Genomic DNA, 56,255 nt, shown 5'->3' with positions numbered 1-56,255 from the left:
TCAAGGATGTTCAGCTGGACCTGCTTGCCGGTCAGCTTCTCCAGCTCGCCGCGGATGCGGTCGGCCTCGGCGCCGCGGCGGCCGATGACGATGCCCGGACGAGCGGTGTGGATGTCAACGCGGACGCGCTCACGGGTGCGCTCGATCTCCACCTTGGAGATACCGGCGCGCTCCATGCCCTTCGTCATCATGCGACGAATGGCGACGTCTTCCTTGACGTAGTCCTTGTACAGCTTGTCGGCGTACCAGCGGGACTTGAAGTCCGTCGTCACGCCGAGGCGGAACCCGTGCGGGTTTACCTTCTGGCCCATTACCGGGTTCCTTCCTTGCTGCTGACGACCACGGTGATGTGGCTGGTCCGCTTGCGGATCCGGTAGGCACGGCCCTGGGCACGCGGACGGAACCGCTTCAGGGTCGGGCCCTCGTCGACGTACGCCTCGCTGATAACCAGCGTGGAGGCGTCCGTGTGGTCGTAGTTGTGCGCGGCGTTGGCAATGGCGCTGTCCAGCACCTTGCCCACCGGCACGCTCGCGGCCTGCGGGGCGAAACGCAGGACCGCCTGAGCCTCCGTGGCATCCATGCCACGGATAAGGTCCACCACGCGGCGGGCCTTCATGGGCGTGACGCGGATGTACCGCGCCTGGGCCCTGGCTTCCATGGTTGTCCCTTCGGTGTCAGTCATAGTCTTCGCACTCCGGTCGATCAGCGACGACGCGACTTGCGGTCGTCCTTCTCGTGGCCGCGGAAGGTGCGGGTCGGCGCAAACTCGCCGAGCTTGTGGCCGACCATCGACTCGGTGACGAACACCGGGACGTGCTTGCGGCCGTCGTGCACCGCGATCGTGTGGCCGAGCATGGCCGGGACGATCATGGAGCGGCGGGACCAGGTCTTGATGACGTTCTTGGTGCCGGCTTCGTTCTGCGTGTCCACCTTCTTGGCGAGGTGGTCGTCGACGAAGGGCCCCTTCTTGAGACTGCGCGGCATCTAAACCCGCTCCTAGCGCTTCTTGTTCGTCTTGCGGCGGCGGACGATGTACTTGTTGCTGGCCTTCTTCGGCGAGCGAGTACGACCCTCCTTCTGGCCCCAGGGCGAGACCGGGTGGCGACCACCGGAGGTCTTGCCCTCACCACCACCGTGCGGGTGGTCGACCGGGTTCATCACGACACCACGCACGGTCGGGCGGACGCCCTTCCAGCGCATGCGGCCGGCCTTGCCCCAGTTGATGTTCGACTGCTCGGCGTTGCCGACCTCGCCGACGGTGGCGCGGCAGCGCACGTCGACCAGGCGGATCTCACCGGACGGCATACGAAGGTGGGCCATCGCGCCCTCCTTCGCCAGCAGCTGCACGGAGGCACCGGCCGAGCGGGCGAACTTCGCACCGCCGCCCGGACGCAGCTCGATCGCGTGGATCGTCGTACCCACGGGGATGTGGCGCAGCGGCAGGTTGTTGCCCGGCTTGATGTCGGCGCCAGGGCCGTTCTCAATCCGAGCACCCTGGACCAGGCCACGGGGCGCGATGATGTAGCGCTTCTCGCCGTCTGCGTAGTGCAGCAGCGCGATGCGCGCGGTGCGGTTCGGGTCGTACTCGATGTGCGCGACCTTGGCCGGCACGCCGTCCTTGTCGTGACGACGGAAGTCGATCACGCGGTAGGCGCGCTTGTGGCCACCGCCCTGGTGGCGAACGGTCACACGACCGGCGTTGTTACGGCCGCCCTTGCTGTGCAGCGGGCGGACCAGCGACTTCTCCGGCGTGGACCGCGTGATCTCGACAAAGTCGGCGACGCTGGAGCCACGACGGCCCGGGGTCGTCGGCTTGTACTTGCGGATACCCATTTCTCAGTCCTCGTCCGATTCCGGACGACTCGGACTCCGTTAGGAGACCGGGCCGCCGAAGATGTCGATACGGTCGCCCTCGGCGAGGGTCACGATGGCGCGCTTGGTGTTGGCGCGCTTGCCGTAACCGGTGCGGGTGCGCTTGCGCTTGCCCTGCCGGTTGATCGTGTTGACCCCGGTGACCTTGACCGAGAAGACCGCCTCGACGGCCTGCTTGATCTGGGTCTTGTTGGCACGCGGGTCGACGACGAACGTGTACTTGTTCTCGTCCAGCAGCGCGTAGCTCTTCTCGGAAACCACCGGCTTGACGAGAATGTCGCGGGGGTCCGTGAAGGTCTTGCTGGTGACGACGGCCTCAGTCATCAGGCGTCGCTCCCTTCGGTCTCAGCGTTGGCCTTGGGGCCGGACACGAAGGACTCGAAGGCGGCCTTGGTGAAGACCACGTCGTCGGAGACGAGCACGTCGTACGTGTTCAGCTGGCCCGGCTCCAGGATGTGAACCTGGGGCAGGTTGCGGGCGGAGAGCCACGCGGCCTCGTCGCTGCGCTCGGCGATCAGGAGCAGGTTCTTGCGCTCCGAGATCTTGCCGAACAGCGTCTTGGCGGCCTTGGTGGAGATCTCGCCCTCGACCACGCCGGAAACGACGTGGATGCGGCTGTTGCGGGCCCGGTCGGTGAGGGCACCGCGCAGCGCGGCGGCCTTCATCTTCTTCGGGGTCCGCTGGCTGTAGTCACGCGGCACGGGGCCGTGGACGATGCCACCGCCGGCGAACTGCGGCGCACGGGTCGAACCCTGGCGCGCGCGGCCGGTGCCCTTCTGGCGGTACGGCTTCTTGCCACCGCCGCGGACCTCGCCGCGGGTCTTGGTCTTGTGCGTGCCCTGACGGGCCGCGGCCAGCTGCGCAACAACGACCTGGTGGATCAGCGGAACGCTGACCTTGGCGTCGAAGATCTCCGCGGGGAGCTCGACGGACCCGGCCTTGTCGCCAGCAGGCGAAAGGATGTCAATGGTGCTCATCGGTTACCTCAGGCCCCCTTGGCCGCGGTACGGACCAGGACGAGGCCGCCGTTCGGACCAGGAACTGCGCCCTTGATGAGCAGCAGACCCTTCTCCGCGTCAACGGCGTGGACGGTCAGGTTCTGGGTGGTGACCCGCTCATTGCCCATACGGCCGGCCATCCGCATGCCCTTGAACACGCGGCCCGGGGTGGCGCAGCCACCGATGGAGCCCGGCTTGCGGTGCACGCGGTGGGCACCGTGCGAGGCCTTGCCGCCGCCGAAGCCGTGACGCTTCATGACACCGGCGAAGCCCTTGCCCTTGCTCTTGCCGGTCACGTCCACCTTGGCGCCGGACTCGAAGGTCTCGGCGGTCAGCTCCTGGCCGAGGGTGTACTCACCGGCGTCGGGAGTACGGACCTCGACGAGGTGACGGCGGGGGGTGACGTCGGCCTTCGCGAAGTGGCCCTTGAGGGGCTTGTTCACCTTGCGCGGGTCGATCTCGCCGAAGGCGATCTGGACGGAGTCGTAGCCGTCCTGGTCATTGGTGCGCACCTGGGTAACGACACAGGGCCCGGCCTTGACGACGGTGACCGGAACAACACGGTTGTTCTCGTCCCACACCTGCGTCATGCCGAGCTTCTCGCCCAGGATGCCCTTGATCTGCTTAGCCATCTCTCAGATCACCGACCCTCAGAGCTTGATCTCGATGTCGACACCGGCCGGGAGGTCGAGTCGCATCAGGGAGTCAACGGTCTTCGGCGTCGGGTCGAGGATGTCGATCAGGCGCTTGTGCGTGCGCATCTCGAAGTGCTCGCGCGAGTCCTTGTACTTGTGCGGCGACTTGATGACGCAGTACACGTTCTTTTCAGTGGGCAGCGGCACCGGGCCCGCGACCGACGCACCAGTGCGGGTCACCGTCTCGACGATCTTCTTCGCCGAGGAGTCGATGACCTCGTGGTCGTAGGCCTTGAGCCGGATGCGGATCTTCTGTCCCGCCATGGCTACTTCGTAGTCCTGTCTCTCGTAACGCTCTGGGACCCGGAAGGTTCGCGTCCTTCTCCGACCCACGCGGTCGGGCGTGTCGCACCCCTTCTCGTAAATCTCCGCACGGGAGATCCCTCAAGAAGGAGGAGGCGGGGGAAGGACACCCACCGGGCGCCTGGCCGAGGCACCCCGCTGACGCTTCCCGGAAGATTCCCGTACTTCCGCCCCTGAGAAGGGACGACGAATACCTGGGACTCGCTTCCGGTCCCCCCGGCGGGAGGCGCGCAGCATCGGCACTCAACCGAGCAACCTGAACAGTGTGCCATAGCACGGGTGGCCCGGGCCAATCGGGCACCGGGTGCGCCGAACGTCACGCGTGTCGCCGGAGCGGCGGTCACGCTGCGTAACGCGGCATGCGCAGTGCACGCAAGGGGCCGCTTTCAACGCCCTGTCATGTGCGTCACAAAATCAACCCACGCGACGGACGTGAAGCTGAGCCGGGGGCCGTGGGTGTTCTTGGAGTCGCGGACGTGGACCGCGCCGGGGGTGGCCGCTACCTCGACGCAGTCATTGGGGTTGCTGGTGTCGCTGTAGCTGCTCTTGAACCACCGCAGCTCGGAACCATCCCCGGCGGAGAGCTTGTGGATCATGATTCCCCCAGCACTTGCTCGATGAAGGCCAGCGACTCCGCTGGCGCGAGAGCTTGTGCCCGGATGATGCCATACCTCAGCTCAAGGATGCGGAGCCGCCTGGGGTCGGAAACCGGACGACCGGCAAACTCGTCGTCGATGCGCCCAACAGCCGAACCGTCAGCGAACTTCAGCACCTGAATCCGCCCGCCAGTTCCAGGGTGGTTCCACCGCTCGATCGGCATCACCTGGATCTCGACGTAGGGCAACGCAGCCACCCGCAGAAGGTTTTCGAGTTGCCGACGCCATACCATCACACCCCCGACAGGGCGCCGCAGCGACGCCTCCTCCAGCACAAAGCTGAATTCGGGAGCCGGCGTCCGCTCGAAGATCGACTGGCGGGCCATGCGTGCAGCCACGGCTCGCTCCAGCTCGTCCTGCGACGGTGCAGGACGTCGCGTACCGAGCAGTGCCCTCGCGTGATCCTCCGTCTGCAACAACCCGTGCAGGCTGTGACTGCCGTAGGCCAAGAGCTCGACCGCCCGCTCCTCCAGCTTGGCCAGCTCCCGCACCTTCTTCGGATACCGGGCCTCCGCCACGTCCCGCTTCATCGCGGCCAGCTTCCCGCCCGCCCCCAGTACCTCGTCCGCCCGGTCCAGGAACTCCGGCCGCGGGATGCGGCGCCCGCCCTCCACCTTGTAGATCAGGTCCTCCCCGTACCCGATCGCCGCGCCGAACTCGGCCGCCCGCAGTCCGGCCGCCTCGCGCCACGCCTTGAGCTGGCGGCCCACCGTCGCCACCACCGCCGCTCCCGATTCATCGTCCGGATCGACGTCCCAGCCTGGCTCGTCCGCCCCGCGGTCCACAGTCCCGTCGTTCGTGTCCATCCACGCCCACCTCCGAGATGCCCTTCCCTGCCAACGTCCGCCGGCCGTCGACGGCACGCCGGACAGCCGGGACAGGGCTGGACAAGCCCGGGACAGTGTCCGTACGCACGGGCGCCAGCACTTCTCAGCGTGCACGCACATCGCGACGCTGAGTGACATGAAGCAAGGAATCGCCCAGGCCGGCACCCCCACTCGGCAGTTCTCGGTCCAGCTCTCCGCCACCCGCCGGGGCGCCCGGCTCGCCCGGCTGCTCGCCACCGAACAACTCCGCTCCTGGGAGCTCCCGTTGGAGGTCGCCGCCCAAGTCGTCGCCGAACTCGCCACCAACGCGGTACTCCACGGACGCGTACCGGGGCGGGACTTCCGGCTCGCGCTCGCCGTCCACGGCCCCACGCTCCGTATCGAGGTCATCGACGCACGCGGAGAGCGGCTTCCCGCGCCGTCCGAGCGCCCGGGCGACGGCGAATCGGGGCACGGGCTGCTCCTTGTCGGGGCGCTCGCCGACCGCTGGGGTGTGCTTCCGGGCCCCGCTCCCGGCAAGACGGTGTGGGCGGAAATCGCGCTGTCCACCGCCCGGTCCAACCGGTCCACCGCATCGCACCCGCCGCGACCCGGTGGCGCACGACGCGGTTGACCGCGACCCGCTGTGCCACGACATCAAGGCTGAAAAGACCGGGGAAATACCCTTCCCCAACCCTCCAGCCTCCCGTCACTCACCCGGGTGACATCGCCCAACTCGGCTGGATCTGCGGGCGGTTCATCGGCATATGCTCGCCGCGACAACTCCAGACATGCGACGGCCCCCGGCCGGGACGGCGAATCCCGATCGAGGGCCTGACCACCCAGGAAGTTAGGGCTTCCCGATGGCTTTGCAGCACCCTAGCGCGCCCTCGTGCGCCTCGTCTGCCGTTCCCCGCCCGACCGCCCGATCCGGTGTCGTTCACGTCAAAGTCCGCCACACCACCCGCTACACGGTCGTCGGAAACCACCTCGCCCAGCACCGCGAACTCTCCCTCCTCGCGATCGGGCTCGCCGTCCACATCCAGTCGCTGCCCGTGGGCGCCCGGATCGGCATCAAGTTCCTGTCGGCCCGCTTCCCCGAGAGCGAGCACCGCATCGCCGGGGCCCTGCGGGAGCTGGAGGCCCACGGCTACCTGGCGCGCACCCGGGAACGGCTGCCCAGCGGCAAGGTCGTCACCCGCACGGTGTCCTACAACCAGCCAGGCCCGGCCGTCACCGCGCCGCCCGAGCCGGTCCACCCGCCCGAGCAGCCCCGGAAGCTGCCGCCGGCCGCCCAGGAGCCCACGCCCGGTCCCGTAGAGCCCGCGACTCCCGACCCCGTGCCCGCGCCCCGCCCCGAACCGCCGGAACCGCTCCCCCAGCCCCGCACCCCCGACCTGGAGCGTCACCGCACCGCCGCCGCCCTCCTCGCGGAGCTGCACCGCCACGAACCCCGGCTGCTGCTCCCCGAGCGGGACGTACGCCGCCTGGCCCCGGCCGTAGCGGCCTGGCTGGAGCGCGGAGCCGCCCCCGATGCCGTACGGCACACCCTGACAGCACACCTCCCCGAGCCCCTGAAGCACCCGGCAGCCCTGCTCGCACACCGCCTCACCGCGCTGCTGCCGGCGCCCCTGCCCACCGTGGTCGCACCTGCGGCCTTACGGCCCGACCCGTTCCAGACCTGCGAGGGCTGCGACCGCGCCTTCCGCGCCCCGGAGCCGGGCCACTGCCGCGACTGCCGAGGGACTCCCCCGCTACCAGCAGGTCACCACGCCGGCCCCGCTACGAGCGCGCCACCGCCCCCGGCCCCCGCACCGCCCCGCCTCCCGGCACCGGCTCCGACGCGTCCGAACCGAGCCCGACGATCCGGTTCCGGTCGTCGACATGCACCACCCTGGGCCGCAGCGTCCGCGCCTCCGCGTCATCCACCTGCGCGTAACTGATCAGGATGACCAGGTCTCCGGGGTGGACGAGGTGCGCGGCCGCGCCGTTGATCCCGATCACCCCCGAGCCCCGCTCCCCCTCGATCGTGTAGGTCTCCAGCCGGGCGCCGTTCGTGATGTCGACGATGTGGACGAGCTCGCCGGGCAGCAGATCGGCGGCGTCCAGCAGATCGGCGTCGACGGTGACCGAGCCGACGTAGTGCAGATCGGCCTGGGTCACGGTGGCACGGTGGATCTTGGACTTGAACATGGTGCGCAGCACGGTGTCACTCCTGCGGAAAAGGGTCGCGTCTCCTCAGAGGGAGTACGCGCCGACCCGCCCATGGTCGACGAGCCCCGCCCGCCTGGCAAGGATCTGCGAGGACGCACACCACCCGGCCCCGGAACAGCCGCCCGCCCCGAAACGACAGAAGTGCCCGTACGACCGAAGTCGTACGGGCACTTCTCATGAGCACACGGCTCGAATGCTCCGAAGAGCTACCGGGTCTCCCCGATCAACACTTACTTGTTGATCTTGGTGACCTGGCCGGCGCCGACGGTCCGGCCACCCTCACGGATGGCGAACTTCAGGCCCTCCTCCATGGCGACGGGCTGGATCAGCTCGACCGACATTTCGGTGTTGTCGCCCGGCATGACCATCTCGGTGCCCTCGGGGAGGGTCACGACACCGGTCACGTCAGTCGTACGGAAGTAGAACTGCGGGCGGTAGTTGTTGAAGAACGGGGTGTGACGGCCACCCTCGTCCTTCGACAGGATGTACGCCTGGGCCTCGAAGGAGGTGTGCGGCGTGACCGAGCCCGGCTTGATGATGACCTGGCCGCGCTCGACGTCCTCGCGCTTGATGCCGCGGAGGAGCAGACCGACGTTCTCACCGGCCTGGCCCTCGTCGAGGAGCTTGCGGAACATCTCGATGCCGGTGACCGTGGTGGTGGTCTTCTCCGGCTTGATGCCGATGATGTCCACGGTCTCGTTGACCTTGAGGACACCGCGCTCGATGCGACCGGTGACGACGGTGCCACGACCGGTGATCGTGAAGACGTCCTCGATCGGCATCAGGAACGGCTTGTCGACGTCGCGCTCGGGCTGCGGGATCGACTCGTCGACGGCCTTCATCAGGTCGAGGACGGACTTGCCCCACTCGGCGTCGCCCTCAAGCGCCTTGAGCGCCGAGACCTTGACGACCGGAACGTCGTCGCCGGGGAACTCGTACTCGGAGAGGAGCTCACGGACCTCAAGCTCGACGAGCTCCAGGATCTCCTCGTCGTCCACCATGTCGGCCTTGTTCAGGGCGACAACGATGTACGGAACGCCGACCTGGCGGGCCAGGAGCACGTGCTCCTTGGTCTGCGGCATCGGGCCGTCGGTCGCGGCGACCACGAGGATGGCGCCGTCCATCTGCGCCGCACCCGTGATCATGTTCTTGATGTAGTCCGCGTGACCCGGGCAGTCGACGTGGGCGTAGTGACGGCTCTCCGTCTGGTACTCGACGTGCGCGATGGAGATGGTGATACCGCGCTGGCGCTCCTCAGGAGCCTTGTCGATCTGGTCGAAGGCCGAGGCCTCGTTCAGGTCCGGGTACGCGTCGTGCAGCACCTTGGTAATGGCGGCCGTGAGGGTCGTCTTACCGTGGTCGATGTGACCGATGGTGCCGATGTTGACGTGCGGCTTAGTCCGCTCGAACTTCGCCTTCGCCACTGGGGTCCTCCTGTGGAGTGGTTCTGTACGCCTTACTCATCGGCGCCAGGTGATCTTTGCTGGGGTGCCGGCTGGCGGGAGCAATCCTCACGGATTGCGGGGATTGCTCCCATCAGACGGTGTCAAGCCTAAAGCGTGTTGCGCTCCGGTTCTTACGGGACCGGAGTTACTCGCCCTTGGCCTTCGCGATGATCTCCTCGGCGACGTTCCGCGGAACCTCGGCGTAGGAGTCGAACTGCATCGAGTAGCTCGCGCGACCCGACGTCTTGCTGCGGAGGTCTCCGACGTAGCCGAACATCTCCGAGAGCGGAACCAGGCCCGTGACGAGCTTGGCGCCGGCGCGGTCCTCCATGGACTGGATCTGCCCACGGCGGGAGTTGATGTCGCCGATCACGTCACCCATGTAGTCCTCGGGCGTGGTGACCTCGACCTTCATCATCGGCTCAAGCAGGGCCGGGGAGGCCTTGCGGGCGGCCTCCTTGAAGGCCATCGAACCGGCGATCTTGAACGCCATTTCCGACGAGTCGACCTCGTGGAAGGCACCGTCGAGCAGGATGACCTTGACGCCCGTGAGCGGGTAGCCGGCGAGCACGCCGAACTCCATGGCCTCCTGGCAACCGGCGTCCACGGACGGGATGTACTCCCGCGGGATGCGGCCACCGGTGACCTTGTTCTCGAACTCGTACCCGTCGCCCTCAAGGGGCTCCAGCGCGATCTGGACCTTCGCGAACTGACCGGAACCACCGGTCTGCTTCTTGTGCGTGTAGTCGTAGCGCTCGACGGACTTGCGCAGCGTCTCGCGGTAGGCGACCTGCGGCTTACCGACGTTGGCCTCGACCCGGAACTCACGCTTCATACGGTCGACCAGCACGTCGAGGTGCAGCTCGCCCATACCCGCGATGATGGTCTGGCCGGTCTCCTCGTCGGTGTGCACCTGGAACGAGGGGTCCTCTTCGGCGAGACGCTGGATGGCGACACCCAGCTTCTCCTGGTCGCCCTTCGACTTGGGCTCGATGGCGACCTGGATGACCGGGGCCGGGAACTCCATCGACTCCAGGATGACCTGGTTCGACGCGTCGCAGAGGGTCTCACCGGTGGTGGTCTGCTTCAGACCCATGACGGCGACGATGTCGCCGGCACCCACCGAGTCGATCTCCTCACGCTTGTTCGCGTGCATCCGGTAGATCTTGCCGATGCGCTCCTTCTTGCCCTTCACCGAGTTCTGCACCTGCGAGCCGGCCTCAAGGCGGCCCGAGTACACCCGGATGAAGGTGAGCTTGCCCAGGTGGGGGTCGCTCGCAATCTTGAACGCCAGGGCGGCCAGCGGCTCGTCCTCGGACGGCTTGCGCTTGACGACCTCCTCCGGGTCGTTGACCGCGTGGCCCTCGATGGCCTCGACGTCCAACGGGGAGGGGAGGTAGCGCACGACCGCGTCGAGCAGCGGCTGCACACCCTTGTTCTTGAACGCGGTACCGCAGAACACCGGCGTGACGGTGGTGACGTCGGCCTTGCCGGAGGCGATGGTGATCCGGCGGATCGCCGCGTAGAGCTGCTCCTCGGTGGGCTCCTGGCCCTCCAGGTACAGCTCCATGATCTCTTCGTCGTTCTCGGCGACGACCTCAAGGAGCTTGCCGCGCCATTCGTCGGCAGCCTCGATGTGCGTGTCCGGGATGTCGACGGTGTCGTACATCTCGCCCTTGGCGGCCTCGGCCGACCAGACGAGGGCCTTCATCTTGACGAGGTCGACGACACCCTTGAAGTCCGCCTCGGTACCGATCGGCAGCTGCATCACGATCGGGGTCGCGCCGAGGCGGTCCGTGATCATGTCGACGCAGCGGTGGAACTCGGCACCCGTACGGTCGAGCTTGTTGACGAAGCAGATGCGCGGAACGCCGTAGCGGTCCGCCTGACGCCAAACGGTCTCGGACTGGGGCTCAACACCGGCAACACCGTCGAACACCGTCACCGCACCGTCGAGCACGCGCAGCGAGCGCTCCACCTCGACGGTGAAGTCGACGTGGCCCGGGGTGTCGATGATGTTGATGGTGTTGTCGACGTTGTCCAGCGGCCAGTGGCAGGTCGTCGCGGCAGACGTGATCGTGATGCCGCGCTCCTGCTCCTGCTCCATCCAGTCCATCGTGGCAGCGCCGTCGTGGACCTCACCGATCTTGTACGAAACACCGGTGTAGAACAGGATCCGCTCGGTGGTGGTCGTCTTGCCCGCGTCGATGTGGGCCATGATCCCGATGTTGCGGACCTTGGCCAGGTCAAGCGAAGTGGTAGCCATAGTGGCTCAATCTTCTCTCGGTCTCGATGTGGGTTGCGACTACCAGCGGTAGTGCGCGAAGGCCTTGTTGGACTCGGCCATCTTGTGCGTGTCCTCACGCTTCTTGACCGAAGCGCCGAGGCCGTTGGAGGCGTCGAGCAGTTCGTTCATGAGGCGCTCGGTCATGGTCTTCTCGCGACGGGCGCGCGAGTAGCCCACGAGCCAGCGGAGCGAGAGGGTGGCTGCACGGCCGGGCTTGACCTCGACCGGGACCTGGTAGGTCGCGCCACCGACGCGGCGGGACTTGACCTCAAGGGTCGGCTTGATGTTCTCGAGCGCGCGCTTGAGGGTGATGACCGGGTCGTTGCCGGTCTTCTCGCGCAGCCCCTCCATGGCGCCGTAAACGATGCGCTCAGCGGTGGAGCGCTTGCCGTTCAGCAGCACCTTGTTGATGAGGGAGGTCACCAGAGGAGAGCCGTAGACCGGGTCGACGATGACCGGGCGCTTCGGGGCGGGGCCCTTACGAGGCATTCTTACTTCTCCTTCTTGGCGCCGTAGCGGCTGCGAGCCTGCTTGCGGTTCTTGACGCCCTGCGTGTCGAGGGAGCCGCGGATGATCTTGTACCGAACACCCGGCAGGTCCTTCACACGGCCGCCACGCACGAGCACGATCGAGTGCTCCTGGAGGTTGTGGCCCTCACCCGGGATGTAAGCGGTGACCTCGATCCCGCTGGTCAGACGCACACGCGCGACCTTACGCAGGGCCGAGTTCGGCTTCTTCGGGGTGGTGGTGAAAACACGCGTGCAGACGCCACGGCGCTGGGGCGAACCCTCAAGCGCGGGCGTCTTGTTCTTCTCGACCTTGTCCTGCCGGCCCTTGCGGACCAGCTGCTGGATCGTAGGCACCGTTTCTCCGGTTTCTGTGTGCCAGTCTCGGTAAAGCTAACCTGGAACACCCCCGACCCACGCGGTCGGGTGTGTCGAATACTGCAGTCCGGTCCCCGCTGGAACGAGAAGGCGGCAGATTGCGGTGTCGGAACCCGGCTTCCGTGCTGGTGGCCTCCCGGCCGATGGCTCGGGAGATTGCGCGCACGGCAGCCCAGGGACACCCCAGGCACAAGGTCAGAGCGTACCTACCGCATTGGCTGCGGTCAAAACAAATGCACACGCGAAGGACACGCCGGACTCGTCACGGCGCTGCCGCCACCGTAGTGCGCGAGCGGCCCCTACGGAAGAAGGCGCGGGCGCCCCGCAACACGGTCAGAGGTTGACCGCCGCGAGCAGGATCCACACCAGGAACATCAGCGACCAGCCACCGATCGCCAGCCAGCCCAGGATCAGTCCGGTGAGCGCCTGCCCGTCCCCCCGCTCCCCGCTGCGCCGGATCTCCGCGCGCGCCTTGTGGCCCAGGATCACCGCCGGGATCGCGGTCAGTCCCCAGGTCACCGGCGTCATCAGCCCGCAGACCAGCGCACCCGTCGCCGAGCTGTTCGTTGTCACCGGCGGCGGCATCTGCATCGGCATGAACGTCGCCGGCACCGGCCGCTGCGGTACGAACTGCGCCTGCGGCACCGGCCCCATCGGCAGGTCCGAGACCAGCATCTGCAGCTCGGCATGGGTCTGCGCCTCGTAGGCCCGGGTCAGCCGCTGCTCGTACTCGGACTGCTGGAGCCGCCCTTCGGCGAACCCCGCCTTGAGCACATCGACCGCCCGTTCACGATCGGCGTGCGAGGCACGCATGGCAGGAACCTGATTCCACGGCTGAGCGGGCTGCCCACCCTGCCACGGCTGGAATGCCACGTCGCGAACCTCCCCCCGCTCGACAGTTCTCCCCATCTTCTCATCAGAGACGCAGGGAGGGGAGGACGAGTTCCCCCGTGCGGCCCCCAATGCCGCAGGGCGGCCACCCCGGAGGGTGGCCGCCCTGTGGACGGTGTACGGACCAGGATTACTGGTTGTACGGGCCGTAGTCGTAGTCCTCCAGCGGGACCGCCTGGCCGGAGCCGGTGCCGAAGGGCGAGTAGTCGATGTCGTCGTAACCGACGGCCGAGTACATCGCGGCCTTGGCCTCCTCGGTGGGCTCGACCCGGATGTTGCGGTAGCGGGACAGGCCCGTACCGGCCGGGATGAGCTTACCGATGATGACGTTCTCCTTGAGGCCGATGAGGCTGTCGGACTTGGCGTTGATCGCCGCGTCCGTCAGGACTCGGGTCGTCTCCTGGAAGGAGGCGGCCGACAGCCAGGATTCCGTCGCCAGCGAAGCCTTGGTGATACCCATCAGCTGCGGACGGCCGGAGGCCGGGTGGCCGCCTTCCGCCACGACGCGACGGTTCTCGCTCTCGAACTTCGTGCGCTCCACGAGTTCGCCCGGCAGCAGTTCCGCGTCGCCGGACTCGATGATCGTCACGCGGCGCAGCATCTGCCGGATGATGATCTCGATGTGCTTGTCGTGGATCGCCACGCCCTGGCTGTTGTAGACCTTCTGGACCTCGCCGACCAGGTGGACCTGGACGGCACGCTGGCCGAGGATCCGCAGCACGTCGTGCGGGTTGATCGCACCCACGGTCAGCGGCTGGCCGACCTGGACGTGGTCGCCCTCGCCCACCAGGAGACGGGCGCGCTTGGAGACGCCGTAGGACGTCTCGTCGCTGCCGTCGTCCGGCGTGACGATGACCTTCTTGGTCTTCTCGGTCTCCTCGATCCGGACGCGGCCGGCCGCCTCCGAGATCGGGGCGACACCCTTGGGCGTACGGGCCTCGAAGAGCTCGACGACACGCGGCAGACCCAGGGTGATGTCGTCACCGGCCACACCACCGGTGTGGAAGGTACGCATCGTCAGCTGGGTGCCGGGCTCACCGATGGACTGGGCGGCGATGATGCCGACCGCCTCACCGATGTCGACCAGCTTGCCGGTGGCCAGCGAACGGCCGTAGCAGAAGGCGCAGGTGCCGACCGCGGACTCACAGGTCAGGACCGAGCGGGTCTTGACCTCCTCGACGCCGTGCGCGACCAGCTGGTCGATGAGCACGTCACCGAGGTCGACGTTCGCGGAGGCGACGACCTTGCCGTCGACGACCACGTCTTCCGCCAGCATGCGGGCGTAGACGCTGGACTCCACGTCGTCCGCCTTGCGCAGGACGCCGTCGGCGCCCTTCGAGGCGATCCGCAGCTTGAGGCCGCGCTCGGTGCCGCAGTCCTCCTCGCGGATGATGACGTCCTGGGAGACGTCGACCAGACGACGGGTGAGGTAACCGGAGTCGGCGGTACGGAGGGCGGTGTCCGCCAGACCCTTACGGGCACCGTGGGTGGAGATGAAGTACTCCAGCACGGACAGGCCCTCGCGGAACGACGCCTTAATGGGACGCGGGATCGTCTCATTCTTCGCGTTCGACACCAGACCACGCATACCGGCGATCTGCCGCATCTGCATCATGTTTCCTCGGGCACCCGAGTCAACCATCATGAAGATGGGGTTGGTCTTGGGGAAGTTGTCGTTCATCGCCTCGGCGACCTCGTTGGTCGCCTTGGTCCAGATGTTGATCAGTTCCTGAGTGCGCTCGTCCTTGGTGATCAGACCGCGCTCGTACTGCTTCTGGACCTTCTCGTCCTGGGCCTCGTAGCCCGCGACGATGGCCTTCTTGGCCTCCGGCACGACGATGTCCGACACGGCGACGGTGACGCCGGAACGGGTCGCCCAGTGGAAGCCGGCCGCCTTCAGGTTGTCGAGCGTCGCCGCCACGATGACCTTCGGGTAGCGCTCGGCCAGGTCGTTGACGATCGCGGAGAGCTGCTTCTTGCCCACCGAGTAGTCGACGAACGGGTAGTCCTCGGGCAGCAGCTCGTTGAAGAGCGCACGGCCCAGGGTCGTCCGCAGCCGGAAGCTGTCACCCTGCTGCCACTCGGGCTCGCCCTCCTCCGGAACCGGCGGGGTCCAGCCGCGGGGCGGAACCGTGCCGATCGGGAAGCGGATGTCGACCTTCGCCTGCAGCGAGAGCTCGCGGGCGTCGAAGGCCATGATCGCCTCGGCGACCGAGCCGAACGCCCGGCCCTCGCCCTTGACCTCGCGCTCCTCTTCATCCGTGGTGAGGAAGAAGAGGCCGAGCACCATGTCCTGGGTCGGCATGGTGACCGGACGGCCGTCGGCCGGCTTGAGGATGTTGTTCGAGGACAGCATCAGGATGCGGGCCTCGGCCTGCGCCTCCGCGGACAGCGGGAGGTGGACGGCCATCTGGTCACCGTCGAAGTCCGCGTTGAACGCGGTGCAGACGAGCGGGTGGATCTGAATGGCCTTGCCCTCGACCAGCTGCGGCTCGAAGGCCTGGATGCCGAGGCGGTGCAGGGTGGGCGCACGGTTCAGCAGCACCGGGTGCTCGGCGATGACCTCTTCGAGGACGTCGTACACGACGGTGCGGCCGCGCTCGACCATGCGCTTGGCCGACTTGATGTTCTGCGCGTGGTTCAGGTCCACCAGGCGCTTCATCACGAACGGCTTGAAGAGCTCCAGCGCCATGGCCTTGGGCAGACCGCACTGGTGCAGCTTCAGCTGCGGGCCGACGACGATGACGGAACGCGCCGAGTAGTCGACTCGCTTACCCAGCAGGTTCTGACGGAAGCGGCCCTGCTTGCCCTTGAGCATGTCGGACAGCGACTTCAGCGGACGGTTGCCGGGGCCCGTGACCGGGCGGCCGCGGCGGCCGTTGTCGAAGAGCGCGTCGACGGCCTCCTGGAGCATGCGCTTCTCGTTGTTCACAATGATCTCGGGCGCGCCGAGGTCGAGAAGCCGCTTCAGGCGGTTGTTGCGGTTGATCACACGGCGGTACAGGTCGTTCAGGTCGGAGGTCGCGAAGCGGCCACCGTCCAGCTGCACCATCGGACGCAGGTCCGGCGGGATCACCGGGATGCAGTCCAGCACCATGCCCTTGGGGCTGTTGCGGGTCTGCAGGAAGGCGGAGACGACCTTCAGGCGCTTGAGCGCACGGGTCTTCTTCTGGCCCTTGCCGGTCCGGATGATCTCGCGGAGGCGCTCGGCCTCCTCGTCCAGGTCGAAGGTCTCCAGGCGCTTCTGCAGCGCCGCGGCACCCATCGAACCGTCGAAGTACGTGCCGAAGCGGTCACGCAGCTCGCGGTAGAGCAGCTCGTCGCCCTCCAGGTCCTGGACCTTGAGGTTCTTGAAGCGGTTCCAGACCTCGTCGAGGCGGTCGATCTCGCGCTGCGCACGGTCGCGCAGCTGCTTCATCTCACGCTCGGCGCCCTCGCGCACCTTGCGGCGCACGTCGGCCTTGGCGCCCTCGGCCTCCAGCTCGGCCAGGTCGGTCTCAAGCTTCTTGGCGCGGGCCTCCAGGTCGGAGTCGCGGCGCTGCTCGATCTGCTGGCGCTCGACGGAGACGTGGGCCTCCAGCGAGGGCAGATCGCGGGTGCGGCGCTCCTCGTCCACGTACGTGATCATGTACGCGGCGAAGTAGATGACCTTCTCAAGGTCCTTGGGCGCGAGGTCCAGCAGGTAGCCCAGCCGGCTCGGGACGCCCTTGAAGTACCAGATGTGGGTAACGGGAGCGGCCAGCTCGATGTGGCCCATCCGCTCACGGCGCACCTTGGCGCGAGTGACCTCGACGCCGCACCGCTCGCAGATGATGCCCTTGAAGCGGACGCGCTTGTACTTACCGCAGTAGCACTCCCAGTCCCGGGTGGGGCCGAAGATCTTCTCGCAGAAGAGGCCGTCCTTCTCGGGCTTGAGGGTGCGGTAGTTGATGGTCTCCGGCTTCTTGACCTCACCGTGGGACCACTGACGGATGTCGTCAGCGGTGGCGAGGCCGATCCGCAGCTCGTCGAAGAAGTTGACGTCGAGCACTATGCGTCAATCCCTCTCAGGGTCGTATCTAGATGGTCTGAACGGGGGCCGATGGGGGTCCCTCCCCGGCCGGAACTCCGTCGGAGTCCTTGGGGGGAGGGGCCGGGAACCTCTGGGCAGAAGCTCCCGGCCAGACCCGTCAGACCTCTTCGACGCTGCTCGGCTCGCGCCGGGACAGGTCGATGCCGAGCTCCTCCGCAGCGCGGAAGACGTCCTCGTCGGTGTCGCGCATCTCGATGGACATGCCGTCCGAGGACAGCACCTCCACGTTGAGGCACAGGGACTGCATCTCCTTGATGAGCACCTTGAAGGACTCGGGGATGCCGGGCTCCGGGATGTTCTCGCCCTTGACGATGGCCTCGTAGACCTTCACGCGGCCGGTGACGTCGTCGGACTTGATCGTCAGCAGCTCCTGGAGGGCGTACGCGGCGCCGTAAGCCTCCAGCGCCCACACCTCCATCTCACCGAAGCGCTGGCCACCGAACTGGGCCTTACCACCCAGCGGCTGCTGGGTGATCATCGAGTACGGGCCGGTCGAGCGGGCGTGCAGCTTGTCGTCGACCAGGTGGTGGAGCTTGAGGATGTACATGTACCCGACCGAGATCGGGTCCGGGAACGGCTCACCGGAGCGGCCGTCGAAGAGCTGGGCCTTGCCGGAGCTCTTGACCATCCGCTCGCCGTCGCGGTTGGGAAGCGTCGACTCGAAGAGACCAGCGAGCTCGTCCTCGCGCGCACCGTCGAAGACCGGGGTCGCGACGTTGGTGCGCGGCGCGACGTCGTCGGCGCCGATCGCCTGGAGCCGCTGCTGCCACTCCTCGCCGCCCTCGACCTTCCAGCCCTGGCTGGCGAGCCAGCCGAGGTGGATCTCCAGGACCTGTCCCGGGTTCATTCGGGACGGGACACCCAGCGGGTTGAGGATGATGTCGACCGGGGTGCCGTCCTCCAGGAACGGCATGTCCTCGACCGGCAGGATCTTCGAGATGACGCCCTTGTTGCCGTGACGGCCGGCGAGCTTGTCACCGTCGGTGATCTTGCGCTTCTGGGCGACGTAGACGCGGACCAGCTGGTTCACGCCCGGGGGCAGCTCGTCGCCCTCCTCGCGGTCGAAGACGCGGACGCCGATGACCTTGCCGATCTCGCCGTGCGGCACCTTCAGCGAGGTGTCGCGCACCTCGCGCGCCTTCTCACCGAAGATCGCGCGGAGCAGGCGCTCCTCGGGGGTCAGCTCGGTCTCACCCTTGGGCGTGACCTTGCCGACGAGGATGTCGCCGGCGACGACCTCGGCACCGATCCGGATGATGCCGCGCTCGTCGAGGTCCGAGAGGACCTCCTCGGAGACGTTCGGGATGTCCCGGGTGATCTCCTCGGGGCCGAGCTTGGTGTCACGGGCGTCGACCTCGTGCTCCTCGATGTGGATCGAGGAGAGGACGTCGTCCTGCACGAGGCGCTGCGACAGGATGATCGCGTCCTCGTAGTTGTGGCCCTCCCACGGCATGAACGCGACGAGCAGGTTCTTGCCGAGCGCCATCTCGCCCTGGTCCGTGGACGGACCGTCGGCGAGGACCTGGCCCTCGATGACCCGCGCGCCCTCGTCCACGACGACCTTCTGGTTGAAGGAGGTGCCCTGGTTGGAGCGGGTGAACTTGGCGACGCGGTACGTGGTGTACGTGCCGTCGTCGTTGGCGACGGTGATGTAGTCCGCGGAGACCTCCTGGACCACACCGTCCTTCTCCGCCTTGATGACGTCGCCGGCGTCGACCGCGCAGCGGTACTCCATGCCGGTACCGACCAGCGGCGACTCCGCCTTGATCAGCGGAACGGCCTGGCGCATCATGTTCGATCCCATGAGCGCGCGGTTGGCGTCGTCGTGCTCAAGGAACGGGATCATGGCGGTCGCGGCCGACACCATCTGGCGCGGCGAGACGTCCATGAAGTGCACCTCGTCGGCGGGGACCAGGTCGACCTCGCCGCCGCGGCGGCGGACCAGGACACGCTGCTCGGCGAACCGCATGTCGTCGGTCAGCTTCGCGTTGGCCTGGGCGATGAGGAAGCGGTCCTCCTCGTCGGCGGTGAGGTAGTCCACCTCTTCGGTGACCTGACCGTCGACGACCTTGCGGTACGGGGTCTCGATGAAGCCGAAGACGTTGACCCGGCCGTACGAGGCGAGCGAGCCGATCAGACCGATGTTCGGGCCTTCCGGCGTCTCGATCGGGCACATGCGGCCGTAGTGCGACGGGTGCACGTCACGGACGTCCAGGCCGGCCCGCTCACGGGAGAGACCACCCGGGCCCAGCGCCGACAGACGGCGCTTGTGGGTCAGACCCGACAGCGGGTTGGTCTGGTCCATGAACTGGGACAGCTGGCTGGTGCCGAAGAACTCCTTGATGGAGGCGACGACCGGCCGGATGTTGATCAGCGTCTGCGGCGTGATCGCCTCGACGTCCTGGGTGGTCATGCGCTCGCGCACGACGCGCTCCATACGGGCCAGACCCGTGCGGACCTGGTTCTGGATGAGCTCGCCGACGTTGCGCAGACGACGGTTGCCGAAGTGGTCGATGTCGTCGGTCTCGACGACGATCGTGGTGCCGTTCTCGCCGATCGTCTCGGTCTCGCCGGCGTGCAGCTTCACCAGGTACTTGATCGTGGCGATGATGTCGTCGGTGGTGAGCACACCGGCGTCCAGCGGCTCGTCGCCACCGAGCTTCTTGTTGACCTTGTAGCGGCCGACCTTGGCGAGGTCGTAGCGCTTCGGGTTGAAGTAGAGGTTCTCCAGCAGCGTCTGCGCGGCCTCGCGGGTCGGCGGCTCGCCCGGACGCAGCTTGCGGTAGATGTCCAGCAGCGCGTCGTCCTGGCCCTGGGTGTGGTCCTTCTCCAGGGTGGCGCGCATGGACTCGTAGTCGCCGAACTCCTCAAGGATCTGCTCGGTGGTCCAGCCGAGCGCCTTGAGCAGGACGGTGACCGACTGCTTGCGCTTGCGGTCGATGCGGACACCGACCATGTCGCGCTTGTCGATCTCCATCTCCAGCCAGGCACCCCGGGACGGGATGATCTTGGCGGAGAAGATGTCCTTGTCGGACGTCTTGTCGATGGAGCTGTCGAAGTACACGCCCGGCGAGCGGACCAGCTGCGACACCACGACACGCTCGGTGCCGTTGATGACGAAGGTGCCCTTGTTCGTCATGAGCGGGAAGTCGCCCATGAAGACCGTCTGGGACTTGATCTCACCGGTCTCGTTGTTGGTGAACTCCGCCGTGACGAAGAGCGGGGCGGCGTACGTGAAGTCGCGCTCCTTGCACTCGTCGATGGAGTTCTTCGGGGGCTCGAAGCGGTGGTCGCGGAACGTCAGCGACATCGACCCGGAGAAGTCCTCGATCGGGGAGATCTCTTCGAAGATCTCTTCGAGACCGGACTTGGTGGGAACTTCCTGCCCACTCTCCAGCGCAGCCTCGACGCGACCCTTCCATGCGGCATTGCCGAGCAGCCAGTCGAAGCTTTCGGTCTGCAGCGCAAGGAGGTTCGGAACCCCGAGGGGCTCCTTGATCTTCGCAAAAGAGATGCGCAGCGGGGCGGTGCTGTCGCCGTTGTTCGTATTGGCAGTCGAGGCGTTGCGCGAGGCGGCCAAGAGGGGGTCCTTCCGAGGGCTCGGACTCACTACGCGCGTACCGGTCCCGAATCGAGCAGACTGAGGGAAAGCCCAGGTCAGGGCGGATCATCCAGCTTTGCTCGGGCTCGGATATGCCCCTGGTGACGGGCAGGGAGCAGCTAACAGGCAGCGCAAAGGGTCAGTGTAGCCACAAGGCCCACTGATGTCCAGGGCGAGTTTCCGGAGACCGGTTCAGCACCGTGATACCGATCTTCTCCCTCCGGGAAGTCGCGTCCCCCGTCGTGCCGGAGGATCCCCTCGTTTGTTCTTCTCAATGCCCTGCGCCTGCCGAAAGCCCTGCGCCAGTGGCGCACACCGATGCTTCCCTCTTCGTCGGCGATCCATGCCTCGAACCCTGGATCGCTTCAGCGTCGCGTCCCGAGAATTGCGCGCCGCGTCCGGTTCGTCAAGGCCCCCCACCTCTGCGAGATCGTCACATGGGAGCACGTCCGGGCAACGAAGATCACCATACTCTGCCTCCGGCCGGAGGCAACGCAGCCCGGGCGAGCACGCCGAAGGGCGACCACCCGTATGGGTGATCGCCCTTCGCTGGGTGTCCGTTACACCTCAGGTGACACGGACGTGAGTCGGAGACTCAGTGGGTCACTTGACCTCGACGGAGGCACCGGCGCCCTTGAGGGCCTCGGCGGCCTTGTCGGCGGCGTCCTTGGCGACCTTCTCGAGGACCGGCTTCGGGGTGCCGTCGACGAGGTCCTTGGCCTCCTTCAGGCCCAGGGAGGTCAGCTCACGCACGACCTTGATGACCTGGATCTTCTTGTCGCCGGCACCGGTGAGGATGACGTCGAACTCGTCCTTCTCCTCCTCGGCGGCGGCGGCCGGGGCACCCGGGGCACCGGCGGCGACGACGGCGGCCGGGGCGGCAGCGGTGACGTCGAACTTCTCCTCGAACGCCTTCACGAACTCGGAGAGCTCGATGAGGGTCATCTCCTCGAACTGCGCGAGCAGGTCTTCCTGGCTGAGCTTCGCCATGATGGGCGGTCCTTCCACTAATTCGGCTGGTGCCGGATGTACATGTGAGGCGGGCGTACGTTCGGGCCCGCTGTGGCCTCCCGGCCTAGGCGTACCTGGGCGCGGGCTGCCAATGTGCGAGCCGAATTACTCGGCACCGCCCTGCTCGGCCTGCTTGGCGCGAAGCGCTTCCGCGGTGCGGACGAACTTCGACGGCAGCGCCTGGAAGAGCGCGGCAGCCTGGGACTGCTTGCCCTTCATGGCACCGGCCAGCTTGCTGAGCAGAACCTCGCGGGACTCAAGGTCCGCAAGCTTCTTGATCTCGTCGGCGGACAGCGCCTTGCCTTCAAGGACACCGCCCTTGATGACGAGAGCGGGGTTGTCCTTGGCGAAGTCACGAAGACCCTTCGCCGCCTCGACCGGGTCACCGGTCACAAAGGCGACAGCCGTCGAGCCACTGAGGTGCTCGTCCAGCTGAATCCCGGCCTCATTGGCCGCGATCTTGGTCAGCGTGTTCTTCACCACACGGTACTGAGCGTTCTCGCCGAGAGAACGACGCAGCTCCTTGAGCTGCGCCACAGTCAGTCCGGTGTAAGAGGTCACAACAGCTGCGTTGGAGTCACGCAGCTTCTGCGTGATTTCCTCAACGGCTGCGATCTTGTCGGACGTCGCCATGAGCCTCGGCCTCCTTCCGGGTGATGAGGACCGCGCAGAAGGGGCTGGGCAAAACAAACGCCCCGGCGCAGGCGCACGGGGCGAGAACTCAACCAGGCTGACGCCCGGGAGCTTTCTTCCTCAGTCACCTGCGCAGGTCGTCCGCAGCTAGCGGATCCTTCGGCCTCCACACGCCCGGGTTCGGACGCGCAGCGACAACCAGCGGTCTTTGGCTTCCCGCATACGGTACGGGAGCGGCCTGCGTCAGGCAAATCGGCCGACAGGGGGCGCCGGCCGCGCCCCCTGCCCGCCGTTCAACGGCTCACTTACGGCTTGCCGACCTTGTCGAAGTCCACCGTCTCACCGGCCGGCGGCGTCTGGTCGGGGACCTTGGTGCCGTAGTTCGAGTAGAAGACCGTGGAGTCGTACGGGACCTTCCCTCCGACCAGGTGCTCACGCTTCTTGACCAGCAGGTTGTCCGGGCCGATCCACAGGTCGATGGTCTCCTGGCCCGCACCGGACGTCTTGAGCTGCTGCTCCAGCGCCTTCATGTCCGTCTCGCTGACGTTCTTCGACTGCATGCGGGTCAGCTCGGAGATCGAGAGGGTGCCGGTGTAGTGGGTGGCCTGGACGCCGCGGACGTCCTCCTTGCCGGCCTCCTTGACCTTGCCGGAGGCGATCAGCAGCTCCATCGACCGGGTCGGGTTGTTGTTGTTCATCTGGTCCTTGATCAGGGCACCGGTCGGGCCCATCCGCTTGGCCAGGGCGTCGTAGTCGTACTTGATCCAGGACTTGCCGCCCACCGGCGTGCCCGTCTTCATGTACATCGCGTCGGACGTGTACACCGCCTTGTTGGACTTGCCGGCCAGCATCCCCGCGGACTGCGTGATGTCGAGGTTCATCCGCATGCCCTGGGACCAGTCCATCGCACCCTTCATCGACTGGGTGGAGGTGGCGTTCTTGAGCGTGCCGTCGACCGCGGCGGACTTCTTGTCGCCGGTCTGCTTCGCGGCCGTCTTGAGCGACGCCAGCGCCACCTGGAGGGGGGACTGGCCGGAACCCGATCCCCCGTCGCTGCCGCCGCTGCCGCCGGCGTTGTCGCTCTTGCCGCCGTTACAGGCCGTCAGGCCCGCCATCATGACAACTCCCGCCACCACGGCGGCCATACGCGTGCTGCGCACTGGGCTCCCCCTTGATATTTCCCTTAGTGGGTTGTGGGAGGACTTTAGACCAGACGGGTGACACGGCATGCGTCAGGCCCCGCCCTCCGTGCGGAGAGCGGGGCCTGAGGTGTTACGCGCGCTGTGAGGCGTCGATCAGGGAGATCAGACGGCCTCGTCCTCGACGAGGAGGTTGCGGGTGCGGTTGCTGTCCACCGGGATGCCGGGGCCCATCGTGGTGGTGATGGTGGTCTTCTTGATGTACCGGCCCTTGGCGGCGGACGGCTTGAGACGGGTGATCTCCTCAAGCGCCGCGGCGTAGTTCTCCACCAGCTTGGTCTCGTCGAAGGAGACCTTGCCGATGATGAAGTGGAGGTTCGCGTGCTTGTCCACGCGGAACTCGATCTTGCCGCCCTTGATGTCGGTGACGGCCTTGGCGACGTCCGGGGTGACCGTGCCGGTCTTCGGGTTCGGCATCAGACCACGGGGACCGAGCACGCGGCCGAGGCGGCCGACCTTGCCCATCAGGTCCGGGGTGGCGACGACGGCGTCGAAGTCCAGACGGCCCTTGGAGACCTCGTCGATCAGTTCGTCCGAGCCGACGATGTCGGCGCCGGCGGCTTCCGCGGCCGCAGCACGGTCACCGGTCGCGAAGACCAGGACCCGGGCGGTCTTACCGGTGCCGTGCGGGAGGTTCACGGTGCCACGGACCATCTGGTCGGCCTTGCGCGGGTCGACGCCCAGACGCATGGCGACCTCGACGGTCGCGTCGAACTTGACGGACGCGGTGTCCTTGGCGAGACGGACGGCCTCAAGCGGGGCGTACAGACGCTCCCGGTCGATCTTCGCGTCCGCGTTGCGAAGAGTCTTGCTGCGCTTCACTTCTGCTCCTGATGCAGTGGGATGGAGTCGTGGTCCGGACCAGCGCCTGGTCCTGCCACGGGGGTGCCAAAGGGGGCTGGGATCAGCCCTCGACCGTGATGCCCATGGAACGGGCGGTGCCGGCGATGATCTTCTCGGCGGCGTCCAGGTCGTTGGCGTTCAGGTCGGGCATCTTGGTGGTGGCGATGTCACGGACCTGGTCGCGGGTGATCTTGGCGACCTTGGTCTTGTGCGGCTCGCCGGAGCCCTTCTCCACGCCCGCGGCCTTCAGGATGAGCTTCGCGGCCGGGGGGGTCTTGGTGACGAAGGTGAAGGAACGGTCCTCGTAGACCGTGATCTCCACCGGCACGACCATGCCACGCTGCGACTCGGTCGCGGCGTTGTAGGCCTTGCAGAACTCCATGATGTTGACGCCGTGCTGACCCAGCGCGGGGCCGACCGGCGGGGCCGGGTTCGCGGCACCGGCCTGGATCTGGAGCTTGATGAGCCCCGTGACCTTCTTCTTCTTGGGAGGCATGCTCTCTCCGGGTCCTAGTGAGAGGTGTTTCGCCGACCCATCCGGTCATCCGGATGGAGGCATACCGCACAACGATAACGGGTATGGTCGCGCGGCCAAAAACCGACAGGTCAGACAGGCTGGCGCCCGTCTGACCTGGCCGGTGGCTGGTGGTCCGGGAGGCCGTACGGCCCGCCCGGATCAGGGGGACTCGATCAGTTCTTCTGGATCTGGTCGAAGGACAGCTCGACCGGGGTCTCCCGGCCGAAGATCTCGACCAGGCCCTTGACCTTCTTCGAGTCGGCGTTGATCTCGTTGATCGTCGCCTGCAGCGTCGCGAACGGACCGTCGGTGACCGTGACGGAGTCGCCCACCTCGAAGTCCAGGACCTGGACCTCGACCTTGCGGGACGGCGCCGGCTTGCCCTCGGCCGCGGCGGCCTCCTTGGCGGCCTTCTCCTCGGCCTCCGGGGCGAGCATCTTGACGATCTCGTCCAGCGTCAGCGGGTAGGGGTCGTAGGCGTTGCCGACGAAGCCGGTGACGCCCGGGGTGTTGCGGACGACGCCCCAGGACTCGTTCGTCAGGTCCATGCGCACGAGCACGTAGCCCGGGAGCTTGTTCTGGCGGACGGTACGGCGGTCGCCGTTCTTGATCTGGACGACCTCTTCCTGCGGCACCTCGGCCTGGAAGATGTAGTCCTCGACGTTCAGCGAGACGGCGCGCTGTTCGAGGTTGGTCTTCACGCGGTTCTCGTAGCCCGCGTAGGTGTGGATGACGTACCACTCACCGGGCAGACCGCGCAGTTCGTCGCGGAGGGCGGCCACCGGGTCGACCGGCTCCTGCTCCTCGGCGGCCTCGTCCTCGGGGACCTCGGCGGTGGCCTCGGCGTCCTCCTCGACGTGCACCGCGGCCTCTTCGGCGGGCTCGCCGGCGGCGGCTTCCTCGGCGTCGAGCTCGTCGACGGTGTCGGCACCCTCGACGATCTCCTGCGCGGTGTCCTCGCCCTCGACCTCGGCCGAGGCAGCCGCGTCAACGTCGGCCGCTGCCGTCTCGGCGGATTCGGCGGCGTCGTTCAGGTTCGGGTCAGACACGGTGGCTGCTTCTTCCTGGCTTCAAGGGGTTGAACATGCGAAATGGCGCCCGCGCAGGCGCCCTCCGCGGGATCAGCCGAAGACGTACCCGACGACTCGGTTGATTCCCAAGTCAATCACGGTTACGAGACCGATGATGATGACAACGAAGACGATCACCACACTGGTGTACGTCGACAGCTGGCTGCGCGTGGGCCAGACGACCTTGCGGAGCTCTGCGATGACCTGGCGGTAGAAAAGCGCGAGACGCGCGAAGGGACCCTTCTTGCCGCGCTTGCCGCCGCGCCGGGGCTTCTTCTGGGACTCGGCGGCCTCATCCTCGGAGCGACCGCGCTCAGGCATGTCGATGGAGCCCAGGGCGTCCGTCACTCGTCCTCACCTGAATCCGGGTCGTGGCCGTGCCGCGCCCTGCCCTGCCGCACGGCGGTGCAATTCATACGTACACGTGCACGCACTGCGGTGAGAGTGCGTGTAGCAGGGCCGGAGGGACTTGAACCCCCAACCGCTGGTTTTGGAGACCAGTGCTCTACCAATTGAGCTACGACCCTTTGTGGTTCCCCAACCTACCGCATGCGGACGACTGCACTAAGTGCGTTCGCCGCGCCTGCCTGTTGAGGGCCAACGGTCAGCGAGTGTACGTGCTTCCGGGCCGGGCGTCGAACACGATCCGTCCGGGTGGTGCCCGCAAACCCGCGTACCGGGCCCGGCGGAGGTCTGCAACGATGCATGTATGAGCGCTGCGAACCCTTCCGTTTCGTCCCCTACCGACCGCCGGGTGTCGGCCCGCGTCGGTTCGATCTCCGAGTCGGCGACCCTCGCCGTCGACGCCAAGGCGAAGGCCCTCAAGGCCGCCGGGCGCCCGGTGATCGGCTTCGGCGCCGGTGAGCCCGACTTCCCCACGCCCGACTACATCGTCGAGGCGGCCGTGGAGGCCTGCCGCAACCCGAAGTACCACCGCTACACCCCGGCCGGCGGCCTCCCCGAGCTGAAGTCCGCGATCGTCGCGAAGACGCTGCGCGACTCGGGCTACGAGATCGAGGCGGCGAACGTGCTGGTGACGAACGGCGGGAAGCAGGCGATCTACGAGGCGTTCGCGGCGATCCTCGACCCGGGCGACGAGGTCATCGTGCCCGCTCCGTACTGGACCACCTACCCGGAGTCCATCCGGCTGGCGGGCGGGGTGCCGGTCGACGTGGTCGCGGACGAGACCACCGGCTACCGCGTGACCGTGGAGCAGCTGGAGGCGGCGCGTACGGAGCGCACGAAGGTGCTGCTGTTCGTCTCGCCGTCGAACCCGACCGGTGCGGTCTACACCCGCGAGCAGGTCGAGGCGGTCGGCCGCTGGGCCGCGGAGCACGGGCTGTGGGTGCTCACCGACGAGATCTACGAGCACCTGGTCTACGGCGACGCGCAGTTCGTGTCGCTGCCGGTGGTCGTGCCCGAGCTGCGCGACAAGTGCATCATCGTCAACGGCGTGGCCAAGACGTACGCGATGACCGGCTGGCGGGTGGGCTGGGCGATCGGCCCCAAGGATGTCGTCAAGGCCGCGACGAACCTCCAGTCGCACGCCACCTCCAACGTCTCCAACGTCGCGCAGGCGGCGGCCATCGCGGCCGTCTCGGGCGATCTGACGGCCGTCGAGGAGATGAAGGTCGCCTTCGACCGGCGCCGCAAGACGATCGTGCGGATGCTCAACGAGATCGACGGGGTGCTGTGCCCGGAGCCCGAGGGCGCGTTCTACGCGTACCCGTCGGTGAAGGAGCTGCTGGGCAAGGAGATCCGCGGCAAGCGGCCGCAGAGCAGCGTGGAGCTGGCCGAGCTGATCCTGGAGGAGGCGGAGGTCGCCGTCGTCCCGGGTGAGGCCTTCGGCACCCCCGGTTACCTGCGGCTTTCGTACGCGCTCGGGGACGAGGACCTGGTCGAGGGCGTGTCCCGGATCCAGAAGCTGCTGGCGGAGGCCAAGTAGGGAGACCGGGTACCCATTCCGGTAGGTGAAGCGGGCGGTCGGACGCGTTCCGGCCGCCCGCTCGCGCGTTCTTCCGGACACCCCGTCGGGAAAGGGCCTACCGGCGCGCCGCCCCGATACGGCAAGATCCTCCAATGGAGCACTCTTCAGCGGGACACCCCCCGAACCCCCCGTGCACCCGTGCCCGTGACGGGGTCGCCGTCCGAGACCTGCGCCGGCTGCCGAAGGCCCATCTGCACCTGCACTTCACCGGTTCGATGCGGTCCGCGACCCTGCTGGACCTCGCCGACAAGTACGGCGTCCATCTGCCCGAGGCCCTGCGCAGCGGTGAGCCGCCCCGGCTGCGTGCCACGGACGAGCGGGGCTGGTTCCGCTTCCAGCGGCTGTACGACATCGCGCGCTCGTGCCTGCGCGCGCCCGAGGACATCCAGCGGCTGGTGCACGAGGCCGCCGAGGAGGACGTCCGGGACGGCTCGCGCTGGCTGGAGATCCAGGTCGACCCCACCTCGTACGCGCCCCGGCTGGGCGGGCTGATCCCGGCCCTGGAGATCATCCTGGACGCGGTGCACACCGCCTCCCGGGACACCGGCCTCGGTATCCGCGTGCTGATCGCGGCGAACCGCATGAAGCACCCGCTGGACGCCCGGACGCTGGCGCGGCTCGCGGTGCGCTACGCGGACCGGGGCGTGATCGGTTTCGGGCTCTCCAACGACGAACGCCGGGGTTTCGCGCGGGACTTCGACCGGGCCTTCGCGATCGCCCGGGAGGGCGGTCTGCTGGCGGCGCCGCACGGCGGTGAACTGTCCGGGCCGGCCAGCGTCCGGGACTGCCTGGACGATCTGCACGCCGCCCGGGTGGGGCACGGCGTACGGGCCGCGGAGGATCCCGCGCTGCTGCGCCGGCTGGCCGAGCGCCAGGTGACCTGCGAGGTGTGCCCGGCCTCCAACGTGGCGCTGGGGGTCTACGACAAGCCCGAGGACGTACCGCTGCGGACGCTGTTCGACGCCGGGGTGCCGATGGCGCTGGGCGCGGACGACCCGCTGCTGTTCGGCTCGCGGCTGGCCGCGCAGTACGAGCTCGCCCGCACCACGCACGGCTTCAGCGACGCCGAGCTGGCCGAGCTGGCCCGGCAGTCCGTCCGCGGCTCGCGCGCCCCCGAGGACGAGCAGCGGCGGCTGCTGGCGGAGATCGACGCCTGGCTGGCCGCGTAGGCGCCCAGCGCCGTCGTAGGGCCGCAGCCGGCCGCCGTAGCCCCAGCGGCCCGTCGCGGCGCCTGGAGGCCCGTCTAGAGGCTGACGCCGACCGTCACGGGTTCGTTGACGAGGGTGATGCCGAAGGCCGCGTGGACGCCGTCCCGGACCTCGCGGGCCAGGGCGAGCAGGTCCTCGGTGGTGGCCCCGCCGCGGTTGGTGAGCGCGAGGGTGTGCTTGGTCGAGATGCGGGCCGGGCCGGTGCCGTAGCCCTTGGTGAAGCCGGCGCGGTCGATGAGCCAGGCCGCGGAGGTCTTCACCAGGCCGTCGCCGGCGGGGAAGGCGGGCGGGGCGGTGTCGGGGCCGAGGCGGTCCCGGACGCGCTCCAGGAAGGCGGCGTGCTCGGCCTCGGTGAGGATCGGGTTGGTGAAGAACGACCCGGCCGACCAGGTGTCGTGGTCCTCGGGGTCCAGCACCATGCCCTTGCCGGCGCGCAGCGCCAGGACGGTCTTGCGGGCGATGTCCAGCGGGACCCGGTCGCCGACCTCGACGCCGAGGGCACGGGCGGTCTCGGCGTACTTCAGGGGCGCGGAGAGGCCGCCGGCGTCCTCCAGGGCGAAGCGGACCCGCAGGACCACGAAGCGGTCGGGGTGCTGCTTGAAGCGGCTGTCGCGGTAGGCGAAGCCGCACTCCTCGTTGGTGAGGGTGACGGTCTCGCCGGCCCGGCGGTCGTAGGCGACGACCTCGGTGATCGTGGTGGCGACCTCCTGGCCGTACGCGCCGACGTTCTGGACCGGGGTGGCACCGGCCGAGCCGGGGATGCCGGCCAGGCATTCGACGCCGGCCAGTCCGGCCTCGACGGTGCGGGCGACGGCGTCGGACCAGTTCTCACCCGCGGCGAGGGTGAGGGCGGTGCCGTCCAGCTCGAAGCCGGTGGTGGCGAGGCGCAGGGCCGTGCCGTCGAAGCCCTTGTCGCTGATGACGAGGTTGCTGCCGCCGCCGATGATCAGCAGTGGCGTGCCGGCGTCGTCGGCCGCGCGGACGGCGGCGATCACCTCGTCGTCGGTGGTGGCCGTGACGAGGCGGTTCGCCGGTCCGCCGAGCCGGAAGGTGGTCAGCGGGGCGAGCGGGGCGTTTGCTTCTCCGTGGCGTTCCTGCACGCGCACAAGGGTACGGGGGCGGTCGGACAACCCTGTCCGGCCGCCCCCGGCTCCGTCGTCGGCGGTGCTCAGGCCAGGCGGACGACCGCGCGGGACATGCCCAGCACCTTCTGGCCCGCGCTCATCGCGGTGAGGTCGACCCGGACCGTGCGGGCGTCGTCGTCGAGCTTGGCCGCGACCTTGGCGCTGACCTCGATCAGCGCGCCCTGGTCGTCGTTGGGGACGATCACGGGCTTCGTGAAGCGCACGCCGTATTCGGCGACCGCGCCGGGGTCGCCGGCCCAGTCGGTGACCACCCGGATCGCCTCGGCCATGGTGAACATGCCGTGGGCGATGACGTCGGGCAGGCCGACCTCCTTGGCGAACTTCTCGTTCCAGTGGATCGGGTTGAAGTCGCCGGAGGCGCCCGCGTAGCGGACGAGTGTGGCGCGGTCCACGGGGAAGGTCTGCGCCGGGAGTTCGGTGCCGACCTCGACGTCGTCGTAAGAGATCTTCGCGGTCATCTCAGGCCTCCTCGGCGCGACGGGCCACCAGCTTGGTGAAGGCGGTCACGACGTGTGCGCCCGCCTCGTCGTGCACCTCGCCGCGGATGTCGATGATGTCGTTGCCCGCCATGGTCTTGATCGCCTCGATGGTGGAGGTGACGGCCAGCCGGTCACCGCTGCGCACCGGCCGGGTGTAGGCGAACTTCTGGTCGCCGTGCACCACCCGGCTGTAATCCAGGCCCAGTTGCGGGTCCTCGATAACCTGCCCCGCGGCCTTGAAAGTGATCGCGAACACAAAAGTCGGCGGTGCGATCACATCGGGATACCCGAGCGCCTTGGCGGCATCCGCGTCGGTGTAGGCGGGGTTGGGGTCCCCGATCGCCTCGGCGAATTCGCGGATCTTTTCCCGGCCGACCTCGTAGGGGTCGGTGGGCGGGTACGTGCGTCCGACAAAAGACTGGTCGAGCGCCATGGGCTCGCAACCTCCGTGTACTGATGGTGCTAACGCCGTGAGGCCGCCCCCAGGAATGGGGACGGCCTCACGGACGAGCCTGTGTTATCGCGTCTCGCGGTGCGCGGTGTGCGAGTTGCAGCGCGGGCAGTGCTTCTTCATCTCAAGACGGTCCGGGTCGTTGCGCCGGTTCTTCTTGGTGATGTAGTTCCGCTCCTTGCACTCCACGCAGGCCAGCGTGATCTTCGGGCGGACGTCGGTGGCAGCCACGTGAGTGCTCCTTGACGGACGGATGGACGGATGAACGCAGAAAAGAGTAGCCGATCGAAGGACCGACCCCACAATCGGCTACTGTCAGTAGCGGTGACCGGACTTGAACCGGTGACACAGCGATTATGAGCCGCTTGCTCTACCGACTGAGCTACACCGCTGCGATGCGAGTGGTCCCCGCCCGAAGGCGGGTACCTCACACATCAGAGCCCCAATACGGAATCGAACCGTAGACCTTCTCCTTACCATGGAGACGCTCTGCCGACTGAGCTATTGGGGCGAGCGATGAAGACATTACACGGCCCGCCGCCAAACGTGAAATCCGTATCCGCTCCGCGCCCCAACGGCCCCGCGCACCACACCGGTACGACTATTTCGCGCCTGCTCGAAGCTCCCCCGGCGGCGCCCTACGCTCGGGGCAACGCTGCGTGATCTTGCACGCCCGTGGCTTCGAGGAGCGCGATGTCCGACAGCAGTTCGCCGCAGCCGCACCCCCAGCCGGGAAAGCCCGGCGGACCCGGCCGGTACACCAGGTCGGACGGTGGCGCGCTGGTCCTGTGCGGTGCCCGGCTCGCCGACGGCCGCACCGTGGACGTACGGCTCGGCGGCGGACGCATCGAGGCCGTGGGAACGGCCGGCAGCCTCGCTCCCCAGGGGGCCCGCGTCGACCTGGCCGGCTATCTGCTGCTGCCCGCCCCCGCCGAACCGCACGCGCACTGCGACACCGCCCTGACGGCGGACTCCGACGGCCCGGCCTCCGGCTCCCCCGAGGACGTCCAACGGCGCACCACGGAGGCCGCGCTGCTCCAGCTGGGACACGGGGCCACCGCGTCCCGGAGCCACGTCAGGATCGGCGACGTACAGGGGCTGCGCTCGCTGGAGGCGGTGCTGCAGGCCCGCCGGTCGCTGCGCGGGCTGGCGGACCTGGCGGCGGTGGCGGTGCCACGGGTGCTGACCGGGCTCGCCGGGGCCGACGGGCTGGCGATGCTCCGGGACGCCGTCAAGATGGGCGCGTCGGTGATCGGCGGCTGCCCGGACCTGGACCCTGATCCGGCCGGGTACGTCGAGACGGTCCTGGAACTGGCCGGGGAGCACGGCTGCCCGGTGGACCTGCACACGGACGGTGACGACCCGGCCCGGCTGGCCCGGTTCGCGGCGATGTCCGGCGGGCTGCGGTCCGGGGTGGCGCTGGGCCCGTGCGCCGGGATGGCCCGGATGCCGCGCACCGTGGCCTCGCGGGTCGCCGAGCAGCTGGCGGCCGCCGATGTTGCGGTGGTCTGCCTGCCGCAGGGCGACTGCACCGGCCTGGAGCGGTACGGCTCGCGGGTGTCGCGGCCGGCGCCGGTGCGGCTGCTGCGGGCGGCCGGGGTGCGGGTGGCGGCCGGCAGCGGGGCGCTGCGGGACGTGGCGAACCCGGTGGGGCGCGGGGACCCGTTGGAGGCCGCGTACCTCCTGGCGTCCCTCGGGGAGGCCACGCCGGAGGCGGCGTACGAGACGGTGAGTTCGGCGGCGCGGACGACCCTCGGGCTGCCCGAGGTGCGGGTCGAGGCGGGCTTCCCGGCGGAGTTGCTGGCGGTGCGCGGCGAGCGGATCGCGGGGGTGCTCTCGTTGGCGTACAGCCGGATCGTGATCCACCGGGGGCGGGTGGTGGCCCGTACGAGTGCGGTGCGCGAGTACTGCGACTCGGCGGCCGAGGTGGCGCTGGAGCTTCCCCGGCAGTCGCAGCGCTGACGCCGGGCCGGCCGGGCCCGGTGAGAAGGCGGTGAGAAGCGTTCGTTCCCCCGGCCGGTCCCCCGCGCCGCGGCGGCCCTTCGGCGTACGGTCGGCACCATGCGCATTGTCATCGCAGGTGGACATGGTCAGATCGCGCTGCGGCTGGAGCGGCTGCTCGCCAAGCGCGGGGACGAGGTCGCGGGCATCATCCGCCGGCCGGAGCAGGCCGGCGATCTGCTGGCCGCGGGCGCCGAACCGGTGGTCTGCGACCTGGAGTCGGCGTCGGTCGAGGATGTCGCCCGGCACCTGGAAGGCGCCGACGCGGCCGTCTTCGCGGCCGGTGCGGGGCCGGGCAGCGGCGCCGACCGCAAGGACACGGTGGACCGCGGCGCGGCGTTGCTCTTCGCGGACGCGGCCGAGGCGGCGGGCGTGCGCCGCTTCCTGGTCATCTCGTCGATGGGCGCCGACCGCGAGCCCCCGGAGGGCACCGACCCGGTCTTCGCCGCGTACCTGCGGGCCAAGGGCGCCGCGGACGCCGACGTACGGTCCCGGGCCGGTCTGGACTGGACGATCCTGCGCCCGGGCCGCCTGACCGACGACCCCGGCACCGGCCTGGTCACCCTGGCCGACGCCACCGGGCGCGGCGAGATCACCCGCGACGACGTGGCGGCCACCTTGGTGGAACTCCTCGACGAGCCCCGCACCGTCGGCCGCACCCTGGAGCTGATCGGCGGCGATGTGCCGGTGGCGGAGGCGGTGGGGACGGTGGCGGCGCACTGAATGGGGGCGGCGCACTGAGGGGCGGCGGGGGCGCCCGCAAGAGCTCCCCGAGCACGAGAAAACCCCTCCACTGCTGAGTCGCAGTGGAGGGGTTTCCTCACTGTGGCGGCGCCAGGATTCGAACCTGGGAAGGCTGAGCCGGCAGATTTACAGTCTGCTCCCTTTGGCCGCTCGGGCACACCGCCGGGGTTCGCTGCCGGGAGAGCCGCTTTTCGGCGGTGCTCCGTGGCAACGACGTAAACCATACCCGATGGCTGGGGGTGGTTCGCCACTCGATTCGCGAGCGCTGGATCTTGGTGGGGTGGCTAGGCTTGGCAAGCGGTCCGGGGACGGTCCGCAGCCCCTGATGGATCTACGCACGAGGAGCCAACTCAACATGGCCGACTCCAGTTTCGACATCGTCTCGAAGGTAGAGCGGCAGGAGGTCGACAACGCCCTCAACCAGGCCGCCAAGGAGATCTCGACGCGCTACGACTTCAAGGGCGTCGGCGCCTCGATCGCATGGTCGGGCGAGAAGATCGAGATGCGGGCCAACGCCGAGGAGCGGGTCAAGGCCGTGCTCGACATCTTCCAGTCCAAGCTGGTCAAGCGCGGGATTTCGCTGAAGGCGCTGGACGCCGGTGAGCCGCAGCCCTCGGGCAAGGAGTACAAGATCTTCGCCTCCATCGAGGAGGGGATCTCGCAGGAGAACGCCAAGAAGGTCGCCAAGATCATCCGCGACGAGGGCCCGAAGGGCGTCAAGGCGCAGGTGCAGGGCGACGAGCTGCGGGTCAGCTCGAAGAGCCGGGACGACCTGCAGGCGGTGCAGCAGCTGCTGAAGGGCAAGGACCTGGACTTCGCCATCCAGTTCGTGAACTACCGGTAGCCGGTAGGCACGGCTTCGGCTTGCGGGATGGGGCGGCACGCCATGGGTGTGCCGCCCCACCGCGTTCCGGGCCGCCTCCGTGGCGGCTTCGACCGCTCTTGACCTCAAGTCCGGTTGAGATTGCAGGCTCCCTGCATGACTTCTCAGGAGAGCGCGCAGAGCGGCAACAGCCTGGTCACCGGTCCCCGCGCGGGTTGGCGCACCGATGTGTTTCCGCAGGTCAGGCGGGACGACGCGGGGACCGTCCTGATCAGCGAGTGGGACGCCGGGAGCCCGGAGGGGCAGCGGGCCGTCCTGGACGGTGTGGCCCGGGCGTGGCAGGAGACGCCGCTGCCGGCGGGCTTCCTGTCGCGGGTGCTGTTCGCGGGGACGGACGGGCGCAGCGTGCTCGATTACGCGCAGTGGACGAGCGATGCGGCGCACGACGAGTTCCTGCGCGGCGAGGGCACCGGGCTGCGGGAGCGGATCGCGGACGTGCTGGCCTCCGTGGGTGACGTCGGAACCCCCGTCCCCGCCCGCTACCGGCTCCACCGCAGCCTGCTGCCCCAGGGCGAGCCTGCGGCCCCGGGCTGCATCGTGCGCGTCGCCTTCCGTACGTCGGGGCACGATGCGGCCCGGGAGCTGGTCGACGGGCTGCTGGACCTGATCGGCGGCGTCCAGCCCGGCGAGGGCGGGATCGCCTCGCACTTCCACATCGGCGAGGACGGCACCCGGGTCGTCAACTACAGCGAGTGGACGACCGCCGAGGCCCACGAGCGGGAGATCGCCGGGAGCCTGCAGCGCGGCGGGCCGGTGATGGCCTTCATCGGGGGCCTGGACGGGGTGGAACCGCTCGGCTTCCGGAGGTACGTGGGGCCGCGGGGGCTGGTGCGGGAATGACCACCGGACCCGGGGCGCGCCCGCAGGCCCGTACGCCCGTACGTACGCCGGTGTGTCAGCGGGTCGCGAACGGCTGGTCCGTGGGGACGATCTCGCGGCCGAGCGGCAGCAGGGAGATCGGGATCATCTTGAAGTTGGCGATGCCGAACGGGATGCCGATGATCGTCACGCACAGGGCGAGGCCGGTGACGATGTGGCCCAGGGCCAGCCACCAGCCCGCGAAGATGATCCAGATGACGTTGCCGATGGCGGAGCCGGCGCCGGCGTCGTGCCGGACGACGGTCGTCCGGCCGAAGGGCCACAGGGCGTAGCCGGCGATGCGGAAGCTGGCAATGCCGAAGGGGATCGTGATGATCAGGATGCAGCAGATGATGCCCGCGAGGACGTAGCCGAGCGCCAGCCAGAAGCCGCTGAGGATCAGCCAGAGGACGTTGAGGATGAGCTTCATGATCGGCAGCCTTCCACGGGCACGGCGAACGGGTAACTGCCGTGCTAGACGCACCGGGGCCGGTGGAGCGTTGCGTTCATGATGCGCCGGTGGCCGGGGGTCGGCCAGCGGTGTCGGCGGGCGTCGGCGGGCCTCAGGGGCGCTGGTGGCCGGCCATCTGCTCCAGACGGGCGATGCGTTCGCGCATCGGGGGGTGGGTGGAGAACAGCTTGGACATGCCCTCGCCGGCCCGGAACGGGTTGGCGATCATCATGTGGCCGGCGGTCTCCAGCCGCGGCTCGGGCGGGAGCGGCAGTTGCTGGGTGCCGATCTCCAGCTTGCGCAGGGCGGAGGCCAGGGCGAGCGGATCGCCGGTGAGCTGGGCGCCCGAGGCGTCGGCCTGGTACTCGCGGGAACGGCTGACGGCCAGCTGGATGAGCGAGGCCGCGATCGGGCCGAGGACGGCGATCAGCAGCATGCCCAGCAGGCCCGGGCCCTCGTCGTCCTCGGAGCGGCCTATGGGGATCAGCCAGGCGAAGTTGACCAGGAACAGCACGACCGAGGCCAGCGCGCCCGCGACGGACGAGATGAGGATGTCGCGGTTGTAGACGTGGCTGAGCTCATGGCCGATGACGCCGCGCAGCTCGCGCTCGTCGAGGAGCCGGAGGATGCCGTCCGTGCAGCAGACCGCGGCGTTGCGCGGGTTGCGGCCGGTGGCGAAGGCGTTCGGCGCCTGGGTCGGGGAGATGTAGAGCCGCGGCATGGGCTGGCGGGCGGCCGTCGAGAGCTCACGGACCATGCGGTAGAGCTGCGGCGCCTCGAACTCGCTCACCGGGCGGGCCCGCATGGCGCGCAGGGCGAGCTTGTCGCTGTTCCAGTACGCGTAGGCGTTGGTCGCCAGGGCGACGAGGACGGCGACGATCAGGCCCGTACGCCCGAAGAAACTGCCGATGAGGATGATGAGTGCGGACAGTCCCCCGAGGAGTACGGCGGTTCTGAGCCCGTTGTGCCGGCGGTGCACGGTACGCCCTCCAAGCGGTGCGGCAGGGGAACCCTGTGCTGCGTTGCTCCACTCTCCAGTGGACCCTTACGCACGTGTCAACGCGAGATGAACGGGCCGGGTTCCCGCTGCTCGGGGACCGCGCCCGGGGCTGGCGGCGGGGACCCGCCCGTGGGCCGTCCGCCGCCGTACCGCCGTGAGGGTGGCCCAGGGCCCTCCCAGGCCCGTCAGAGCAGGGCGCCGGAGGCGAAGCGCAGGACGAGCTGGGGCGCGCCGGAGAGGGCGACGCCCACGACGGCGGCGAGGGCGATGGCGGTGGCCAGCGGGGCCGGGATCCGGGGAGCGGGCGGCCGGGGCCCGGCCGGTGCGGCCGCGGGCTCCTCGGTGCCCCGGAAGAGCACCGCGGTCCACTGCAGGTAGTAGTAGAGCGCGATCACGACGTTGACGGCCATGAGCACGGCGAGCCAGGCCAGCCCGGCGTCGACGGCCGCGGAAAAGACCGTGACCTTGGCGAACAGGCCGATGACGCCCGGGGGCAGGCCCGCCAGGCAGAGCAGGAAGAAGCCCATGGCGAGCGCCACGAGGGGCCGGCGGGCGTACAGGCCCCGGTAGTCGGTGATGCGGTTGGCGGGGCGCGTACGGGCCACCAGGGCGGCGACGGCGAACGCGCCGAGGTTCACGGCCGCGTACATCAGGGCGTAGGCGACGGTGGCGCCGATGGCGTGCGCCGGGCGGTGGGTGTAGCCCGCGGCCGCCAGCGGCACCAGGAGGTAGCCGGCCTGGCCGACCGACGACCAGGCGAGCAGCCGGACCGCGCTGTGCTCCCGGCGGGGGTCCTGGCGCAGGGCGGCGACGTTGCCGACGGTCATGGTGAGCGCGGCGAGTACGGCCAGCGCCGGGCCCCAGACGTCGGCGTACGCGGGGAAGCCCTGGACGGTGACGAGGATCAGGCCGGAGAAGCCGACGGCCTTGCCGACCACGGAGAGGTAGCCGGCGATCGGCAGCGGCGCGCCGACGTAGGTGTCGGGCACCCAGAAGTGGAACGGGGCGGCCGCCGTCTTGAAGGCGAAGCCGACCAGGGTGAGCGCGACGCCGGCGCTCGCCAGGGTGGCGAGGCGGGCGTCCGGGAGGTCGGTGAGGGCGTGCGCCACCCGGGAGAGGTAGAGGCTGCGGGTGGCCGCGTACACGAAGCTCACGCCGAGCAGCATCACGGCGGTGGCGGCCACCGAGGAGAGGAAGAATTTCAGCGCCGCCTCGGAGGAGAGCCGGTCGCCGCGGCGCAGGCCCACGAGAGCGAAGGCCGGCAGGGAGGCGACCTCCAGGGCGATGACGAGGGTGGCCAGGTCCCGGGAGGCGGGCAGCAGGGCGGCGCCGGCGGCCGAGGACAGCAGCAGGAACCAGTACTCGCCGGCGGGCAGGTCGTGGTCCTTGATGGTGTCGAGGGACAGCAGGGCGGTCAGCAGCGCGCCGCCGAGCACCAGGAACTGGATGACCAGGGCGAACGGGTCGGCGACGTAGCTGCACACGTCCGGGTGCCCGGGGAGGCAGAACGTGCGGCGGTCGCCGCCCAGGAGGGGCAGCAGCGACAGCGCGGCCAGTACGAGGCCCGCGGTGGCGGCCCAGCCCAGCAGCGGCTTGCGGGCCGCCGGCACGAACAGGTCGGCGACCAGCACCCCCAGGGCGACGACCGCGGTGATCGTGGGCGGGGCGACGGCGACCCAGTCGACGGACTGGACCAGAGAGGTGATCGAGCTCATCACTTACCGCCTCCGAGGAGCTGCTGGACGGCCGGGTCGGTGAGGCCGAGGAGGGCCGCGGGCCAGAGTCCGGCGAGGACGGTGAGGGCGGCCAGCGGGGACCAGGCCGCGTACTCGTAGCGCGCGAGGTCGGGGAGGGCCGGGGCGGGAGCGGAGGTGCCCGCCGCGGGGCGCTCCGGGTCGCCGTCGGCGCCGCCGAGCGGGGCGGTGGGGGCGAGGTGCGGGGTGCCGCCCATGCAGACCCGGCGGACGACGAGGAGCAGGTAGGCGGCGGTCAGCAGGGTGCCGAGGCCGGCCAGCACCATGAACGTCAGGAAGGCCGGGCGGCTCAGGCCCGCGGCGGGCCGGAAGGCTCCGAACATGGCGAGCATCTCGCCCCAGAAGCCGGCCAGTCCGGGCAGGCCGAGCGAGGCGACCGCCCCGAAGGCGAGCAGGCCGCCGAAGCGGGGGGCCTTGCCGTAGAGGGCGGCGCCGGTGCTGCCTGCCAGGGCGTCGAGATCGGTGGTGCCGGTGCGGTCCTTGAGGGCGCCGACGAGGAAGAAGAGCAGGCCGGTGATCAGGCCGTGCGCGATGTTGGCGAACAGGGCGCCGTTGACGCCGGTGGGGGTCATGCTGGCGATGCCGAGCAGGACGAAGCCCATGTGGCCGACGGAGCTGTAGGCGATCAGGCGCTTGAGGTCGCCCTTGCCGCCCTTGCGGACGAGGGCGAGGCAGGCGAGCGAGCCGTAGATGATGCCGACGGCGGCGAACGCGGCGAGGTAGGGCGCGTAGGTGTGCATGCCCTCGGGGGTGATGGGCAGCGCGATCCGTACGAAGCCGTAGGTGCCCATCTTCAGCAGGACGCCGGCCAGCAGCACCGAGCCGACGGTGGGGGCGGCGGTGTGCGCGTCGGGCAGCCAGCTGTGCAGCGGCCACATCGGGGACTTGACGGCCAGTCCGATGCCGATCGCGAGCACCGCGAGGAGCTGGACCGTGTGGCTGAGCTGGGCTTTCGGGCCGTTGTCAGTGGCGAGTGCGACCATGTCGAACGTGCCGGATTTCACGCCGATCAGGAGGAGGCCGAGCAGCATCACGACGGAGCCGAGCAGCGTGTAGAGGATGAACTTCCACGCCGCCGCCTGCTTCCCCGCACCGCCCCAGCGGGCGATGAGGAAGTACATCGGGATGAGGACCATCTCGAAGGCGAGGAAGAAGAGCATCAGGTCCAGGACGGCGAAGGTGGCGAGGGTGCCGGCCTCCAGGACGAGCAGCAGGGCCACAAATGCCTTGGGAGACGGGCCCGTTGGCATGTGGAAGTAGGAGTAGAGCGCGCAGAGGAAGGTCAGCAGCGCGGTCATGACGACGAGGGGGAGCGAGATGCCGTCGACGCCGAGATGGATACGGATGCCGAGCGCCGGGATCCAGCTGATGTCGGTGGTGGCCTGCATACGCGCCGGCTGAGCGTGGTCGAAGCCGGCGGCCAGGGCGACGGTGGCGGCGAGCACGACGCCGGTGACGGTCACGCCGTGGCGCAGTACGGCCTGGTCGGGGTTCTTGCCCTTCAGGCCGGGCGGCGCCGGCAGCAGCGCGGCGAGCGAGCCGAGGAGGGGGAGGACGACGACGCCCACGAGGAGGAACTGCATGGCGGTGTGATTCACGGGTCAGGCCCTCCTCAAGGGTTCGGCTCCGGCGAGGCAGACCACGAGGGCTGTCGGCTGGGGGTGCGGGGGTCGGCCCCCGGGGGATGGCAGCACGGTCAGGCTCCCGTGCCCGTGGCGACGAGGACGGCGGCAATGGCCAGGACGAGCGAGCCGGCCAGCAGCGCACCGAGGTAGGTCTGCACGTTCCCGGTCTGGGCGCGGCGGACGGCGGCGCCCAGCCAGCGCGGGGCGGTGCCCGCACCGCGGACGTAGGTGTCGACGACCTCGCGGTCCAGGAAGCGGACGAGCGTGGCGGCGGCGCGTACGGGCCGGACGAACAGCGTGGAGTAGACGGCGTCCAGGTGGAAGCCGACGGCCGCGTGGCGGTGCAGCGGGCCGAGGAGGAGGCGGCCCGGGTCGGCCGGGTCCGCGGCGGCGGCGTTGTCGCCGTAGACCGGGGCGTGGGTGGCGATGGCCGTCTCCTCGGCGAGCCCGGGGGCCGCGTCCGGGTCGACGACGACCGCGCCGATGGGGGTGCGGGCGGCGAGGGCGGTGGTGTGGCGCCAGGTGGCGTAGGTGACCAGGCCGCCGACGACGGCGATACCGGTGCCGAGGACGGAGGTGGTCAGGGTCGGAGCGAGCGAGCGCCCGTCGAACCAGTCGGGCAGGAGGGGGGCGGAAAGGCCCAGTGCGACGGTGGGGACGAAGAGCACCCACAGGACGGCGTTCATGACGACCGGCTGCGGCCCGTGGTCGGGGACCTCGACGCCCCGGCCCTTGAAGGCGAGCAGCCACAGGCGGGCGGCGTAGGCCGCGGTGAGGAGGGCGGTGAGCAGGCCGGAGACCAGGACGGTCCAGCCGGCCGCGCCGGGGATGCCGGGGGCGGCACCGGTGGCGGCGTGCTCGGCGGCGCCGAGGACGGCTTCCTTGGAGAAGAAGCCGGCGAACGGCGGGATCGCGGCGAGCGCGAGCAGCCCGACGGTCACGGTCCAGAAGGCGTCCGGGATGCGCCGGGACAGGCCGCTCATCCGGGACATGGCGGCGAGCGAGTTGGTGCCCGCGGCGTGGATGATCACGCCCGCACCGAGGAAGAGGAGGGCCTTGAACGCACCGTGCGACAGGAGGTGGAAGACGGCGGCGCCGCGGTCGCCGACGGCGAGCGCGCCCAGCATGTAGCCGAGCTGGCCGACCGTCGAATAGGCCAGCACCCGCTTGATGTCGTCCTGGGCCAGCGCGGCGAGGCCGGAGCCGACCATGGTGATCGCGGCGATCACGGCCATCACGACCAGTGCGGCCGCGGAGGCCGCGAAGACCGGGAGGAGCCGGGCCACGACGTAGATGCCGGCCGCCACCATCGTCGCGGCGTGGATCAGCGCGGAGACCGGCGTCGGGCCGGCCATCGCGTCCGGGAGCCAGGTGTGCAGCGGGAACTGCGCGGACTTGCCCGCGACGCCGGCCAGCAGCAGCAGCGCGATCAGCGTCGGGTGGTCCAGGCCGCGGTTGGCGACCGAGCCGAGGATGCCGGTGATCCGGAAGGTGCCGGTGTCGGCGGCCAGCGCGAAGATGCCGAAGAGGAAGGGGACGTCGCCGAGCTTGGTGACCAGGAAGGCCTTGAGGGAGGCGGACCGGGCGGTCTCGGTCTCCCAGTAGTGGCCGACGAGGAAGTACGAGCAGATGCCCATGACTTCCCAGCCGACCAGCAGCACCATCAGGTCGCCGGTGTAGACGACCAGCAGCATCGCGGCGGTGAAGAGCGAGACCAGCGCGGCGTAGGAGGGGTAGCGCGGGTCGTCGCGCAGATAGCCGGTGGAGTAGATCTGCACACAGCTCGCCACGACGCCGACGACCACGGCGATCAGCGCGGCGAAGCCGTCGATGTGCAGCGCCAGATCGATCGGGATCGACCCGGTCGGGGTGAGCCGGGTGGCGACGTCGGTGGCCGGGCCGCCGCCCTGGCCGACGGCGACCGCGATGGTCAGTGCGGCCGCGACGAGCGTCGGCAGCACGGCCAGCGGCCGTACGAAACCGGGCGCGCGCCGCCCCAGGAGGAGGCCGGCGACGGCCCCGAGGAAGGGCAGGAGGGGAACGAGAACGGCGGTGGTCGTGAGGGTCACGCGGTGGCCTCCGCCTGGGTGTCCGGCTGCGGGGTCCCGTCGGCGTCGGCGCCGTCCGGCCGCTCGGCGAGGTCACGGAGCCGGTCGATGTCGGAGCTGCCGCGGTTGCGGTAGACGAGCAGCACGATCGCCAGGCCGATGCCGATCTCGGCGGCGGCGATGGCGATGGTGAAGAGGGTGAGCGCCTGGCCGGCGTGCAGGGTGTCGCGCAGCCAGACGTCGAAGGCGACGAGGTTGAGGTTGACGGCGTTGAGCATCAGCTCGACGGACATCAGCACCAGGATCGCGTTGCGGCGGGCGAGCACGCCGTACAGACCGGTGCAGAAGAGGAGGACGGCGAGGACGGCCGGGTAGGCGAGATGCATCAGCGCTGCTCCTCTCGTGGGGCGGGGGCTGTGGTGGCGCGGGCCGCGCCGTCCTTGAGGGCGGCCGCCGGGGCCCGGCCCTCACCGCTCCTGCGGGACAGCACGATCGCCCCGACGAGCGCGGCGAGCAGCAGCACGGACAGCGCCTCGAAGGGCAGCACCCAGTACTGGAAGAGGCTGCGGCCAGAGGCCTCGGTGGAGCCCTGGACGGCCCCTCCGAAGTCGATCCAGGTGGTGCGGAAGGCGTCGACGACGACCCAGACCAGGGCGGCGGCCGCGGCGAGCGCGACCGCGAGCGCGGCCCAGCGGTTGCCGGAATCGGCGTCCGGGGAGCGCCCGATGGGTGCCTTGGTCAGCATCAGTCCGAAGAGCAGCAGGACGACCACGGAACCGACGTAGATGAGCACCTGCACCCAGGCGATGAACTCGGCCGTGAGCAGGAGGTATTCGACCGCGACCCCGCCGAGCGCGACGACCAGCCAGAGGGCGGCGTGCACCAGCTGGCGGGTGGTGACGGTGATGACGGCCGCGCCGAGCGTGCCGATGCCGACGAGCAGGAACGCGATCTCGACGCCGGTGGGCGACAGGAAGCCGTGCCCGGCGGCCGTGGCGGCGAGCGTCACGTCCCCTCCTCCTCGGTGTCCGAACGGTTCTGGTTCTCGGGCCGGTCCTCGTCCTGCGCCGCGGCCTCGGCGGCCTGCTGGGCGGCGAGTTTGTCCGCGGCCTTGCGGGCGGCGGCGATCTCCTTGGGCTCCTCGGCCGCCGGGTCGAGCGCCGGCGGCTCGGGCACCGTCCACATCCACTCGCGGAGCTTGTCGCGCTCGTGGGTGAGGTCGCGGATGTCCGTCTCGGCGTACTCGAACTCCGGCGACCAGAAGAGCGCGTCGAAGGGGCAGACCTCGATGCAGATCCCGCAGTACATGCACAGCGCGAAGTCGATGGCGAAGCGGTCGAGCACGTTCCGGCTGCGCTCACGGCCTCCGGGCGCGGCCGGCGGCACCGTCTCCTTGTGGGAGTCGATGTAGATGCACCAGTCGGGGCACTCACGGGCGCACAGCATGCAGACCGTGCAGTTCTCCTCGAACAGCCCGATGACGCCGCGGGTGCGCGGCGCGAGCTCGGGCTGGACGTCCGGGTACTGCGCGGTGACGGAACGCTTCGTCATCGTCCGCAGGGTGACGGCCAGGCCCTTGGCGAGACCGGAACCGGGGAAGCTCATGACGAGATCACCACCTTGACGACGCCGGTGAGGGCGATCTGGGCCAGCGCGAGCGGGATGAGCACCGTCCAGGCGAGCTTTTGCAGCTGGTCCTCGCGCAGCCGCGGGTAGGTGACCCGCAGCCAGATGACGCCGAAGGCGAGCAGCGCGGTCTTCAGCAGCGTCCACAGCCAGCCCAGGCCGTCGGCGCCGAACGGCCCGTGCCAGCCGCCCAGGAAGAGCACCGAGGTCAGCGCGCAGAGGACGACGATGCCCGCGTACTCGGCGAGCAGGAAGAGGGCGAACCGCAGTCCGGTGTACTCGGTGTACGCGCCGAAGATGATCTCCGAGTCGGCGATCGGCATGTCGAACGGCGGCCGCTGCAGCTCTGCGAGGCCCGCGGTGAAGAACACCACGCCGCCGACGATCTGCCACGGCACCCACCACCAGTGGAACGCCTCGACGATGCCGGGCAGCGAGAGCGTGCCGGCCGCCATCGCGACGGAGGCCGCGGCGAGCAGCATCGGCAGCTCGTACGCGAGCAGCTGCGCGGCCGTCCGCAGGGCGCCGAGCAGCGAGAACTTGTTCGCCGAGGCCCAGCCGGCCATCAGCGAGCCGAGCACGCCGACGCCCATGACGGCGAGCACGAAGAAGATCCCCGCGTCCAGCACCTGCCCGACGGCGTTGTGCGGCCCTATCGGGATGGCGACCAGGACCAGAAGGTACGGCAGCAGGGCGACGGCCGGGGCGAGCTGGAAGATCCGCCGGTCGGCTCCGGCCGGCACGATGTCTTCCTTCTGCGCGAACTTCACCCCGTCGGCGACCAGCTGCGCCCAGCCGTGGAACCCGCCCGCGTACATCGGACCGAGCCGGCCCTGCATATGGGCCATGACCTTGTGCTCGGTCTGCCCGATGACCAGCGGGAACACCAGGAACACGGCGAAGACGGCGATGAGGCGCAGCGCGGTGTCGAGCGCGTCGCTCATGGGGTGTCGCCTCCTGCCGGGTCGTGGGGCTCGTGCGGGGCCTGGGGGTCGTGCGGGGCCCGGGGGTCGTTGGTCTGCGGCTTGGTCTCGGGGGCGGGGGCGGGCTTCACCTCGGGGGCGGGCTTCGCCTCGGGCTCGGTTTCGGGGGCGGGCTTCGCCTCGGGGGCGGGCTTCGCCTCGGGCTCCGGCTTCTGCTCCGGTTCGGGCTTGGCCTCCGGGGTGGGCGTCGCCTCGGGCTTGGCCTCCGGCTCGGGCTCGGGCTTGGGCTCGGGCTTGGGCTGCTTCTGGGGCTCGTCGAAGGCCGGGCGGGCGTGGTGCCACGGTGCGTCGGAGGAGCGCGGGGCCGCCGGGGCCTTGGGTGCCGCGGCCTGCGCCGGAGCTTCGGCCTGCGCCGGAGCATCGGCGTTCGCCGGGGGTTCGGGCTTCGCCGGGGGTTCGGCCTTCGCCGCTGCCGCCTGCTGGCTGGCCGAGCCCTGGCTCGCCGACCTGGTACGGCGTGCCGGCCGCTCCGGCCGCTCGGCAGGCGCCGGGGCCGCGGGAGCCTCGGACGACGCGCCCTCGGCCGCCTGCTGGCTGGCCGAGCCCGCGGCCGCCGACCGCGTACGCCGTACCGGACGCTCGCCCGCCGCGCCGCCGGCCGCCCGCGCACCACGCGCCGGACGTGCCGGTGCGGGCGGCAGCTGGCCCTTCAGCGGACCCCACTCGTTCGGGTCGGGAACGCCCGGCGGCAGCATCTGCCGGCGCTTGGGCCCGCCGTGCCCCGCCGCAGGCTCCCCCGGCTCCTTGGCCCCCGGCCACGCCTTGGCCACCCGGGCCGCCAGCACGAAGTCCTTGCGCAGCGGGTGCCCCTCGAAGCCCTCCGGGAGGAGCAGCGGTACGAGGTGGGGGTGGCCGGTGAAGTCGACGCCGAACATCTCGTGCGTCTCGCGCTCGTGCCAGGCCGCGCCCGCGTACACGCCGACGGCGGTGGGCAGCGCGGCAGCGTCGTGCGGCACCGTGGTCCGCACGACCAGCCGGTGGACGGGCCCCGGGCGGGCCACGTCCGCGAGGTGCGCGCAGATACGGAAGCCGGTGCCGGGCTCGTCGACGGCGCTGAGCCAGTCGAAGTAGCGGCAGCCGAGGTCGTCCCGGGCGGCGGTCAGCGCGGTGAGCCAGCCGTCCGCCGGGACGTCGACGGTCAGCAGGTCGTACGCCAGTTCCGCGGTGGCGCCGGCACCGAAGATCTCGCTCGCGGGCCGCGGTAGCCACCCGACGACCGGCTCGGCGGGCTCGGCGGGCTCGACCGGCTCGACGGCCTCATCAGGCTGCTGCTCGGGCTGCTGCTCGGGCTGGTCGCTCATCGGGGCTCCTCCCCCGTGGACGTCGGCGCGGGCCCGGACGTCGGCGCAGGCCCGGACGTCGGCGCGGGCGGCGTCACCAGGCCGCTGCGCAGGGCGGCCGCCGAGGGCCGGGGCGCGCCGCCCTTGGCGTAGCGCTCCCCCAGAGACTCGCGCGCGATCTTCTCCTGGAGCTTGAGGATGCCCTGGAGCAGCGCCTCCGGGCGCGGCGGGCAGCCCGGTACGTACACATCGACCGGGATGATCTGGTCGACGCCCTTGGTGACCGAGTACGAGTCCCAGTAGGGGCCGCCGCAGTTGGAGCAGGCCCCGAAGGAGATGACGTACTTGGGCTCGGGCATCTGCTCGTAGAGGCGCTTGACGGCCGGGGCCATCTTGTCCGTCACCGTGCCGGAGACGACCATCAGGTCGGCCTGGCGCGGGCCGGGCGCGAAGGGGATCACGCCGAGCCGGATGAAGTCGTGGCGCGCCATGGAAGCGGCGATGAACTCGATAGCGCAGCAGGCCAGCCCGAAGTTGAAGACCCACAGGCTGTAGCGGCGGCCCCAGTTGAGGACCACCTTCATCGGTTCGGGCGCGAGCCGGGCCAGGGTGCCCAGGCGGCGCGGCTCCGGGAGGAATTCCGGCACTGCGCCCCCGGCCGCGGCCGCGGAGCTGTTGGCGGCGGGGGTCACGTCCATTCCAGGACGCCCTTCTTCCATGCGTAGAGCAGGCCGACGGCGAGGAAGCCCAGGAAGATGAACATCTCCACGAGCGTCACGCCGCCGAAACCGGGGGCGGCGAAGATCGTCGCCCAGGGGAACAGGAAGATCGAGTCGACGGCGAAGATGACGTAGAGGAAGGCGTAGACGTAGTAGCGGACCTGGGTGTGCGCCCAGCCCTCGCCGACCGGGTCCACGCCGCACTCGTACGTCAGCATCTTCTCGCGCGTCGGTACGACAGGCCGCAGCAGCCGCCCGGCCCCGAAGGCGACGGCGACGAAGAGCACACCGATTACGGCGATGATCCCGACGACCGAGTAGCCCTGGAAGTAGTCCGCGGCGACGGTGGTGCGTACGGTCGCGTCCGGCACGTCCGCCCCTCGCTCCCTGACTGCGCTTGTTCAACGACTTCGACGATCTGCGATCTGTACGAACCGGAGTCTAGGCCCTGGTCGCCCCGCCCAGAGAAGCCGCGTCGTCGCCGACGGTGAGCTTGTCCGTACTTCGCCCTTCCTGGGCGGCTGGCAGCGTAAACGGCGGGCCCGGTTGTCTCAGAAGTTGTCTCACGGAGCGGACGAGGATCCCGCTCGGAAGCTGCCGACTCGGAAGATCCCAATCAGTGGATCGGGCCGCCGTCGAAGGGACTGCGCCGGTCGGGGGCGGGGGGAGGCGGGGCGGGCGCCGGAGTCGAGGTGGGAACCGGGGCCGGTGCTGGGGGGACGGCTGGGGTTGGGGCTGGGGGGACGGCTGAGGTTGGGGTTGGGGCTGGGGCTGGGGCCGGTGGTGCCGTCTGGGGTGCGTACGCGGGCGGCGCCTCGTGGGGCGGAGGTGCCTGATGCGGCTGAGGTGCCTCCTGTACCTGATGAGGTACCTGCTGCGCCTGTGACTGAGGTACCTGCTGCGTCTGAGGTACACCGTGCGGCTGGGGTGCGCTGTGGGGGTGCGGCGGGCTGTGGGGGTGGTGTGGCTGAGGGGCCGGGCGCTGGCGGCGTATCGGGTCCCGGGACACCGCGCGGTCCATGACCTCGGCCGCGATCCGGGCCGCCGCCTCCCGCGTCCGCTCGCCGAGCAGTTCGGTCCGGATGGCGCCGCCGGCCGCCAGATGGCGGTCGTACGGCAGCGGCAGCACCGCCGCGCCACCGGCACCGAGGTGGTCGGCGGCCTTGCGCACGTCGACGCCGCTGTCGGGCGAGGAGTGCGTGAGCACGACGACCGTGGTGGGCAGCAGACCGGGGTGCAGCCCGCCGACCCAGTTGAGTACGGCACGGGTGGCCGCCACGCCCTCCGGGGTCGCCGGCGTGACCAGCACTCGCGCCTGCGTCGTCACCAGCGCCGTACGCGCCACTTCGGCGGGCAGCGTCTCGCAGTCCACCACCGTGGCCGCGAAGTGCCGGCGCAGGGAGGTCATCACGATGCGGTAGGTGTCGAGGTCCAGCCGGGCACCGATGGCGCCCTGGCTGCCGGGCAGCAACCAGCCACCGCCCGCGAACGGCAGCAGGTAGCCGGTCAGGTCCGTGATCAGCATCGACGGATCGACGATCTGCGCCAGGTCCGTACCGGACCAGCGCACCTCGCGGGCGCCGAGGCGGTGCGGCAGGGTGCCGAGCGCCGGGTCGGCCTCCACGGCCAGCACCGGGTCGGGCCGGTAGTGGGCATAGGTGAGTGCCAGGAGGGCGGCGACGGTGGACTTGCCGGCGCCACCGCGGATGCTCGACACGGCTATCTGCCGGCCGGTCGTCACCGGCTGCTGGATGGCGTGGGCGGCCTGCGTGACGGCGGCCGTCTCGGCGGCCGGCGACGAGGCGAACACTCGGCGCAGTGCACGGCCCGCCCGGCGGGCCAGCGGGTCGCCACGGCGCGGCCGCGGCCCGCCGTCGGCCAGTTCCGGAGGCAGGAGCGGAACGGAGACCGGCGTACGCGCCGGCAGCCCGGGCGCCGACCGGCCGTACCGCCCGGGGGCGGGCGCGGGAGCCGAGGCCGGGGCCGGGTCCGGGGCCGAAGCCGGGGCCGTAGTGGGCGCGGACGTGGGGGTGGGGCTGTAGATGGGGGTGGGGGTGTAGACGGGGCCGGTGGTGGGGGTGGCGCCGGGGTCGGGGGTAGGGGCAGCGGCCGGCTGCATCAGCATCGAGCCGGAGGCGGGCGCAGGTCCGGAGGCGAGGACCGGTTCGGGCGCCGGCGCGGGCCCGGAGACAGGCGCGGGCCCAGGCACCGGCGCAGTCCCCGAGCCGGACGTCGGCCCGGACGCGGGCGCAGAACCGGCGGCGGGCGCCTGCCCGGATGCCGGCATCGGCCCGGAGGCAGGCATCGGCCCGGGGGCAGGCGCCGGTGGGGGACCGGTGGGCGCCTGCGGGGACGCCGCGGGTACCGACGGGGCTACGGCAGGTTGCGCCGGCGCGGGCATCGGCCCCGCACTCGGGACACCAGACTCCCGCAGGGCGGCCAACTCCTGTTCGCCGGAGGGGATTTGTCCCGCGTTCGGCAACCGACCGCCAGCCGGCGCGGGCTCGCCCACCGCCACGGGCTCAGCCGCCACAGGCTGAGCAGCCACCACGGGCTCAGCAACCGGCACGGGTTCAGCAACTGGTACAGACCCAGCCGCCGGAAGGGCATTGCCACCCGCCCCGGCAGCCCCGTCCCTCGTCGTCACTGCGTCCACGTCCCCTCCTGCGTCCCATCCGGTCCAGCCCCCGTGCTCCCCCGCTCCCCGCGCTCCCCCAGCTCCCTCGCCCCGCCCTGCACCCGACTCCTGATACGTGCCCGCATCCACCCGCAGGCCCGCATCCGCCCGCGAGCCCGCGTCCGCCCCCGCGTTCGCACCCGCCCGCAGGCCTGCGTCCGCCCCCGCGTTCGCACCCGCCCGCGCGCCCCCGCCCGTCCCCGTGCCCGCATCGCCCTGCGCGCCCATGGGTGCCCCCGAAACCGACATGCCGTGATCCCTCCGGCTCAGGACGTGCCGAGCAGCAGGTCGTAGAGGCCGAAGGCCTCCAGGGTCACCGGGATCAGTGCCGCCACGCTCACCGACTCGACCAGGTTCAGCCACCGCCGCAGCCGGGCCCGCAGCGGTTCCGGCACCCGTATCGCCAGGAGCGCGGCGGGCAGCAGCGCCAGTACTCCGAGGGTGGCCAGCGCGGGCACGGGGGCGCCGCCGTCGGTGGCCCAGAGCAACACCAGCCGGACGGCTATGGCGAGGCCGGCCGCGAGCAGCGCGACGACCTCCACCGCCAGCGGGTACGCCCGCGCCCGCGAGCACAGGACGACGCTCAGCAGCAGTGCCGCGAGCACCGTCCACAGGCCGGGGGTCTGCGCCGCGAGCACCCCGCCCGCGCCTGCCGAGACGGCCGTCGCCACCGTGACCAGGGAGAGTTCCCGGTGGGCGCCGCCGAGGGCGGCCCCCACCTGGTGGCGGCTGACCGGTGTGCCGCCGGACCGCTGGTCGTCGAGCCGGGTCAGCCCGGCCGTCATCAGGGCGAGCCGGGGGAGGTAGCCGAGGACCAATACGGAGACGAAGGCGAGCACAACTCCCGTACGGGCAGGGGTGGTCAGCGCGAGCCCCAGCTCCCACGCGCCGACCGCGAGCGCGACCGACGCGGCGCCCGCCAGGGCGGCGCGACCCACGCTCGTGCAGAGCCCGAGGAGTGCGAGCACGGCCGCGGCGGTGAGGCCGACGGCGGCGAGCCGGGCGCCGCCACCAGGAGCGGCCTGCCAGGCGGCGGTCACCCCGAGGGCGCCGCCGAGCAGCAACAGGGCGGCTGCGGGGGCCTGTTGCCCGCTCCGTACGGTACCCGGGGGACGCTGCCCGTCCCTCCTGGTGAGCGCGCCGACGGCCGCTCCGGCCCCCGTGACCACGACGGCGGCGATACCGGCCGCCAGGGCCGAGCCGTCCCCGAACCAGCTGTGCGCACACGTCCCGGCGACCGCCGCGAGCAGCACGCTCGCCGTCGCCGCCGTCCACGTCCTACTGCGGTCGCCCCAGCCCCAGCCGCGGACGTCGAGGGGCGCGGCCACCGTGCCGGTGGCGTGCGACGCCGGGTCGGCCGGCTGCCGTACGGCGGATTCCGGCGTCACTACCAGGCCGTCGTCGCCCCGCGCCATCGCCCTCGCCCCTCCCGTTGTGCATCGCCACACAATAAGGTCCCGCCGGCGCGCCGTGTCCACCGCTGTGGATAACGAGAACGGCATCAACCTGCACCAACGCCCCGTACGTGCCGCATTACCGAGGCGCCGCTCGGGTTGCCGCTCGGGTCACCGATCGGGTTGCTGATCGAGTCGCCGCTCGGGTCGCCGATCGGGTTGCTGATCGGGGCGCTGATCGGGTTGCTGATCGGGTCGAGCACTCGCCCGCGTACCGCGGCGCGCCGATGAGCTGTGGGAAGGGCCGCTGCGCGAGGCGCGGAGCGGTACGCCGTCCGGTCCGGCGCGAGGTGCAGCGAGGTGGGGAAAACCCCACCGCCGCCGCCCCGGTCACCCCATGGCACGCCGGGCCGCGGCCGGGCAGGCTGGGCACATGACCGAGAGTTCCCGATCCCATGCCGCCGACGACGCCCTTGACGAGGCGTCACCTCCGCCACCGCGCGCGCCGTTCGACGCCGCGACCTGGCGGGAGATCGGCCATCTGCTGGCCAACCTGCCGCTGGGCATCGCGGCGTTCGTGGTGCTGGTGGTGTGGCTGACGCTGGGGACCGGGCTGTCGGTGACCGTCATCGGGCTGCCGCTGCTGGCTCTCGGCCTGAAGGTGTGCCGCCGGTACGGGAAGCTGGAGCGGGCCCGGGCGCGGGCGCTGCTCGGGGTGCGGGTCGCCGAGCCGAGCCCACTGCGCCCGCGCGACCAGGGGTTCTTCCCGTGGTTGTGGACGAGCGTCAAGGATCCGGTCGCCTGGCGGCACGCGCTGTTCGCATTCGTCCGGCTGCCGTGGTCGGTGCTCACCTTCGCGGTCGTGCTGGTCTCGCTCTTCGTCGGCTGGCCGGTGCTGCCCTGGGTGGCGCGCGCTCTGACGAACGTGGACCGGGCGATGGTGCGCGGGCTGCTGTCGCCCTCGGACGAGTTGGAGCGGCGGATCGCCGAACTGGAGGTGGACCGGATGACGGTCACGGATACCGCGGCCGCCGATCTGCGGCGTATCGAACGGGACCTCCACGACGGCGCGCAGGCCCGGCTGGTGGCGCTCGCCATGGGGCTGGGCCTGGCGAAGGAGAAGCTGCTGGAGGGTCAGGCCGACGCGACCGTGGCGGCGATGGTGGACGAGGCGCACGGCGAGGTGAAGCTGGCGCTGCAGGAGCTGCGGGACCTGGCGCGGGGCATCCACCCGGCGATCCTGACCGACCGCGGGCTGGGGCCGGCCCTGGCGTCGCTGGCCGGGCGCTGCACGGTGCCCGCGACCGTGGCGGTGGACCTGGACGAGCGGCCCGCGCCGGCGATCGAGGGCATCGCGTACTTCACGGTGTCGGAACTGCTGCAGAACGTCTCCAAGCACAGCGCGGCCCGGCAGGCGTCCGTCGAGGTGTGGCGGGCCGCGGACCGGCTGCTGATCCAGGTCGGGGACGACGGGAAGGGCGGGGCGCAACTGGACGGCGGCAGCGGGCTGGCCGGGCTGGCCGAGCGGCTGGGGTCGGTGGACGGGCTGTTCCTGTTGAGCTCACCGGCCGGCGGGCCCACCCGGGTGACCGCGGAACTGCCGTGGCGGGCCCGTCCGGGCTCCGGCGCGCGGGCAGAGGCGGGACGGAAGCGCCGCTGAGCACCGAAGGGCACCGGAAGCGCCGCTGAGCACCGAGGGACACGGGAAGCGCCGCTGACCAGTGGCGAACGCCCGGAGCGCCCGCCGCTGAGCAGCGGAGGACACCCGAAGCGTCCGTCGCTGAGCGGTGGCGGACGCCCGAAGCGCCGCTGAGCAGCGGAGGACGCCCGCCGCTGGCCCTCGTATCGCCGCTGACCAGCGGGCCGTCCCGGCCCGCGGCCCCGGGGTGGGGAAAACCCCCGCAAAGGACTGCGAGCAGCCTCATGGTGCGGGGAGGTGCGGCTCACGGACTCTGGTCACGACGGAACGCGCCACGGCCACGGCCATCCGGCAGACCGGCCACCCGGCAGAACGCCCGTCCGGCAGACCGGCCTCCCGGCCCCAGCCCCGGCCCAGGCCCCGACCCAGCCCAGGCCCAGGCCCCAGCCCAGGCAGAACGACCGACGAGACGAGACGAGACGAGACGACGATGGATACCGCATACCCCCCGCAGCCCCACCCCCGTCCGTCCCGGGTGCCCATGGCGCTGCGCGCCCCCTTCTCCGGGCGCACCTGGCGGGAGTTCCTGTACCTCTTCCTCAACTATCCGATCGCCTGCCTGCTGTTCATCTATGCGGTCGGGGTGATCGCGGTCGGCGCCGGCCTGCTGGTCACGTTCCTCGGCATCCCGGTGCTGGCGGGCGGCCTGGCCGGTGCCCGGGGGCTGGGCGGCCTGGAACGGGCACGGGCCCGGGCGCTGCTGGGGCTGGAGGTCGCCGCCCCGGAGCCGGTGCGGCCCGCGAAGCCGGGCCTGATGGCGTGGATCGGGGCCGTCCTGAAGAGCGGGGTGTCCTGGCGGCACCTCCTGTACTGCCTGCTGCACTTCCCGTGGGCGATCTTCGCCTTCATCTGCTCGTTCACGTTCTGGACGCTCGGCTGGACGCTGCTGACCTACCCGTTGTGGCGCTGGACCTTCCCCGCGTACCTGGGGCAGCCGGGCATCCAGCTGTGGGGCGACGGCCTGGGCAACGGCGTTTACCTGGACACCCCGGCGGAGGCCGGGCTGGCCAGCGGGATCGGGCTGCTGCTCGTGCTGGCCGGGCCGTGGCTGATCCGCGGGCTGACCCAGGTGGACCGGGTCATGGTCCAGGGCCTGCTGGGGCCGTCGCCCCTCGCCACCCGGGTCTCACAGCTGGAGTCGGACCGCGGGGTGGTGGTGGACACCGCGGCGGCCGATCTGCGGCGCATCGAGCGCGATCTGCACGACGGGGCGCAGGCCCGGCTGGTGTCGCTGGCGATGGACCTGGGCCTGGCCAAGGAGAAGCTGGCGGACGATCCGCAGGCGGCCGCGAAGATGGTCGAGGAGGCGCACGGCGAGGTGAAGATCGCCCTCCAGGAGCTGCGCGACCTGGCCCGCGGCATCCACCCGGCGATCCTCACCGACCGGGGGCTGGGCCCCGCGCTGTCGGCGCTGGCCGCGCGCTGCACGGTCCCGGTGACGGTGACCGTGGACCTGGACCACCGGCCGGCCGCGGCGATCGAGGGCATCGCGTACTTCACCGCCTCCGAGCTGCTGCAGAACGTCTCCAAGCACGCCCGGGCCACCGGCGCCACGCTGGACGTCTGGCGCACCGGCGACCGGCTGATGGTCCTGGTGACGGACGACGGCCGGGGCGGCGCCCATACGGACGACGGGACCGGGCTGGCCGGCCTCGCCGAACGCCTCGCCGCCGTCGAGGGCCTGCTGGTCGTCGACTCCCCGGTCGGCGGCCCGACGCACATCACCGCCGAGCTGCCCTGGCGCGGCTGACCGGGGGCCGCGCCGCCCCGCCCCGCGCCCGCCTGCCGGGGGCCCTCGGAGGCCCCGTACCTCAGCCCGTCACCTCCCGCCCACCGCGGCCGCCCCGTACCTCAGCCAGCCACCTCCCGCCACCTCGTACGCCCTCCCGTAGGCCCTCCCGTACGCCGTCGCGTACGCCCTCGCCTACGCCCTCTCGTACGCCCCTCCCTGCCCGCCGCCTCCGCTCCGTCCGGGTCCTGGGATGCTGGGTCCCGACACGACGGGCGCGTACGAAGCATGCGCTTACGGAGCGTGCGCTGACGCAGCATGCGCGCACGAGGCATGGGGGACGGGGGATCCGATCCGTGGAGGACAAGAACAAGGTGCGGGTGGTCATCGCCGAGGATTCGGTGCTGCTCCGGGAGGGGCTGACCCGGCTCCTGACCGACCGGGGGCACGAGGTCGTGGCGGGTGTGGGGGACGCCGAGGCGCTGATCAAGGTGATCGGGGAGCTGGCGGACGAGGGCGCGCTGCCGGACGTGGTGGTGGCGGACGTGCGGATGCCGCCGACGCACACCGACGAGGGCGTCCGGGCCGCGATCCGGCTCCGCCGGGACCACCCCGACCTGGGGGTCCTGGTGCTCTCGCAGTACGTGGAGGAGCAGTACGCCACGGAGCTGCTGGCCGGGTCGACCCGGGGTGTCGGCTATCTGCTGAAGGACCGGGTGGCCGAGGTCCGGGAGTTCGTCGACGCGGTGGTCCGGGTCGCCGGCGGCGGCACGGCCCTGGACCCCGAGGTGGTGGCGCAGCTGCTGGGCCGCAGCCGCAAGCAGGACGTGCTGGCGCATCTGACGCCGCGCGAGCGCGAGGTGCTGGGGCTGATGGCCGAGGGACGGACGAACTCCGCCGTCGCCCGTCAGCTGGTGGTCAGTGACGGCGCGGTCGAGAAGCACGTCAGCAACATCTTCCTGAAGCTGGGCCTGGCGCAGAGTGACGGGGATCACCGCAGAGTGCTCGCCGTCCTGACCTACCTCAATTCCTGAGGACCTGACAGGCTGTCAGACGTCCAGTTCACAGGGTGTTCACCGCCGGACAGGAGCGCGGGGCCGAGAACCAGGGGCGAAGTCCGGAGCGTCACGAAGAAGGGGTCATGGGGGCGGTGATTTCATGACAAAACGCACCAGATCGGTGTCTCATGGTGACGTCCATCATGTGATCGACCCAGGGAAGGGCACCCTTACCCACGTACGATGGTTATGGGACAACCGGTCGGTACGACACGTCCCGAGCCCTGCCTCCGGCGGGGACGCCGCACCCCTTAGAGGGAGGTCCGAAGCAGTGACCAGCCAGGTCAGTAGCCCAGCCGAGCAGACCGACGCAGCGCTCGTCGGGGGACAGCGCTCCTCCGGCAGTGACGGCCAGGGCAAAGAAGTCCGGCGCCTGGACCGGGTGATCATCCGGTTCGCCGGTGACTCCGGTGACGGCATGCAGCTCACCGGGGACCGGTTCACATCGGAGACGGCGTC

The 56,255-nt window shown here is 70.2% G+C and carries 54 protein-coding genes, 4 tRNA genes and 1 pseudogene (1 of these 59 running past the window's edge); 12 read left to right on the top strand and 47 right to left on the bottom strand.

The genetic code is table 11. The features are described 5' to 3' along the window. From rpsC to AB0G35_RS17945, 10 genes are all read right to left on the bottom strand, one after another. Positions 1-311, bottom strand: partial view of a 30S ribosomal protein S3 gene (gene rpsC / locus AB0G35_RS17990; protein WP_085925687.1) — the start only. It extends 514 nt beyond the left edge of the window; only the first 311 of its 825 coding nucleotides appear in the window; the start codon lies at positions 309-311; the stop codon falls past the left edge of the window. Then, positions 311-658 (bottom strand): 50S ribosomal protein L22, encoded by a 348-nt coding sequence (gene rplV, locus AB0G35_RS17985; RefSeq protein WP_009997296.1) that lies wholly within the window; start codon positions 656-658, stop codon positions 311-313. The genes rpsC and rplV overlap by 1 nt, the downstream gene beginning before the upstream one ends. 44 nt (positions 659-702) lie before the next feature. Beyond that, positions 703-984, bottom strand: coding sequence for a 30S ribosomal protein S19 (gene rpsS / locus AB0G35_RS17980; protein ID WP_043264896.1), 282 nt, complete (start codon positions 982-984; stop codon positions 703-705). A 12-nt stretch (positions 985-996) separates the two neighbouring features. Continuing rightward, complete coding sequence (gene rplB, locus AB0G35_RS17975; RefSeq protein ID WP_030413014.1) at positions 997-1,833, bottom strand: 50S ribosomal protein L2; 837 nt, start codon at positions 1,831-1,833, stop codon at positions 997-999. 39 nt (positions 1,834-1,872) lie between these two features. Then, positions 1,873-2,196 carry a 50S ribosomal protein L23 gene (gene rplW, locus AB0G35_RS17970; protein ID WP_030413013.1) on the bottom strand — a complete coding sequence of 108 codons (324 nt, stop codon included), beginning with the start codon at positions 2,194-2,196 and terminating at the stop codon, positions 1,873-1,875. Continuing rightward, entirely contained in the window at positions 2,196-2,849 is a 654-nt protein-coding gene (rplD, locus tag AB0G35_RS17965; RefSeq protein ID WP_360949715.1) for a 50S ribosomal protein L4, read from the bottom strand. The genes rplW and rplD overlap by 1 nt, the downstream gene beginning before the upstream one ends. Positions 2,850-2,857: 8 nt before the next feature. After that, positions 2,858-3,502 carry a 50S ribosomal protein L3 gene (gene rplC, locus AB0G35_RS17960; protein WP_360949712.1) on the bottom strand — a complete coding sequence of 215 codons (645 nt, stop codon included), beginning with the start codon at positions 3,500-3,502 and terminating at the stop codon, positions 2,858-2,860. A gap of 18 nt (positions 3,503-3,520) precedes the next feature. Further along, a complete protein-coding gene (gene rpsJ, locus AB0G35_RS17955) occupies positions 3,521-3,829 on the bottom strand; it encodes a 30S ribosomal protein S10 (RefSeq protein WP_003948644.1) in 309 nt (102 codons plus the stop codon). Between the two features lie 425 nt (positions 3,830-4,254). After that, positions 4,255-4,464: a DUF397 domain-containing protein gene (locus tag AB0G35_RS17950; protein WP_360949709.1), complete on the bottom strand. Its 210-nt coding sequence runs from the start codon at positions 4,462-4,464 to the stop codon at positions 4,255-4,257. Beyond that, positions 4,461-5,330 (bottom strand): helix-turn-helix transcriptional regulator, encoded by an 870-nt coding sequence (locus AB0G35_RS17945; RefSeq protein ID WP_360949706.1) that lies wholly within the window; start codon positions 5,328-5,330, stop codon positions 4,461-4,463. The genes AB0G35_RS17950 and AB0G35_RS17945 overlap by 4 nt, the downstream gene beginning before the upstream one ends. 157 nt (positions 5,331-5,487) lie before the next feature. Here AB0G35_RS17945 and AB0G35_RS17940 point away from each other — a divergent pair, with 157 nt between their 5' ends. Together AB0G35_RS17940 and AB0G35_RS17935 are read left to right on the top strand one after the other, a co-directional pair. Next, positions 5,488-5,964, top strand: coding sequence for an ATP-binding protein (locus tag AB0G35_RS17940; RefSeq protein ID WP_360949703.1), 477 nt, complete (start codon positions 5,488-5,490; stop codon positions 5,962-5,964). A gap of 229 nt (positions 5,965-6,193) precedes the next feature. Further along, positions 6,194-7,072 (top strand): annotated as a pseudogene (locus AB0G35_RS17935) (helix-turn-helix domain-containing protein); the annotation flags it as partial. A 40-nt stretch (positions 7,073-7,112) separates the two neighbouring features. Here the strand turns inward: AB0G35_RS17935 and panD are convergent. From panD to AB0G35_RS17855, 16 genes are all read right to left on the bottom strand, one after another. After that, entirely contained in the window at positions 7,113-7,535 is a 423-nt protein-coding gene (gene panD, locus AB0G35_RS17930; RefSeq protein WP_360949700.1) for an aspartate 1-decarboxylase, read from the bottom strand. 239 nt (positions 7,536-7,774) lie between these two features. Beyond that, positions 7,775-8,968, bottom strand: a complete 1,194-nt coding sequence (gene tuf, locus AB0G35_RS17925; protein WP_360949697.1) for an elongation factor Tu — start codon at positions 8,966-8,968, stop codon at positions 7,775-7,777. Between the two features lie 166 nt (positions 8,969-9,134). Beyond that, on the bottom strand, positions 9,135-11,255 hold the full coding sequence (fusA, locus tag AB0G35_RS17920) for an elongation factor G (RefSeq protein ID WP_360949694.1): 2,121 nt from the start codon (positions 11,253-11,255) through the stop codon (positions 9,135-9,137). A gap of 39 nt (positions 11,256-11,294) precedes the next feature. Next, positions 11,295-11,765 carry a 30S ribosomal protein S7 gene (rpsG, locus tag AB0G35_RS17915; protein ID WP_030413008.1) on the bottom strand — a complete coding sequence of 157 codons (471 nt, stop codon included), beginning with the start codon at positions 11,763-11,765 and terminating at the stop codon, positions 11,295-11,297. Positions 11,766-11,767: 2 nt separating this feature from the next. Continuing rightward, positions 11,768-12,139 (bottom strand): 30S ribosomal protein S12, encoded by a 372-nt coding sequence (gene rpsL, locus AB0G35_RS17910; protein ID WP_003948652.1) that lies wholly within the window; start codon positions 12,137-12,139, stop codon positions 11,768-11,770. A 354-nt stretch (positions 12,140-12,493) separates the two neighbouring features. Beyond that, complete coding sequence (locus AB0G35_RS17905) at positions 12,494-12,973, bottom strand: DUF1707 and DUF4190 domain-containing protein (protein ID WP_360949691.1); 480 nt, start codon at positions 12,971-12,973, stop codon at positions 12,494-12,496. Between the two features lie 208 nt (positions 12,974-13,181). Continuing rightward, the gene (locus AB0G35_RS17900) at positions 13,182-17,081 is read right to left on the bottom strand and encodes a DNA-directed RNA polymerase subunit beta' (RefSeq protein WP_360949688.1); all 3,900 of its coding nucleotides are present in this window, start codon (positions 17,079-17,081) and stop codon (positions 13,182-13,184) included. Between the two features lie 139 nt (positions 17,082-17,220). After that, entirely contained in the window at positions 17,221-20,703 is a 3,483-nt protein-coding gene (gene rpoB / locus AB0G35_RS17895) for a DNA-directed RNA polymerase subunit beta (RefSeq protein WP_360949685.1), read from the bottom strand. A gap of 624 nt (positions 20,704-21,327) precedes the next feature. Further along, positions 21,328-21,714 carry a 50S ribosomal protein L7/L12 gene (rplL, locus tag AB0G35_RS17890; protein ID WP_261957042.1) on the bottom strand — a complete coding sequence of 129 codons (387 nt, stop codon included), beginning with the start codon at positions 21,712-21,714 and terminating at the stop codon, positions 21,328-21,330. A gap of 126 nt (positions 21,715-21,840) precedes the next feature. Beyond that, positions 21,841-22,368, bottom strand: coding sequence for a 50S ribosomal protein L10 (gene rplJ / locus AB0G35_RS17885; protein WP_261957041.1), 528 nt, complete (start codon positions 22,366-22,368; stop codon positions 21,841-21,843). A gap of 305 nt (positions 22,369-22,673) precedes the next feature. Further along, on the bottom strand, positions 22,674-23,528 hold the full coding sequence (locus AB0G35_RS17880; RefSeq protein WP_360949681.1) for a hypothetical protein: 855 nt from the start codon (positions 23,526-23,528) through the stop codon (positions 22,674-22,676). 144 nt (positions 23,529-23,672) lie between these two features. Then, the gene (rplA, locus tag AB0G35_RS17875) at positions 23,673-24,389 is read right to left on the bottom strand and encodes a 50S ribosomal protein L1 (protein ID WP_030413000.1); all 717 of its coding nucleotides are present in this window, start codon (positions 24,387-24,389) and stop codon (positions 23,673-23,675) included. Positions 24,390-24,471: 82 nt separating this feature from the next. Then, complete coding sequence (gene rplK, locus AB0G35_RS17870) at positions 24,472-24,906, bottom strand: 50S ribosomal protein L11 (RefSeq protein ID WP_030412999.1); 435 nt, start codon at positions 24,904-24,906, stop codon at positions 24,472-24,474. A gap of 194 nt (positions 24,907-25,100) precedes the next feature. After that, positions 25,101-25,976 (bottom strand): transcription termination/antitermination protein NusG, encoded by an 876-nt coding sequence (nusG, locus tag AB0G35_RS17865; RefSeq protein WP_360949677.1) that lies wholly within the window; start codon positions 25,974-25,976, stop codon positions 25,101-25,103. Between the two features lie 72 nt (positions 25,977-26,048). Continuing rightward, positions 26,049-26,345, bottom strand: coding sequence for a preprotein translocase subunit SecE (secE, locus tag AB0G35_RS17860; RefSeq protein WP_030412997.1), 297 nt, complete (start codon positions 26,343-26,345; stop codon positions 26,049-26,051). A 106-nt stretch (positions 26,346-26,451) separates the two neighbouring features. Continuing rightward, positions 26,452-26,524 (bottom strand) — tRNA-Trp (locus AB0G35_RS17855). 182 nt (positions 26,525-26,706) lie between these two features. Here AB0G35_RS17855 and AB0G35_RS17850 point away from each other — a divergent pair. Continuing rightward, a complete protein-coding gene (locus AB0G35_RS17850) occupies positions 26,707-27,942 on the top strand; it encodes a pyridoxal phosphate-dependent aminotransferase (RefSeq protein WP_360949674.1) in 1,236 nt (411 codons plus the stop codon). 134 nt (positions 27,943-28,076) lie between these two features. Beyond that, complete coding sequence (locus AB0G35_RS17845; RefSeq protein WP_360949671.1) at positions 28,077-29,153, top strand: adenosine deaminase; 1,077 nt, start codon at positions 28,077-28,079, stop codon at positions 29,151-29,153. A 74-nt stretch (positions 29,154-29,227) separates the two neighbouring features. On the opposite strand, the gene AB0G35_RS17840 is transcribed toward AB0G35_RS17845, so the two are convergent. The 6 genes from AB0G35_RS17840 to AB0G35_RS17815 all read right to left on the bottom strand — a co-directional run bounded on the left by AB0G35_RS17840 (position 29,228) and on the right by AB0G35_RS17815 (position 31,778). Beyond that, the gene (locus AB0G35_RS17840; protein WP_360949668.1) at positions 29,228-30,292 is read right to left on the bottom strand and encodes a UDP-N-acetylmuramate dehydrogenase; all 1,065 of its coding nucleotides are present in this window, start codon (positions 30,290-30,292) and stop codon (positions 29,228-29,230) included. A 68-nt stretch (positions 30,293-30,360) separates the two neighbouring features. Continuing rightward, positions 30,361-30,795 (bottom strand): MaoC family dehydratase, encoded by a 435-nt coding sequence (locus tag AB0G35_RS17835; RefSeq protein ID WP_360949665.1) that lies wholly within the window; start codon positions 30,793-30,795, stop codon positions 30,361-30,363. A 1-nt stretch (position 30,796) separates the two neighbouring features. Beyond that, positions 30,797-31,249: a MaoC family dehydratase N-terminal domain-containing protein gene (locus AB0G35_RS17830; RefSeq protein WP_360949662.1), complete on the bottom strand. Its 453-nt coding sequence runs from the start codon at positions 31,247-31,249 to the stop codon at positions 30,797-30,799. A gap of 84 nt (positions 31,250-31,333) precedes the next feature. After that, positions 31,334-31,498 (bottom strand): 50S ribosomal protein L33, encoded by a 165-nt coding sequence (gene rpmG / locus AB0G35_RS17825; protein ID WP_006604855.1) that lies wholly within the window; start codon positions 31,496-31,498, stop codon positions 31,334-31,336. An 88-nt stretch (positions 31,499-31,586) separates the two neighbouring features. Then, a tRNA-Met gene (locus tag AB0G35_RS17820) sits at positions 31,587-31,659 on the bottom strand. 46 nt (positions 31,660-31,705) lie between these two features. Next, a tRNA-Thr gene (locus AB0G35_RS17815) sits at positions 31,706-31,778 on the bottom strand. Between the two features lie 182 nt (positions 31,779-31,960). On the opposite strand from AB0G35_RS17815, the gene AB0G35_RS17810 reads away from it, so the two are divergent. Together AB0G35_RS17810 and AB0G35_RS17805 are read left to right on the top strand one after the other, a co-directional pair. Next, entirely contained in the window at positions 31,961-33,229 is a 1,269-nt protein-coding gene (locus tag AB0G35_RS17810; protein ID WP_360949658.1) for an amidohydrolase family protein, read from the top strand. 99 nt (positions 33,230-33,328) lie between these two features. Then, the gene (locus AB0G35_RS17805; RefSeq protein WP_360949655.1) at positions 33,329-33,991 is read left to right on the top strand and encodes an SDR family oxidoreductase; all 663 of its coding nucleotides are present in this window, start codon (positions 33,329-33,331) and stop codon (positions 33,989-33,991) included. Positions 33,992-34,094: 103 nt separating this feature from the next. Here the strand turns inward: AB0G35_RS17805 and AB0G35_RS17800 are convergent. Beyond that, a tRNA-Tyr gene (locus AB0G35_RS17800) sits at positions 34,095-34,176 on the bottom strand. A gap of 191 nt (positions 34,177-34,367) precedes the next feature. On the opposite strand from AB0G35_RS17800, the gene AB0G35_RS17795 reads away from it, so the two are divergent. Together AB0G35_RS17795 and AB0G35_RS17790 are read left to right on the top strand one after the other, a co-directional pair. Then, entirely contained in the window at positions 34,368-34,856 is a 489-nt protein-coding gene (locus AB0G35_RS17795) for a YajQ family cyclic di-GMP-binding protein (RefSeq protein ID WP_360949652.1), read from the top strand. Between the two features lie 135 nt (positions 34,857-34,991). Further along, entirely contained in the window at positions 34,992-35,735 is a 744-nt protein-coding gene (locus AB0G35_RS17790) for an antibiotic biosynthesis monooxygenase (protein ID WP_360949649.1), read from the top strand. Positions 35,736-35,790: 55 nt separating this feature from the next. Here AB0G35_RS17790 and AB0G35_RS17785 read toward each other — a convergent pair whose 3' ends face one another. From AB0G35_RS17785 to AB0G35_RS17720, 14 genes are all read right to left on the bottom strand, one after another. Continuing rightward, complete coding sequence (locus AB0G35_RS17785) at positions 35,791-36,183, bottom strand: YccF domain-containing protein (RefSeq protein WP_360949646.1); 393 nt, start codon at positions 36,181-36,183, stop codon at positions 35,791-35,793. Between the two features lie 133 nt (positions 36,184-36,316). Continuing rightward, positions 36,317-37,183, bottom strand: a complete 867-nt coding sequence (gene htpX, locus AB0G35_RS17780; protein WP_360949643.1) for a zinc metalloprotease HtpX — start codon at positions 37,181-37,183, stop codon at positions 36,317-36,319. A gap of 206 nt (positions 37,184-37,389) precedes the next feature. Next, the gene (locus AB0G35_RS17775; RefSeq protein WP_360949640.1) at positions 37,390-38,919 is read right to left on the bottom strand and encodes an NADH-quinone oxidoreductase subunit N; all 1,530 of its coding nucleotides are present in this window, start codon (positions 38,917-38,919) and stop codon (positions 37,390-37,392) included. Next, positions 38,919-40,541, bottom strand: coding sequence for an NADH-quinone oxidoreductase subunit M (locus AB0G35_RS17770; RefSeq protein ID WP_360949967.1), 1,623 nt, complete (start codon positions 40,539-40,541; stop codon positions 38,919-38,921). Before AB0G35_RS17770 ends, AB0G35_RS17775 begins: the two co-directional genes overlap by 1 nt. A 113-nt stretch (positions 40,542-40,654) precedes the next feature. After that, positions 40,655-42,652, bottom strand: coding sequence for an NADH-quinone oxidoreductase subunit L (locus AB0G35_RS17765; RefSeq protein ID WP_360949637.1), 1,998 nt, complete (start codon positions 42,650-42,652; stop codon positions 40,655-40,657). Then, the gene (gene nuoK / locus AB0G35_RS17760) at positions 42,649-43,017 is read right to left on the bottom strand and encodes an NADH-quinone oxidoreductase subunit NuoK (protein WP_360949634.1); all 369 of its coding nucleotides are present in this window, start codon (positions 43,015-43,017) and stop codon (positions 42,649-42,651) included. The genes AB0G35_RS17765 and nuoK overlap by 4 nt, the downstream gene beginning before the upstream one ends. Then, positions 43,017-43,640 (bottom strand): NADH-quinone oxidoreductase subunit J, encoded by a 624-nt coding sequence (locus AB0G35_RS17755; RefSeq protein WP_360949631.1) that lies wholly within the window; start codon positions 43,638-43,640, stop codon positions 43,017-43,019. Before AB0G35_RS17755 ends, nuoK begins: the two co-directional genes overlap by 1 nt. After that, the gene (locus AB0G35_RS17750) at positions 43,637-44,236 is read right to left on the bottom strand and encodes an NADH-quinone oxidoreductase subunit I (protein ID WP_360949628.1); all 600 of its coding nucleotides are present in this window, start codon (positions 44,234-44,236) and stop codon (positions 43,637-43,639) included. Before AB0G35_RS17750 ends, AB0G35_RS17755 begins: the two co-directional genes overlap by 4 nt. After that, positions 44,233-45,201, bottom strand: a complete 969-nt coding sequence (locus AB0G35_RS17745) for a complex I subunit 1 family protein (RefSeq protein WP_360949625.1) — start codon at positions 45,199-45,201, stop codon at positions 44,233-44,235. The genes AB0G35_RS17750 and AB0G35_RS17745 overlap by 4 nt, the downstream gene beginning before the upstream one ends. Then, positions 45,198-46,541: an NADH-quinone oxidoreductase subunit C gene (locus AB0G35_RS17740; protein ID WP_360949622.1), complete on the bottom strand. Its 1,344-nt coding sequence runs from the start codon at positions 46,539-46,541 to the stop codon at positions 45,198-45,200. The genes AB0G35_RS17745 and AB0G35_RS17740 overlap by 4 nt, the downstream gene beginning before the upstream one ends. After that, entirely contained in the window at positions 46,538-47,218 is a 681-nt protein-coding gene (locus AB0G35_RS17735) for an NADH-quinone oxidoreductase subunit B family protein (RefSeq protein ID WP_360949619.1), read from the bottom strand. The genes AB0G35_RS17740 and AB0G35_RS17735 overlap by 4 nt, the downstream gene beginning before the upstream one ends. Continuing rightward, a complete protein-coding gene (ndhC, locus tag AB0G35_RS17730; protein WP_360949616.1) occupies positions 47,209-47,610 on the bottom strand; it encodes an NADH-quinone oxidoreductase subunit A in 402 nt (133 codons plus the stop codon). Before ndhC ends, AB0G35_RS17735 begins: the two co-directional genes overlap by 10 nt. 245 nt (positions 47,611-47,855) lie before the next feature. Further along, complete coding sequence (locus AB0G35_RS17725) at positions 47,856-49,364, bottom strand: hypothetical protein (protein ID WP_360949613.1); 1,509 nt, start codon at positions 49,362-49,364, stop codon at positions 47,856-47,858. A gap of 818 nt (positions 49,365-50,182) precedes the next feature. Beyond that, positions 50,183-51,331 carry a secretion protein snm4 gene (locus AB0G35_RS17720; protein ID WP_360949610.1) on the bottom strand — a complete coding sequence of 383 codons (1,149 nt, stop codon included), beginning with the start codon at positions 51,329-51,331 and terminating at the stop codon, positions 50,183-50,185. Between the two features lie 412 nt (positions 51,332-51,743). Between AB0G35_RS17720 and AB0G35_RS17715 the strand changes: the two genes are divergently transcribed. The 4 genes from AB0G35_RS17715 to AB0G35_RS17700 form a co-directional block, all read left to right on the top strand. Beyond that, a complete protein-coding gene (locus AB0G35_RS17715; protein ID WP_360949607.1) occupies positions 51,744-52,970 on the top strand; it encodes a sensor domain-containing protein in 1,227 nt (408 codons plus the stop codon). Positions 52,971-53,439: 469 nt separating this feature from the next. Further along, on the top strand, positions 53,440-54,759 hold the full coding sequence (locus AB0G35_RS17710; RefSeq protein WP_360949604.1) for a sensor domain-containing protein: 1,320 nt from the start codon (positions 53,440-53,442) through the stop codon (positions 54,757-54,759). A 353-nt stretch (positions 54,760-55,112) separates the two neighbouring features. Next, the gene (locus AB0G35_RS17705; protein ID WP_265365119.1) at positions 55,113-55,772 is read left to right on the top strand and encodes a response regulator transcription factor; all 660 of its coding nucleotides are present in this window, start codon (positions 55,113-55,115) and stop codon (positions 55,770-55,772) included. A 295-nt stretch (positions 55,773-56,067) separates the two neighbouring features. Next, positions 56,068-56,255, top strand: a 188-nt coding sequence (locus AB0G35_RS17700; RefSeq protein WP_360949601.1) for a hypothetical protein, incomplete at its 3' end; no start/stop codon positions are given.

The sequence above is a fragment of the Streptomyces sp. NPDC021749 genome, assembly GCF_040640655.1.
Classification (GTDB): Bacteria; Actinomycetota; Actinomycetes; order Streptomycetales; family Streptomycetaceae; genus Streptomyces.
The sequence above is the reverse complement of the archived record's forward strand: the minus strand, read 5'-3'. Positions and strand labels throughout refer to the sequence as shown.

Excerpts from the sequence above, each read along its gene's own strand:
- AB0G35_RS17795 (WP_360949652.1), top strand. The coding sequence starts at position 34,368 with ATGGCCGACTCCAGTTTCGACATCGTCTCGAAGGTAGAGCGGCAGGAG.
- rpsS (WP_043264896.1), bottom strand. The coding sequence starts at position 984 with ATGCCGCGCAGTCTCAAGAAGGGGCCCTTCGTCGACGACCACCTCGCC.
- rplV (WP_009997296.1), bottom strand. The coding sequence starts at position 658 with ATGGAAGCCAGGGCCCAGGCGCGGTACATCCGCGTCACGCCCATGAAG.
- AB0G35_RS17775 (WP_360949640.1), bottom strand. The coding sequence starts at position 38,919 with ATGAGCTCGATCACCTCTCTGGTCCAGTCCGTCGACTGGGTCGCCGTC.
- rpsG (WP_030413008.1), bottom strand. The coding sequence starts at position 11,765 with ATGCCTCGTAAGGGCCCCGCCCCGAAGCGCCCGGTCATCGTCGACCCG.
- rplL (WP_261957042.1), bottom strand. The coding sequence starts at position 21,714 with ATGGCGAAGCTCAGCCAGGAAGACCTGCTCGCGCAGTTCGAGGAGATG.
- AB0G35_RS17750 (WP_360949628.1), bottom strand. The coding sequence starts at position 44,236 with ATGAGCTTCCCCGGTTCCGGTCTCGCCAAGGGCCTGGCCGTCACCCTG.
- AB0G35_RS17715 (WP_360949607.1), top strand. The coding sequence starts at position 51,744 with ATGACCGAGAGTTCCCGATCCCATGCCGCCGACGACGCCCTTGACGAG.
- nuoK (WP_360949634.1), bottom strand. The coding sequence starts at position 43,017 with ATGCATCTCGCCTACCCGGCCGTCCTCGCCGTCCTCCTCTTCTGCACC.
- rplW (WP_030413013.1), bottom strand. The coding sequence starts at position 2,196 with ATGACTGAGGCCGTCGTCACCAGCAAGACCTTCACGGACCCCCGCGAC.
- AB0G35_RS17745 (WP_360949625.1), bottom strand. The coding sequence starts at position 45,201 with ATGAGCGACGCGCTCGACACCGCGCTGCGCCTCATCGCCGTCTTCGCC.
- rplB (WP_030413014.1), bottom strand. The coding sequence starts at position 1,833 with ATGGGTATCCGCAAGTACAAGCCGACGACCCCGGGCCGTCGTGGCTCC.
- AB0G35_RS17945 (WP_360949706.1), bottom strand. The coding sequence starts at position 5,330 with ATGGACACGAACGACGGGACTGTGGACCGCGGGGCGGACGAGCCAGGC.
- AB0G35_RS17720 (WP_360949610.1), bottom strand. The coding sequence starts at position 51,331 with ATGGCGCGGGGCGACGACGGCCTGGTAGTGACGCCGGAATCCGCCGTA.
- AB0G35_RS17845 (WP_360949671.1), top strand. The coding sequence starts at position 28,077 with ATGGAGCACTCTTCAGCGGGACACCCCCCGAACCCCCCGTGCACCCGT.
- AB0G35_RS17940 (WP_360949703.1), top strand. The coding sequence starts at position 5,488 with ATGAAGCAAGGAATCGCCCAGGCCGGCACCCCCACTCGGCAGTTCTCG.
- rplK (WP_030412999.1), bottom strand. The coding sequence starts at position 24,906 with ATGCCTCCCAAGAAGAAGAAGGTCACGGGGCTCATCAAGCTCCAGATC.
- AB0G35_RS17725 (WP_360949613.1), bottom strand. The coding sequence starts at position 49,364 with ATGCTGATGCAGCCGGCCGCTGCCCCTACCCCCGACCCCGGCGCCACC.
- AB0G35_RS17710 (WP_360949604.1), top strand. The coding sequence starts at position 53,440 with ATGGATACCGCATACCCCCCGCAGCCCCACCCCCGTCCGTCCCGGGTG.
- rplC (WP_360949712.1), bottom strand. The coding sequence starts at position 3,502 with ATGGCTAAGCAGATCAAGGGCATCCTGGGCGAGAAGCTCGGCATGACG.
- fusA (WP_360949694.1), bottom strand. The coding sequence starts at position 11,255 with ATGGCTACCACTTCGCTTGACCTGGCCAAGGTCCGCAACATCGGGATC.
- AB0G35_RS17785 (WP_360949646.1), bottom strand. The coding sequence starts at position 36,183 with ATGAAGCTCATCCTCAACGTCCTCTGGCTGATCCTCAGCGGCTTCTGG.
- AB0G35_RS17835 (WP_360949665.1), bottom strand. The coding sequence starts at position 30,795 with ATGACCGCGAAGATCTCTTACGACGACGTCGAGGTCGGCACCGAACTC.
- AB0G35_RS17770 (WP_360949967.1), bottom strand. The coding sequence starts at position 40,541 with ATGCAGTTCCTCCTCGTGGGCGTCGTCGTCCTCCCCCTCCTCGGCTCG.
- AB0G35_RS17830 (WP_360949662.1), bottom strand. The coding sequence starts at position 31,249 with ATGGCGCTCGACCAGTCTTTTGTCGGACGCACGTACCCGCCCACCGAC.
- AB0G35_RS17850 (WP_360949674.1), top strand. The coding sequence starts at position 26,707 with ATGAGCGCTGCGAACCCTTCCGTTTCGTCCCCTACCGACCGCCGGGTG.
- AB0G35_RS17790 (WP_360949649.1), top strand. The coding sequence starts at position 34,992 with ATGACTTCTCAGGAGAGCGCGCAGAGCGGCAACAGCCTGGTCACCGGT.
- rplJ (WP_261957041.1), bottom strand. The coding sequence starts at position 22,368 with ATGGCGACGTCCGACAAGATCGCAGCCGTTGAGGAAATCACGCAGAAG.
- AB0G35_RS17735 (WP_360949619.1), bottom strand. The coding sequence starts at position 47,218 with ATGGACGTGACCCCCGCCGCCAACAGCTCCGCGGCCGCGGCCGGGGGC.
- AB0G35_RS17905 (WP_360949691.1), bottom strand. The coding sequence starts at position 12,973 with ATGCGTGCCTCGCACGCCGATCGTGAACGGGCGGTCGATGTGCTCAAG.
- AB0G35_RS17810 (WP_360949658.1), top strand. The coding sequence starts at position 31,961 with ATGTCCGACAGCAGTTCGCCGCAGCCGCACCCCCAGCCGGGAAAGCCC.
- AB0G35_RS17740 (WP_360949622.1), bottom strand. The coding sequence starts at position 46,541 with ATGAGCGACCAGCCCGAGCAGCAGCCCGAGCAGCAGCCTGATGAGGCC.
- AB0G35_RS17950 (WP_360949709.1), bottom strand. The coding sequence starts at position 4,464 with ATGATCCACAAGCTCTCCGCCGGGGATGGTTCCGAGCTGCGGTGGTTC.
- rplD (WP_360949715.1), bottom strand. The coding sequence starts at position 2,849 with ATGAGCACCATTGACATCCTTTCGCCTGCTGGCGACAAGGCCGGGTCC.
- rpsJ (WP_003948644.1), bottom strand. The coding sequence starts at position 3,829 with ATGGCGGGACAGAAGATCCGCATCCGGCTCAAGGCCTACGACCACGAG.
- AB0G35_RS17805 (WP_360949655.1), top strand. The coding sequence starts at position 33,329 with ATGCGCATTGTCATCGCAGGTGGACATGGTCAGATCGCGCTGCGGCTG.